The sequence below is a fragment of the Alteromonas sp. W12 genome (assembly GCF_001924945.1).
Classification (GTDB): Bacteria; Pseudomonadota; Gammaproteobacteria; order Enterobacterales; family Alteromonadaceae; genus Alteromonas; species Alteromonas macleodii.
Genome location: NZ_LQXH01000007.1, coordinates 634,383 through 692,053, shown reverse-complemented (window position 1 = coordinate 692,053; position 57,671 = coordinate 634,383). Strand labels below are relative to the sequence as shown.

General features: G+C 40.5%; 47 protein-coding genes and 2 pseudogenes (2 of these 49 cut by a window edge). 26 read left to right on the top strand and 23 right to left on the bottom strand.

The features are described 5' to 3' along the window. The 5 genes from AWH61_RS10525 to AWH61_RS10505 all read left to right on the top strand — a co-directional run. Window positions 1–956: the final stretch of a tetratricopeptide repeat protein gene (locus AWH61_RS10525; RefSeq protein ID WP_170870503.1), read on the top strand. 1,558 nt of this gene lie to the left of the window's left edge; 956 of the gene's 2,514 nt are visible here — the last part of the coding sequence; its start codon lies off the left edge, out of view; it ends in the stop codon at window positions 954–956. A gap of 108 nt (window positions 957–1,064) precedes the next feature. Further along, window positions 1,065–1,886: a PEP-CTERM/exosortase system-associated acyltransferase gene (locus tag AWH61_RS10520; RefSeq protein WP_075177037.1), complete on the top strand. Its 822-nt coding sequence runs from the start codon at window positions 1,065–1,067 to the stop codon at window positions 1,884–1,886. Continuing rightward, complete coding sequence (locus AWH61_RS10515; protein ID WP_075177036.1) at window positions 1,876–3,510, top strand: FAD-binding oxidoreductase; 1,635 nt, start codon at window positions 1,876–1,878, stop codon at window positions 3,508–3,510. The genes AWH61_RS10520 and AWH61_RS10515 overlap by 11 nt, the downstream gene beginning before the upstream one ends. A gap of 180 nt (window positions 3,511–3,690) precedes the next feature. After that, on the top strand, window positions 3,691–4,722 hold the full coding sequence (locus AWH61_RS10510; RefSeq protein ID WP_075177035.1) for an EDSAP-1 family PEP-CTERM protein: 1,032 nt from the start codon (window positions 3,691–3,693) through the stop codon (window positions 4,720–4,722). 112 nt (window positions 4,723–4,834) lie between these two features. Then, window positions 4,835–5,926: a GNAT family N-acetyltransferase gene (locus AWH61_RS10505; protein WP_075177034.1), complete on the top strand. Its 1,092-nt coding sequence runs from the start codon at window positions 4,835–4,837 to the stop codon at window positions 5,924–5,926. Here the strand turns inward: AWH61_RS10505 and AWH61_RS10500 are convergent. After that, window positions 5,877–6,461, bottom strand: coding sequence for an acyltransferase (locus AWH61_RS10500; protein WP_075177033.1), 585 nt, complete (start codon window positions 6,459–6,461; stop codon window positions 5,877–5,879). The two genes, AWH61_RS10505 and AWH61_RS10500, sit on opposite strands and share 50 nt — an antisense overlap. After that, window positions 6,458–7,669 (bottom strand): TIGR03087 family PEP-CTERM/XrtA system glycosyltransferase, encoded by a 1,212-nt coding sequence (locus AWH61_RS10495; protein ID WP_075177032.1) that lies wholly within the window; start codon window positions 7,667–7,669, stop codon window positions 6,458–6,460. The genes AWH61_RS10500 and AWH61_RS10495 overlap by 4 nt, the downstream gene beginning before the upstream one ends. A 188-nt stretch (window positions 7,670–7,857) precedes the next feature. On the opposite strand from AWH61_RS10495, the gene AWH61_RS10490 reads away from it, so the two are divergent. From AWH61_RS10490 to AWH61_RS10430, 13 genes and pseudogenes are all read left to right on the top strand, one after another. Then, window positions 7,858–10,395 carry a hypothetical protein gene (locus tag AWH61_RS10490; protein WP_075177031.1) on the top strand — a complete coding sequence of 846 codons (2,538 nt, stop codon included), beginning with the start codon at window positions 7,858–7,860 and terminating at the stop codon, window positions 10,393–10,395. Continuing rightward, window positions 10,392–11,357: a glycosyltransferase family 2 protein gene (locus AWH61_RS10485; RefSeq protein ID WP_075177030.1), complete on the top strand. Its 966-nt coding sequence runs from the start codon at window positions 10,392–10,394 to the stop codon at window positions 11,355–11,357. Before AWH61_RS10490 ends, AWH61_RS10485 begins: the two co-directional genes overlap by 4 nt. Before the next feature lie 2 nt (window positions 11,358–11,359). After that, window positions 11,360–12,469, top strand: coding sequence for a glycosyltransferase (locus AWH61_RS10480; protein ID WP_020743977.1), 1,110 nt, complete (start codon window positions 11,360–11,362; stop codon window positions 12,467–12,469). Then, window positions 12,462–13,478, top strand: coding sequence for a polysaccharide deacetylase family protein (locus AWH61_RS10475; protein ID WP_075177029.1), 1,017 nt, complete (start codon window positions 12,462–12,464; stop codon window positions 13,476–13,478). The genes AWH61_RS10480 and AWH61_RS10475 overlap by 8 nt, the downstream gene beginning before the upstream one ends. After that, entirely contained in the window at window positions 13,478–14,551 is a 1,074-nt protein-coding gene (locus AWH61_RS10470) for a GNAT family N-acetyltransferase (protein WP_075177028.1), read from the top strand. The genes AWH61_RS10475 and AWH61_RS10470 overlap by 1 nt, the downstream gene beginning before the upstream one ends. 12 nt (window positions 14,552–14,563) lie before the next feature. Continuing rightward, entirely contained in the window at window positions 14,564–16,444 is a 1,881-nt protein-coding gene (gene asnB, locus AWH61_RS10465) for an asparagine synthase (glutamine-hydrolyzing) (protein WP_075177027.1), read from the top strand. After that, a complete protein-coding gene (locus AWH61_RS10460; RefSeq protein ID WP_075177026.1) occupies window positions 16,434–17,501 on the top strand; it encodes an acyltransferase family protein in 1,068 nt (355 codons plus the stop codon). Before asnB ends, AWH61_RS10460 begins: the two co-directional genes overlap by 11 nt. Beyond that, window positions 17,498–18,604 carry a glycosyltransferase gene (locus AWH61_RS10455; protein WP_075177025.1) on the top strand — a complete coding sequence of 369 codons (1,107 nt, stop codon included), beginning with the start codon at window positions 17,498–17,500 and terminating at the stop codon, window positions 18,602–18,604. Before AWH61_RS10460 ends, AWH61_RS10455 begins: the two co-directional genes overlap by 4 nt. After that, on the top strand, window positions 18,598–19,920 hold the full coding sequence (locus tag AWH61_RS10450) for an O-antigen ligase family protein (RefSeq protein ID WP_075177024.1): 1,323 nt from the start codon (window positions 18,598–18,600) through the stop codon (window positions 19,918–19,920). The genes AWH61_RS10455 and AWH61_RS10450 overlap by 7 nt, the downstream gene beginning before the upstream one ends. Next, window positions 19,917–21,044 (top strand): glycosyltransferase family 4 protein, encoded by a 1,128-nt coding sequence (locus tag AWH61_RS10445; RefSeq protein ID WP_075177023.1) that lies wholly within the window; start codon window positions 19,917–19,919, stop codon window positions 21,042–21,044. Before AWH61_RS10450 ends, AWH61_RS10445 begins: the two co-directional genes overlap by 4 nt. After that, the gene (locus AWH61_RS10440) at window positions 21,041–22,162 is read left to right on the top strand and encodes a glycosyltransferase family 4 protein (RefSeq protein ID WP_075177022.1); all 1,122 of its coding nucleotides are present in this window, start codon (window positions 21,041–21,043) and stop codon (window positions 22,160–22,162) included. Before AWH61_RS10445 ends, AWH61_RS10440 begins: the two co-directional genes overlap by 4 nt. Then, the gene (locus tag AWH61_RS10435) at window positions 22,159–23,109 is read left to right on the top strand and encodes a glycosyltransferase family 2 protein (RefSeq protein ID WP_075177021.1); all 951 of its coding nucleotides are present in this window, start codon (window positions 22,159–22,161) and stop codon (window positions 23,107–23,109) included. Before AWH61_RS10440 ends, AWH61_RS10435 begins: the two co-directional genes overlap by 4 nt. Before the next feature lie 132 nt (window positions 23,110–23,241). Continuing rightward, a pseudogene (locus tag AWH61_RS10430) lies at window positions 23,242–23,556 on the top strand (integrase core domain-containing protein); the annotation flags it as partial. A gap of 108 nt (window positions 23,557–23,664) precedes the next feature. Here the strand turns inward: AWH61_RS10430 and AWH61_RS10425 are convergent. The 14 genes and pseudogenes from AWH61_RS10425 to AWH61_RS10365 form a co-directional block, all read right to left on the bottom strand. Continuing rightward, a complete protein-coding gene (locus tag AWH61_RS10425; protein ID WP_075177020.1) occupies window positions 23,665–24,441 on the bottom strand; it encodes a sulfotransferase in 777 nt (258 codons plus the stop codon). A gap of 66 nt (window positions 24,442–24,507) precedes the next feature. Next, window positions 24,508–24,636 (bottom strand): hypothetical protein, encoded by a 129-nt coding sequence (locus AWH61_RS20290; RefSeq protein ID WP_283932525.1) that lies wholly within the window; start codon window positions 24,634–24,636, stop codon window positions 24,508–24,510. A gap of 39 nt (window positions 24,637–24,675) precedes the next feature. Then, window positions 24,676–26,004, bottom strand: coding sequence for a glycosyltransferase (locus AWH61_RS10420; RefSeq protein WP_075177019.1), 1,329 nt, complete (start codon window positions 26,002–26,004; stop codon window positions 24,676–24,678). Between the two features lie 2 nt (window positions 26,005–26,006). After that, window positions 26,007–27,428 carry an oligosaccharide flippase family protein gene (locus AWH61_RS10415; RefSeq protein ID WP_075177018.1) on the bottom strand — a complete coding sequence of 474 codons (1,422 nt, stop codon included), beginning with the start codon at window positions 27,426–27,428 and terminating at the stop codon, window positions 26,007–26,009. Then, window positions 27,415–28,221: a hypothetical protein gene (locus AWH61_RS10410; RefSeq protein ID WP_075177017.1), complete on the bottom strand. Its 807-nt coding sequence runs from the start codon at window positions 28,219–28,221 to the stop codon at window positions 27,415–27,417. Before AWH61_RS10410 ends, AWH61_RS10415 begins: the two co-directional genes overlap by 14 nt. A gap of 123 nt (window positions 28,222–28,344) precedes the next feature. After that, window positions 28,345–29,283, bottom strand: a pseudogene (locus AWH61_RS10405) (acyltransferase family protein); the annotation flags it as partial. 122 nt (window positions 29,284–29,405) lie between these two features. Then, the gene (locus AWH61_RS10400; protein WP_075177015.1) at window positions 29,406–30,083 is read right to left on the bottom strand and encodes a sulfotransferase family 2 domain-containing protein; all 678 of its coding nucleotides are present in this window, start codon (window positions 30,081–30,083) and stop codon (window positions 29,406–29,408) included. Between the two features lie 91 nt (window positions 30,084–30,174). After that, window positions 30,175–32,121 carry an acyltransferase family protein gene (locus AWH61_RS10395; RefSeq protein ID WP_075177014.1) on the bottom strand — a complete coding sequence of 649 codons (1,947 nt, stop codon included), beginning with the start codon at window positions 32,119–32,121 and terminating at the stop codon, window positions 30,175–30,177. A 90-nt stretch (window positions 32,122–32,211) separates the two neighbouring features. Continuing rightward, window positions 32,212–33,633 (bottom strand): oligosaccharide flippase family protein, encoded by a 1,422-nt coding sequence (locus tag AWH61_RS10390; protein ID WP_170870502.1) that lies wholly within the window; start codon window positions 33,631–33,633, stop codon window positions 32,212–32,214. A 29-nt stretch (window positions 33,634–33,662) separates the two neighbouring features. Next, window positions 33,663–34,811, bottom strand: a complete 1,149-nt coding sequence (locus tag AWH61_RS10385) for a glycosyltransferase family 4 protein (protein ID WP_075177012.1) — start codon at window positions 34,809–34,811, stop codon at window positions 33,663–33,665. A gap of 8 nt (window positions 34,812–34,819) precedes the next feature. Next, on the bottom strand, window positions 34,820–36,106 hold the full coding sequence (locus AWH61_RS10380; protein WP_139308984.1) for a right-handed parallel beta-helix repeat-containing protein: 1,287 nt from the start codon (window positions 36,104–36,106) through the stop codon (window positions 34,820–34,822). A 68-nt stretch (window positions 36,107–36,174) separates the two neighbouring features. Beyond that, complete coding sequence (gene xrtA / locus AWH61_RS10375) at window positions 36,175–37,662, bottom strand: exosortase A (RefSeq protein WP_075177010.1); 1,488 nt, start codon at window positions 37,660–37,662, stop codon at window positions 36,175–36,177. A gap of 53 nt (window positions 37,663–37,715) precedes the next feature. Further along, a complete protein-coding gene (locus tag AWH61_RS10370) occupies window positions 37,716–38,555 on the bottom strand; it encodes an XrtA system polysaccharide deacetylase (RefSeq protein ID WP_075177009.1) in 840 nt (279 codons plus the stop codon). A 2-nt stretch (window positions 38,556–38,557) separates the two neighbouring features. Continuing rightward, the gene (locus AWH61_RS10365) at window positions 38,558–39,970 is read right to left on the bottom strand and encodes a TIGR03013 family XrtA/PEP-CTERM system glycosyltransferase (RefSeq protein WP_014977095.1); all 1,413 of its coding nucleotides are present in this window, start codon (window positions 39,968–39,970) and stop codon (window positions 38,558–38,560) included. A 149-nt stretch (window positions 39,971–40,119) separates the two neighbouring features. On the opposite strand from AWH61_RS10365, the gene AWH61_RS10360 reads away from it, so the two are divergent. The 4 genes from AWH61_RS10360 to AWH61_RS10345 are packed head-to-tail and all read left to right on the top strand — an operon-like array spanning window position 40,120 to window position 44,944. Next, window positions 40,120–40,752 carry an XrtA/PEP-CTERM system exopolysaccharide export protein gene (locus tag AWH61_RS10360; protein WP_014977096.1) on the top strand — a complete coding sequence of 211 codons (633 nt, stop codon included), beginning with the start codon at window positions 40,120–40,122 and terminating at the stop codon, window positions 40,750–40,752. Window positions 40,753–40,783: 31 nt separating this feature from the next. Beyond that, complete coding sequence (locus AWH61_RS10355; protein WP_014977097.1) at window positions 40,784–42,352, top strand: XrtA system polysaccharide chain length determinant; 1,569 nt, start codon at window positions 40,784–40,786, stop codon at window positions 42,350–42,352. Then, the gene (locus AWH61_RS10350) at window positions 42,352–43,302 is read left to right on the top strand and encodes an XrtA-associated tyrosine autokinase (protein ID WP_014977098.1); all 951 of its coding nucleotides are present in this window, start codon (window positions 42,352–42,354) and stop codon (window positions 43,300–43,302) included. The genes AWH61_RS10355 and AWH61_RS10350 overlap by 1 nt, the downstream gene beginning before the upstream one ends. After that, entirely contained in the window at window positions 43,271–44,944 is a 1,674-nt protein-coding gene (locus AWH61_RS10345) for a porin family protein (RefSeq protein WP_075177008.1), read from the top strand. Before AWH61_RS10350 ends, AWH61_RS10345 begins: the two co-directional genes overlap by 32 nt. 140 nt (window positions 44,945–45,084) lie before the next feature. Here the strand turns inward: AWH61_RS10345 and AWH61_RS10340 are convergent, their stop codons facing one another. Next, entirely contained in the window at window positions 45,085–46,149 is a 1,065-nt protein-coding gene (locus AWH61_RS10340; protein WP_075177007.1) for an XrtA/PEP-CTERM system-associated ATPase, read from the bottom strand. A gap of 224 nt (window positions 46,150–46,373) precedes the next feature. On the opposite strand from AWH61_RS10340, the gene AWH61_RS10335 reads away from it, so the two are divergent. Next, window positions 46,374–46,721, top strand: coding sequence for a GIY-YIG nuclease family protein (locus tag AWH61_RS10335; RefSeq protein WP_014977101.1), 348 nt, complete (start codon window positions 46,374–46,376; stop codon window positions 46,719–46,721). A 45-nt stretch (window positions 46,722–46,766) separates the two neighbouring features. On the opposite strand, the gene AWH61_RS10330 is transcribed toward AWH61_RS10335, so the two are convergent. Beyond that, window positions 46,767–47,672 carry a DUF350 domain-containing protein gene (locus AWH61_RS10330; protein ID WP_075177006.1) on the bottom strand — a complete coding sequence of 302 codons (906 nt, stop codon included), beginning with the start codon at window positions 47,670–47,672 and terminating at the stop codon, window positions 46,767–46,769. 314 nt (window positions 47,673–47,986) lie between these two features. Between AWH61_RS10330 and glnE the strand changes: the two genes are divergently transcribed. Continuing rightward, entirely contained in the window at window positions 47,987–50,920 is a 2,934-nt protein-coding gene (gene glnE, locus AWH61_RS10325; protein ID WP_075177005.1) for a bifunctional [glutamate--ammonia ligase]-adenylyl-L-tyrosine phosphorylase/[glutamate--ammonia-ligase] adenylyltransferase, read from the top strand. A 10-nt stretch (window positions 50,921–50,930) separates the two neighbouring features. Here glnE and AWH61_RS10320 read toward each other — a convergent pair whose 3' ends face one another. From AWH61_RS10320 to AWH61_RS10305, 4 genes are all read right to left on the bottom strand, one after another. Further along, window positions 50,931–51,548 carry a TcpQ domain-containing protein gene (locus AWH61_RS10320; protein ID WP_049587172.1) on the bottom strand — a complete coding sequence of 206 codons (618 nt, stop codon included), beginning with the start codon at window positions 51,546–51,548 and terminating at the stop codon, window positions 50,931–50,933. A 153-nt stretch (window positions 51,549–51,701) separates the two neighbouring features. Beyond that, the gene (gene lpxL / locus AWH61_RS10315; protein WP_075177004.1) at window positions 51,702–52,637 is read right to left on the bottom strand and encodes an LpxL/LpxP family Kdo(2)-lipid IV(A) lauroyl/palmitoleoyl acyltransferase; all 936 of its coding nucleotides are present in this window, start codon (window positions 52,635–52,637) and stop codon (window positions 51,702–51,704) included. Window positions 52,638–52,822: 185 nt separating this feature from the next. Then, a complete protein-coding gene (locus tag AWH61_RS10310; protein ID WP_014950255.1) occupies window positions 52,823–53,080 on the bottom strand; it encodes a DUF3081 domain-containing protein in 258 nt (85 codons plus the stop codon). Between the two features lie 105 nt (window positions 53,081–53,185). Beyond that, window positions 53,186–53,740: an outer membrane protein gene (locus AWH61_RS10305; protein WP_075177003.1), complete on the bottom strand. Its 555-nt coding sequence runs from the start codon at window positions 53,738–53,740 to the stop codon at window positions 53,186–53,188. A 409-nt stretch (window positions 53,741–54,149) separates the two neighbouring features. Here AWH61_RS10305 and AWH61_RS10300 point away from each other — a divergent pair, with 409 nt between their 5' ends. Together AWH61_RS10300 and AWH61_RS10295 are read left to right on the top strand one after the other, a co-directional pair. Then, window positions 54,150–56,399: an acyl-CoA dehydrogenase gene (locus AWH61_RS10300; protein ID WP_014950257.1), complete on the top strand. Its 2,250-nt coding sequence runs from the start codon at window positions 54,150–54,152 to the stop codon at window positions 56,397–56,399. A 152-nt stretch (window positions 56,400–56,551) separates the two neighbouring features. After that, window positions 56,552–57,259 (top strand): transporter substrate-binding domain-containing protein, encoded by a 708-nt coding sequence (locus tag AWH61_RS10295; protein WP_249922642.1) that lies wholly within the window; start codon window positions 56,552–56,554, stop codon window positions 57,257–57,259. Between the two features lie 73 nt (window positions 57,260–57,332). Here AWH61_RS10295 and AWH61_RS10290 read toward each other — a convergent pair whose 3' ends face one another. Next, a protein-coding gene (locus tag AWH61_RS10290) for a TonB-dependent receptor (RefSeq protein ID WP_075177001.1) crosses the window boundary here: on the bottom strand, window positions 57,333–57,671 show its end. 2,172 nt of this gene lie beyond the right edge of the window; the window shows 339 of its 2,511 coding nt (coding positions 2,173–2,511); the start codon falls outside the window, past its right edge; its stop codon occupies window positions 57,333–57,335.

Below are 57,671 nucleotides of genomic sequence, written 5' to 3'. Positions count from 1 at the left end.
AAAAACCTGACCTACTATTGCTTAATCAGCTCTTTATCGTGAATTTGGAAAATAACTATAGTCAGAATTACGTCTATAAGGTAACCGACTCACTTATTGAAAAATCTTTTGAATTTGAGCTTTTGAAAGCCAAATTTTTACTACTTGAGAGCAAAAATAAAGAATCCTTAAGCTCTCTTTCTCGCTACAAAACAAATGCTAAACAACTAAATTCTTCATATTGGAAGTTACTATTAAAAAATAAAGTAATGGCGGCAGAACCTGAAGAGGTTTTGATAGCGTTGGATGATTGGATAAAAAACACCCCCGACGTTCCGGATGCTTATATTGCTAAAGTAAATTACCTTGAGACGTTAGGAAACGCGAATAAAGCACTAGAAACAACAGAGCAAGCTCTCAAGAAGTTTGATGATCCAAGATTACAGTTACTTCAAGTCAACTTTTTGTTGTTAACAAGTTCGTTAGAGTTAGCTAAACAGAAGTTTGCTCAAATACCGAAAGCAACTCAAAATACTCCTCTAGGCAGAGGGATATCGGCAAGCTTTGCATTGACGAGTAAAAACTTTGCTTTAGCCGAAGAAAGACTCTCGGAAGCATATGAAAAAGCACCTAGCCCGCGAGTCGCTTCCATGATGTTCAGCGCACTGATGAACCAAAGAAAAACTAGCGAAGCAATTTCATTCTTAGAAAAGCATGTTTCGTATTTACCGTCAGATATTATCAATATGCGCTTGTTGGCAGACGCTTTAGTTGAGAGAGATATGCTAAAAGCTCGTAGTTATTACATATTCCTGCTTGAAGCTACGCAAAATAACCATGCTGTCATGAATAACTTAGCCTGGATCGAGAACGAGCTAGGTAATAAACAGAATGCATTAACACTAATTGAAAAAGCGTTAGAATTAAAACCAAATGATCCTAATTACGAAGATACACTGGAATTAATAAAAAATTAACTTAATCTTCAAGGTTTCCATAAACAATTGTAGCCCAAAGTAGGTCTAGACAGCCTATCTGGGCTATGCTTATCTAATAGTAATACCGTTGCCAATAAGAGAATGACAATGCTAAAGCAATTGTTTAAAAAAATGGATAGCAACCCACTGCTTAGGAATGTGTCTAAATCACTCCAGACCAAGCTTGCAAACCGAGAAGTAAGTAAAATAGCTATTCACTTTAAACAGTTTTTTAATACCATCATAGCAAATGACCAAGCCACTAAGGAACTGTCATTCAGGATAAGACATGATGTTTACTGTACTGAGCTAGCGTTCGAGCCGGAAAAACCAGACGGCATGGAAAAAGATGAATTTGATCAGCACTCAATCCATTGTTTAGTCCAGCACAAAGGTTCAAAAAACTTTGCAGGCACAGTTCGCATGGTTATGTCGAATTCTTCTGAGCAACTGCTCCCCATTGAGCAATTTTGTAGTCATGCTTTAGAAGATGAGGTCCTTCATCCAAAAAATTACAAGCGTGAAGAGATTTGTGAAATATCGCGCCTCGCTGTTCCCGCGCAATTTCGAAAACGGAAAACTGATCAGTATGAGGGCGCAGGAACTGGTGTGATTGATGAACATAGTTTCTCACAAAACGAAATGCGTTGTTTTCCCTTCATCGCTATAAGTTTATACTTTATGGCCGCAACGGTTACACAACAAAAAGGCATCAATCATATTTTCGTAATGATGGAACCCAGACTTGCGCGCAGCCTCAGGTTTGTAGGAATCCCTTTTACTCAAATAGGAAAGGTGACCGAGTATCATGGGAAAAGAGCACCCTATCATATCGACCCCAAAGTGTTATTCCAAACGCTATCCCCTGGTTTTAAGAAGTTGATGATGGTCATTGGAAAAGACATGAAAGAGCAGCTCAATGATGTCTAAAAAGCTGGAATTGGTGAACAAAATAGAAGCTATCGTTGGAAAACCGAATGTTCTTACACATGGAGAAATGTTTGACGAGTTTTCTACAAGTACAATGAAGGAACAAACACACCCTTGTGCAGTAATTATACCGAATAACAAAAATGATGTTTTCCAAATAGTTAAATTGTTCAACGATGTTAATAGCCAAAACGATGAAAAGTTCCAATTACACCCTATAAGCAGTGGAAAAAACTGGGGCTATACATGCTCGGAAGCGGGAAGCGACAATGCTTTTTTACTGTATCTAGTTAATCTTAATAACATCACAGAATATGACGATACTTTAGGTACGGTACGAATTGGGGCTGGTGTTACCCAAAAGCAGCTTTATGACTTTTTAAAGGAAAAAGGCCTTAAGTTTTGGATGGACGCAACGGGCTCATCAGTAGATTGCAGTGTTTTGGGCAACAGTTTGGAGAGAGGCTTTGGTCATACTCCCGCCGGAAACCACTTCGAGTTCATTAGTGACCTAGACGTAGTTTTAGGAAATGGAAAAGCTATCTCAACTGGGTTTAGACAATTCTCTGGCGAATCAAAACAATTTGCGAGTGAAGGCATATATAAGTGGGGCGTGGGCCCCTACGTCGACGGGATTTTTTCTCAATCAACGCTGGGGATTGTAACTGAGGCAACACTTAAACTTATAGCTGCACCTGAATGCTATCTTCCATTCTTTATTTCAACACAGAAAGACACAAACATTAATGTGTTGGTCGATAGAATTCGTGACTTACGAGAAAGACAAGTTATAAAAAGCTGCGTCCACATAACAAATCTCGATAAATCACTCCAGGCAGCCCTTGATGAAAGTGACTGGCCCCTTTCAAAACTTTCACTATCAGACGAAGATAGAAAGAGACATACAAAGGCTTACATGTTAAATGAATGGACGGCATCAGGTGCACTTTACGGGAGTAAAGACGAAGTAGAAGTTTGGAAGAAAAAAATTAAACGTACATTTGCGAATGGAGAATTTAAAGTACAGTTTATTAGTGAAGCAAAATTCAAATGGTTAAATAGAATTGCCCCAAAAGTTTCTCAATTAAGCGGTTTAAAAGTCGACAAAACTCTAGAAAAATTAAATAGCCTTATGAAACTCAAACGCGGTGAACCTACTAATGATTTTCTAAAAAGTGTGCATTATAAATTAAGCCAACTTCCTCTAGACAAAGACTTCACAAAACTTGAAAGAAACAAGGTGGGTCTTATATGGCTTGCGCCTACTGCCCCTGCGACGGGTAAAAATGCTGAAAACTTAGTGTCTATTGTTTCTGAAGTTCTAGAGGAATTTGATGTTGAGTCTGCAATATCAATGACTGTACTCACGTCAACAGCAATTGAATGTGTAATTTCACTACTTTACGACAGACAATCCGAAAACTCAGATCGTCAAGCAGAACGCTGTCACAACGCTTTAAACAAACAGCTTATACACAGTGGTTATCTAACCTACAGATTTAATAGCCTCCAACATCGAGGTTATGATGACTTCTATTCCTCAACTTTAATAACGAGTATCAGAGAGATAAAGCACACATTAGATCCAAATTCTGTGATAGCTTCTGGTCGTTATGGGTTATAAGAAAGTGTCAGATTATTTAACAGCTTGCTATCACTCCTTTTTTAAAAACCATAAGAAGCCAATCAAATCAATGACTTGCTATTCTGGCACACTGCCTGCTTAAAAGTATTAGACAGTCGCCACTAACGTTATGTAGTCAGTAGTTGCGAAACACCGAATCTTTATTCATGAGGAATAGACATGAAATTTTCTAAAATCACAAAGAGCTTAGTAGCCGGGTGTGCTTTAGCAGGCGCTTCGCTTTCTGCAAACGCTGGCGTTGTGGCAACATCTTACTTGGACGTGCAATCTTTTGGTATCGTTGCGTACTATGATGAGGCACTGACACAGCAGGTTGCTCCTCAAGACCTAGCAACATTCATTACGATCACTGGAGGTCTGCGTTCAGCTTCTAGTAGCACTGGCTTTAACGGTGTTGGTCTTCCTGACTCGCCCGTTTTTGCAGATGACGCAACGAGTTTTGATCTCGCTGAAAACACAGCGGATGGTGTATTTGATTGTACAGGTCCCTCGTGTGGGATTCTAGGTGTCTCTAACAATAGCTTAGTTGGCAACTACGCCGGCGCACTTGCTGTTCATAACGATAGCCTTGCAAATGGCTATGGTTATGGCATGGCCGATTCGATAGTAAGTGGTAACGCACTTGCTGACCCAACTAGCCAAGCATCAGGATTAACATACGCAGCAGCATCTGTCGGCAGCAACAATAATGTCGCTTCAGGTAACTCAGACATTGCAGATGCGCTTACCACTGCGCTAGAAATTACTGTACAAAACGTTTCTGAATTATATCTTGGATTCGTTGCGTCTTACTCACTTATCGTCGATGCATCTCAATCAATAGGTTCAGGCCAGGTTTCTAATGCAACGACCTCGGCAATTCTTTCTGTAGGTTTAGGAACTGATTCTTCGAATGGCACAGGCGGTGCGCTTGGATTTAACTTTGGTGGTGGCTATGTCGACATCGGCCCAACGCTTTTAAGCAGAAATCTTGTTAATGAAGGGGATGATTTCTCTGGAAGTGACACTGGAGTATTTGTTACTACCGGCACGAGCGATAGCGGATTTTTCCGTGTAGGTACTGGTGATTACCAGGTTGATATTAAGCAGGAATCAACGGCTCGTGTTTCTCTAGTGTCTGCGCCTGGAACGCTAGCGATAGCAGGTTTGGGCCTTCTAGGTTTAGCTGCAGCAAGACGCAGAAAGTCGTGAAAAACGATTGAAAGTATTTTAAAAGCCCTCATACGAGGGCTTTTTTATTTTACTTAAACCACGTCTATCGCTAGGCTTGTGAGCCTAGCTTTCTAAACTTAAAAGTTTGTCTATGGCAGTATTCTTAGAGCGTAAGATTTTAGCTTCATTTGAAGAAGCAATGTCATTTCTTAGAGAAGTTCATGAGTACATTGAAGTACCAACACCTTTTACATCCCTGGTTTGGCAAGAGTCTTGGGTATCCTCTCTGCGACTATTCCCTGCTATTTACGTCTTCAAGTTAGATAGTCATCCTATAGGCTATTGTTGGATAGCGTGTAAAAAGACGCTGCCCTTTCCTCCTTTAAACTCATGGTATTTAAACCAGTCAGGCAAGACCCATGAAGACCAAATTTGGATTGAATACAACACTATAATTTGCTCAAAGGAACACGAACAAGCATGCCTTATATCTCTTTTAAATGAAGCCAAAAAAAATCATGTTTGTAAGCTATATATCTCTATGTCACACGATATATCAATCGACAAAAAGCTAATTGAAAACACCTTTGATATTATTGCCGAAACAATTAATGGCTATCGAACTTCTTTACTTACTCCAAACCTTGACAAGCAACTCTCAAAAAACACCCGTTCTCAAATTCGCCGCTCTATCAGATTGCTTGAAGACCATTATGGCTTGATTTCAGTAAATGAAGCTTCAAAAGCCCAGCTTCATAGTTATTTCGATAATTTAGGCGCATTACATAAAGAGAAGTGGAGCGACAGCACAGAAGGTAGTGGATTTAATAACCCATCTTTTCTCTTGCATCACAGGTATTTATTAAAAAATTTTTCTAAATATGTAAGTATTGTAGAAGTGAAAGCAGGCGCCACATTGCTGGGATACACTTATAACCTCATTTTGGGCGATACAGTTTATTTTTACTGCTCAGGCATAAATTATCAGTTTACAAACAACAAAATTAAACCAGGGTATACCTTACATTTTGTTTTGATGGAATATTATCGAAACAAAGGTTTTCACTGGTATGATTTCTTAGGTGGAGAAAGTCGATACAAAAAAAGCCTTTGCACAGAAACTTATGCTTTCAAAAATTTGACTTTATATACTGAGTCCAAAGAGGGTCGATTAGCCTGCTTACTCAATCGTCTTAAACAGAAATTTTCTTCAATACCTTCGCAGGGTTCCCAGCCACTATAACCCCCGCGGGTACATCATCAACAACAACCGAGCCTGCTGCTACTACACTTCCTTTGCCAATATTGGCCATAACCAGTGCACCGTTGCCCAACCAACAGTTCTCTCCTACAGAGACTTTGGTGAAAACGCCGCCCTGATCTTTAATCGGCTTTTCTGGGTCAGAAAACTTGTGTTGTCCTTTGCCACTCATAATGTGCACACCGCTTCCCAACAAAGTATTTTTCCCAATAGCGCATTTACCAATGTTACATTGCGGACCTATGTACACCCCCTCGTCAATCTCAGTATCTTGTTGTGAAAACAACGTGGCGAAACCGATGAGAACATTTGGCGCACACGAGGTCATGACAAATCGATAAAAGCCCGAACGTAAATAACACCCTAGTTTACCGGGTATAAGCGATAGCAGCTGGCTAAAAGAGGAAAGCAGTGAGTCTTTGTTTACCACAATAGACAGCATTAAATACATAAGCGTGAAAGGAAACATTACAAGTGCACAAAGGGCAAAAAAACTCTTCTTAATTATTGATTTCATATTCGTGCCATTGCCACTTTCAACGGGCTCAGTTGTTGTTCCCAGCTATATTCGCTAACTATTGCTTGATAGCTACGTTGAGCTTTATGTTGTGATAGCTCAAAGTTCTCAATACTTTCCACGCATGCAGCTACAAAGCTGTCCACGTCATCTACTATCCACATGCTGTCGGCGTTGGCAAACGAGATCCCTTCAGCTCCCATAGACGTGGTTATTATCGGTAATTTACATGCTGCCGCTTGAAGCACTTTGTTCTGCACGCCCCTTGCCAACCTAAATGGCGCCACAAACGCATGAGCTTGGTGAAAATAAGGCAATATATCATCGACAAAGCCCGTGACATCTATGCCATTGCGGTCTGACAACGCCTTTATTTCTTCAACAGGGTTCATACCACCCACGGTAAATTTTGCATTGGGCGCTTTTTCACGAATGAGTGGCCAGCAATTTTTTACAAACCAAAGTACCGCGTCTACATTAGGTTTGTAGTCCATCACGCCCGTGAACAAGAAATGCGGCGCAGTGCTTATTGTCGCCGCGCAAGGCTGTGTTTTCGCTGGATAAAACGCATCGAAGTCTAATCCGTTTCCAAGCACGGTTATATCTTTCGATGAGTCTACTGAAGAATTAAATAGCTGCGCCTCTTCGCTTGCAATCAAAAAGCACTCATCAAACCGTTGGTTTGTTTTAGCCTCAAGCTTTTTTATACCTTTGCTTTCACGCTGGTATACGTAGCGCATTAAGAAAGAAGAAGAATCTGCGTATTGCGCCCACTTATCTGAATCAACGTCCATAAAGTCCATAAATAGGCGACAATGGGTATTGTTGTAATAAGGCGAGCTGAAGATGTAATAGCTTAAACTCGACGCGGTTAACAGCAGCGCATCCTTACCATCTTTCAGTTTTTCATCAATAATATGTTGAAGTGTTTTTGAGTAAAACGCCCCAACACTTATGGGCAAACCTTGCAGTAAGGCCGAAGCATAGCGCGTGAATTTACTACCTAACTGGTAAGAGTTAACCAAAATTCCAAGATGCTTGGCTAACGCTTCAGCATTTTTTTTATCTTCTGCAGTTTCTATGAGAGAAAAAACTTCGACTTCGTATCCTAAGCGATTTAGAAATTCAATTTGATGATATGTTCTAAGTTTTTCGCCCTTATTTGGGGGATACGGTACTCGTTGCGACAACACGCAAACTTTCGACATCAGCGCCTTCCAAGCTATCTTCAGTATTTTTACTTGTCCTGTAGTCATACTACTTCGAAGCAAATATAAGGTCAAAGTAACAAATTAGTGATGAAGGCTACACAAGTGGCAATTCCATTGGCATACTAGAGTCATTATGCATATGTTCATCAAGAACATTGCTCACGGAAGAAATAAAGAAAGCAGTAATGACACAAACGGTTGGAACTATCCAGGTTGCCTCTTTAGCCAAAGAGACGTGCGGACATTTTAAAACAGGGTTGCCCTGCCCTAAGGGAATGTGGCCCGCCGTCACTCAATTTCGGCTTGCCGCGAACGGAATACTACTAACTGATGTTTTTATCAAAACCTCGCAGCTATGGCCTGATGGTTCAATAAAGTGGTTGTTATGTGAAGGTTTGATTGATTTACAGCGCCATTCGGTAAGCGATGAAATAGTTCTGACGCTAGAAGCGGTGGTGAGCGACTCACCATTGAACAAGCTTGTCTCACCTGTAAACAATAACGATGAGGCGCTTTCACTGTCTCTGGGCAGTGGCAAAACATTCACAATTAACAAAGCCAAGCCTTTTCAGTTTGTAACCGACAAGCACTTATCCAGCTCTTTCGATATTGTTGATGTTAATCCTCAATCGATAACCCCTATTGCATTCTCTTATGCTCTTCATTGCAATAACAACGAATACAGCGCATTAACCGTTGAACAAAAATACGAGATTAGGCTTGGCAGCGATAAAAAGCTGATTGTTGAAACAGAAGCGTCAATCTTCCTTAGTACCGGAACGGTTTGTGCTCATTTAACAATGCGAAACCCAAGCGCTGCGTCACACCCAAATGGGAAGTGGGACTTGGGAGACCCAAACAGTATTTATTTAAAAGAATGCTGTATCTCGTTCAAAGGTAAATCGCTAGAGTCTACGCTTACGCTAAATTCTGATGTCTTTAGTTCATCTGAACATGAAGAGCTGACACTTCATCAGGCTTCCAGTGGTTTTAAAAACTGGCAAAGTCCAGTCCATGTAAATCAAGACAACGTTAACTCGCTTCCGTTTCGCGGTTTTAAACTTTACCAACCAGACCACTTATTGCTTTCGGGTGACCAAGCAAAACCGCAAATTAAGATTTCAAACAGCGGTAGCACTTTTAGTATTCATGTTGATAAGTTTTGGCAAAATTTTCCTTCTTCAGCACATTTAACAGCAGACAGTTTGAGCGTTAGTTTGTTAGGTTCTAGGCATAGTGAGAATACTGAACTCCAGCCTGGTGAACAAAAAACAAGACGCATTTCAATCGCACCTTTTAACATACAATCGCTGCAGGTAGTCATTGATAGCGCCTGGTTAAAAAACGCATCTGTTTTGCCTTTTCTCCCTTCTAAATCATGTGAGTTTGACTCACTTATAAAAAATGGCATTGAAGGTTCGTCTTCTTTTTATCAAAAGCGGCTCGATATCGACGAATTTGGCTGGCGACATTTTGGTGAGCTGTATGCGGATCACGAAAAGGCACTCGTACCTGACGAGCCCTTTTTCGTGTCACATTACAACAATCAATACGACCCTATATTTGGAATGCTGATGCAGTGGTTGTTAAGCGGCGATCCTCGTTGGTTTGAACTAGCCGATGATCTTGCCAAGCACGTTGCAGATATTGATGTTTATCACACCAGTGACGATAAGCCCGAGTATAGCGGCGGACTGTTTTGGCATACCGACCATTATGTTCAGGCATATACAGCTTCTCATAGAACGTACTCTAAACATCAGCCGTCTGGTGTTTACGATGATCATGCTGGAGGCGGCGGTCCGGGTGGGCAACATTGTTATACCAATGGTCTCACTTTGCATCATTTGCTTACTGGCTACACACCGTCTCGAGACGCCGCATTATCCATAACGCAATGGGTAACCAATTATTATGAAGGCGACGGTACGTTTGTAGGCGCCCTGCTTGCGTTTAAAAATAGCGATATTCCTGGTGTTAAAAATGTAAAAACAGGAAAGTATCCTCTAGACAGAGGTACGGGTAACTACCTGCAAGCAAGGCTAGATAGATACGAACTACAAGGTTGTGATAGTGACATTGAAGCAGCGTCCTATATTATAGCGAATACGGTCTCCCCCACCGATGACTTCGACCAATTGCAATTGGATAATGTCGAAGCAACGTGGTTTTATACTGTATTCCTACAAGCAGTTTGCCGATTTATATCACTTAAAGAACAGCGCTGTGAATATGACTCGAGCTATCAATACGCAGTAGACTCACTTACTCACTATGCCAATTGGATGGCTGTGAACGAATATGCTTATCTGGACAAGCCTGACATTCTTGAGTTTCCGAATCAAACGTGGAGTGGGCAAGACCTAAGAAAACTATGCGTACTGCATTTTGCATCTAACTATTTAACTGAAGCCCAACGTACACTTGCTGAGCAAAAAGCCGAGCAACTAGCTGATATAATTTTTCAACGCCTTAGTACGAGTACAGAAACGAGTACCACGCGCGTACTTTGTTTAATGATGCAAAACGGTCATTACTCCGGTTTTAAGCAGGCTGCCCGCCCTCTTTCATCGACTTCTACACAAAAAGGTCAGGCCTTAACAGAAAAATCCAATTCATTGAGTTTCCTTTTGTCCAACCTTATCGACTTATCTCCGTCAAGAGAGAGAAAACAGCTAGTGAAACGTTTTCCACAACTTCAAAAATGGTTAGGTAAACCATGAGTATTAATACGTCTTTTATCATTCCTCATAAGGGGCGTGAAGACATGCTCATTGAAACACTAACAAGTATTGCGAGCCTAACAACACCTAAAGAACAATACGAAGTTGTTTTGGTAAGTCAGAATAAAGAAATTTCAAATACGCTCAGCGCATTTATCGAAACAGTAAATTTGCGAGTTGTATATAACGACGAAAATAACACGATTTCACATTCTAGGAATCTGGGCGCCGGCTTGGCGACAGGTGAATACTTGGCATTTTTAGACGCAGATGTTGCACTTGCTTCGAATTGGCTAGACGTGATGATTGATACTCTCAAAACGCGAGACAATACGGCTCTAGTTAGCGCCATGCAGGTGAACAGCCCTAACGCGCCGCCTTTAGAGAGAATAAGAACTGCGTTAAGCAATGCTGAACTTGATGTGCCTGTCAGTTTTCTGCCTGGCCGCAACTTATTTCTTTTAAAGGAAACATTTGAAGCGGCAGGTAAGTTTCCTGAACACCTTCTTACTTGTGAAGATTATTTCTTTACCGATAAGGTTAGTAAATTAGGTGAGTTGTTTTACACCTCACAAACCCAGTATATTCACATTGGCGAAGACAAAGCTTACGCACCGATGTATAAAAAAGAAATATGGCGCGGCCAGTCCAATATTGCATCTTTAAAAGGAAGGCGCATTCCGCTGAGAGAATGGCCAAGTTTTGTTGTTCCTTTTGCATTTACAGGTGGTCTTTTACTGGCTTTTCTCGCGATAATATTCTCGCAACCTATTGTCGCTATAGTTATGTTAGTAGGCGCTTTACTGTCTTTTGCAGCGTACACGTGGCGATTAAAAAGGCTTGTTAAGCAGCAAGTAACTTGGTGGCATTGTTCACTTTTTTATCTGCTTTATTTTCCGGCTAGAGCACTTGGAACATTAATAGGAGTACGCGGCGCTGTTAGTACCAGCTCGCATAAATAACAATGAAAGTTTTACAGTTTATTTGTTCAACCGGTTTTTACGGTGCAGAGAGATGGGTGTTAGCGTTATCAAAGCATTTACCAGATAGTGTTTCGAGTGAACTCGTTGTCACCTTAGAGCCCGGTACAGAAGAGCTAGAGCTAGTAAAACAGTTCAAAGCGATAGGAAAAACTCACCACATTCCTATGCAGGGTCGTTTTGACCTGCGTGCCGTTTCGAAATTGGCGGATTTAATTCAAGAACAAGATATCGATATTATCCATACTCACGGCTATAAGTCAGATATTTTGGGCGTAATGGCGGCTAGAAAAGCAGGTATTCCGTGTGTTGTAACACCCCACGGCTTTGAAAATGCTGCCGACTTGAAACTCCGTCTCTTTATTTGGTTAGGGTGTCAGTCGATGCGCTTTGCCGACAAAGTTGTTCCACTTTCTAAGCAACTAATGAGTGATGTGGAGAAGTTTAATATATCGCCTGATAAGCTTGAGTATATCCAAAATGGCGTAGACTTGTCTGAAGTAGAAGCCGTTAGACAAACAAAAACAGACAAGCCAAAAGAAAAGAAGACCATTGGCTTTGTGGGCCAAATGATCAGCCGGAAAAATATAAAAGCCATTTTAGACTGCTTCGAGTCTTTATATAAAAAGCGTCAAGATATTGAATTAGTACTGCTGGGTGACGGCGAAGACCGCCCCAGCTTAGAGGCGTATTCAAAAACACTGGCTAGTGCCAGCGACATTCATTTTTTAGGCTTTAGAAATGACAGGCTACAGCTGCTGCGCGACTTTGACTTGTTCGTAATGACGTCGACGCTTGAAGGCATCCCTCGCTGCTTAATGGAAGCATGCGCCATGGAAATTCCGGTGTCTGCTTATGACATTGCGGGTATCGACCAGCTAATAACACATAACGAGTCTGGTTTATTGGCTCCTCTTCACAACAGCAAGCAGCTTGAGAAAGATTGGGAGAGACTGCTAGATGACAAAGCACTCGCCACCTCACTAGCTCAAAACTCAAAGTCGTTTGTAGAAGCCAATTTCTCTGCTAAGAGAATGGCTGATGAATACCTTGAATTATTCGAAGGAATCCTGAAAGAGAGTGTAAATGCATAAACAGGACGTGTTATTTGTTTTAACTATTGATACTGAAGAAGAATGGCAGTGGAACGAAGAGTTTCCGCAGCATAACTGTTCAGTTGAAAACGTTGAAAAGCTTCCTGTATTTCAAACCTTCTGTGAAAGTCTTGGTATCCGTCCTACGTATTTTGTTGATTACGCCGTTGCAAGCAATAATGTTGGCAGTCAAACTCTGCGAACCTTTGCTAAGTCTCACAGCGCGGAAATTGGAGCACATCTACACCCTTGGTGTAACCCTCCCTATTTCGGTAAGACAACCGAAGCGGAATCTCACGTAATAAACCTTCCTTTAGAGCAAGTAGAGCAAAAACTCGATGCACTAAACGCCCTTTTACACGACGAAATAGGCGTTCGCCCACAGTCCTTTAGAAGCGGGCGATGGGGCGTAAGTGCCAAAATGCTTAGATTACTTGCATCAAGAGGCTATGTAGTAGATTCAAGCGTTTATCCTTTTTACAGGAACGACTATTTTAGCTGCCTAAGTGCACCAGAATCGCCTTATTGGCCTTCGTTTGACAACGCACTGGCTCCTGGAGAGCAGCGTCAACTGCTTGAGATCCCTGTTACCGCAGGGTTTAATATTCAAAACTTCTCTCTTGGTGAACGCATTCATAATCGACTATCTAAACCGCCCTTTAATTGGGTTAAATCTGTCGGTCTGCTTTGGCACAGTAAACTTTTAAGAAAGATTTATTTGAGTCCAGAGCTTACCGAAATCGAAGACATGCTTGCGTTAGTCGACCAAAGCATTCAAAAAAAACACCCCGTTATTCATATGTACTTACACAGCTCTAGTTTAATCGACGGAGCAACGGGCCTTTTAGATGGGCCAAATGCATTTGAAACAATATGCCAGCGCATTGAGGTTGTTACTCAACACTTAGCGAAAAATGCCAATGTTAAATTTTGCACTATCTCAGAAGCCAAGGTGCATTTAAGTAACCGCAGCACTTCAAGCGGTGTTATTAAGGGTGACCAAAATTAATGACGGCACATGAAAATACAAAGTTACGAATAGCGTCAGCCAGCGACAAACCTTTGTGGGATGCCTATGTATCACAACACAAAAATGCTTCCGCTTATCACAAGTTTGCGTGGCTTGAAGCAGTAAAGGCCGCTTACGGTCATTCAATGCTTGGCGTTATTGCCACATGTGCTAATACGGGGCAAGTTGTTGGTGTTTTCCCTGCTGTTTTAATGAATATACCTTTGCTGGGCAAGCAAATATGTTCTTTACCTTATTGCGATGTAGGCTATGGCTTAGCCGACAACGACAAGGTGTTAAATGACATGCGTGCGCTTCTTGCTGCGCAGATGCGAAACGTAACAGGAAAAAAATTGGAAATTAGAGGTATAGAACAATCACCTTTAGACAAAATCCAGTTTGAGAACAAAAAAGTACGTATGCTTTTGCCACTGCCTGAGTCTAGTGAAATACTGTTATCAAGTTTCAAATCTAAATTACGCAGCCAAATAAGGAAGGCGGAAAAAAATGGGCTTACCTTTGAGTTAGGCACATCGAACGTACTAGTAAGTGATTTCTACAACGTATATGCTCAAAACATGAGAGATCTCGGCTCTCCTGTTCACGCTGAAAAATGGTTTAAGGCAATTATAAAAAGTTACGGCCAAAGTAGTTTAATTAGCGTGGTTTATCACGATGGCCAGCCTATTGGTGGTGGCGTTATCATAAAATCGGGTGACAACGCTTCTATTCCATGGGCCTCAACACTTCGTGACTTCAATCGCCTTGCTCCTAATATGTTGTTGTATTGGTCTTTGCTTTCCCATTGCGCCGACAATGGCGTGAAAGTTTTTGACTTTGGCCGCTCAACCTTTGAAGAAGGCACATATAAATTTAAAAAACAATGGGGCGCAGAACCTCAACTGCTTAACTGGCAGAGTTTTGATAAAAATAATGAGTTGATAGACGCTAAAAGCGACGCTAAGTCAGGCTCAAGCAGGGTAAGAGAAATAGCCGAAAACATTTGGCGTGAACTTCCCTTAAAATTTACCATTGTAACTGGGTCAATTCTTCGGCCTTATATCAGTTTGTAGGGATAACCATTCATGTGTGGCATTGCAGGATTTAGCCTTTTTAATTTCAACGAAGGCGGTGAAACTTCATTAGAAGCTATGCACAAGGCTATTCATCACAGAGGCCCAGATGCCAGCGGCATGTATATCGATGAACATATCGGCCTTTGTCATAGGCGGCTGAGTATTCTTGATCTCTCAGAAGCAGGCAATCAGCCCATGTACTCGAAAGAGGGTGACTTGGTTATTGTTTTTAATGGCGAGATCTACAACTTCCTTGAATTGCGAGCCGAACTTGAAAACGACGGTGTTACATTTAAAAGCCATACAGATACCGAAGTTATATTAGAGCTATACGCACGCGAAGGAACCAAGTGTTTAGATAAACTAAACGGAATGTTTGCCTTTGCTCTGTGGGACAAAAACAAGCAAGAACTGTTTATTGCACGAGATCGATTGGGTAAAAAACCCCTTTACTATTTTAATGATAATGGTCGATTTGCGTTTGGCTCTGAGATTAAAGCTATATTGGCGTTGGAGAACATTCCAAGAGAAATTCGCTTAGACGCCGTATATGACTTCTTTGCATACCAATACGTTCCCGACCCAAAGAGTATTTTTAAGCACATTCACAAGTTACCACCTGCTCATTATTTAATTCTTAATAAAGACGGTTTCAGCATTCATGAATATTGGGATTTGAGCTTTAAAAACGCCACAAGTGCCAGTGAAGATGCCAATAAAGCGCAGTTAAAGACCTTACTTGAAAAAGTCACTAAACAAAGAATGATCAGTGATGTTCCGCTTGGCGCTTTCTTGAGCGGCGGTGTGGATAGCTCGGGTGTTGTGGCTATGATGGCACAAGCCAGCGAAACTCCCGTAAAAACCTGTACCATAGGATTTGATGATAAAGCATTTAACGAAGCGGATTTCGCTCGTGAAATAGCTGAAAAATACGAAACAGAGCACCATGAATTTACCGTTCACCAAAACGTTAGCGACAGACTAGAACATATCGTGAGCTTTTTTGATGAACCTTTTGCTGACCCCTCGTTAGTGCCGACCTTCTTCGTTTCGGAACTGGCAAGAAAGGCTGTAACCGTTGCGCTCGCGGGAGACGGCGGCGATGAGATGTTCGCTGGCTACGAAAAGTACTCAGTTGACGACGTTGAAAATAAACTTAGAAGTAAGTTTCCCGAAACGGTTCGAAAGTCTGTTTTTCCGCATTTGGCTAAGATGGCTGGAAAAGTGCCAGGCACAGTCGGTAAAAAAGCGAAATCATTACTCACAAGCTTATCTCACGAGCCTGCTATGGGCTTTTACATCACCAACAGTATGATGACTGACGAAATGTGGCAAAGCTTAGTTAAGCCTGAGGTTGCACAGCAGCTCGCCGATTACCACCCTAGTCAATATACCTTAGACATGTATAACAAAGCCGACGGTCCGGACCATTTAAGCAAAATTCTTTACACCGACATCAAGACCTACATGACGGGCGATATCCTTGTGAAAGTTGATCGCATGAGTATGGCAAATTCGTTAGAGGTACGAGCGCCTATTCTGGATTACCAAGTTGCAGAGTTCGCCGCTACCCTTCCCTCTTCACAGAAATATCGCGACGGTGAGAAAAAATACTTACTTAAAGAAGTCTTTAAGCCCTTTATCCCCGATTCACTGTTGTATAGAAAGAAAATGGGCTTCAGCACGCCGCTGGATGAGTGGTTTAGAGGTGAATTGAAATCACTATCTGAATCTCAAATCATTGATTCACAGCGTGGGCTTAACGACGTATTCGAGAGCGGTGTTATAAAAAAACTTTGGGAAGAACATCAAACGCGTAAAGCTGACCATGGCATAGTACTGTGGAGCATGTTGATGTATCAAATGTGGTTTGAACGTTATGCAGCGTAATTTTGCTTTAGACTGCTTTAGAGCGCTGGCAATAATGCTTGTGTTTACGGGTCATACGATAAATAGTTTAGGCTCTCCTCAGTTACTCGCGCCTCTACAATTTGGTGGCACTGGCGTTGACCTGTTTTTTGTTCTTTCGGGTTGGTTGATTGGAAACCAACTTCTAATAGAGAAGAAAAAGTATGGGAATGTGGAAATTCGAAGGTTCTGGTATCGACGATGGATGAGGACGCTACCAGCTTATTACGCAGTGTTAAGCTTAACAATATTACAACAATTCCTAACCAAGGACACTTTTGACTTCCCTTGGGCTTATTTGTTTTTTTTACAAAATTATCAAATAAATTTAGACATTTTTTATGTAAGTTGGTCTTTGTCTGTAGAAGAACAGTTTTATCTATTAATTGCTCCTCTATTGGTCTTACTTCTTAGAGCTCCCAAAAGCATCCAAATTCTGATTCTGCTTTCATTGTTTTTGAGCCCATTAATTTTTCGTCTTCTAGGTTGGTATCAATCTTCAATTGAAACTCATGTAAGACTTGACTGTTGCGCGATGGGTGTTCTGTTAGCCTATGTAAAGCATCACCTTATATATATTTGGGATAAGTTGACGCATTGTATAAGAGTAGTATTCCCTATAGCTGTACTCACATATTTAATGTTCTACGTTGCAAGATACAATCCGGACTGGGGTATTAATGACCCCGACAAATTAGTGTTGGCGCTTATCTTTGGTACTTGGATAGTCTGGGGTGATCAAACCAAATACAGTGAAGATGGCAGGCTAAAGTCGCTCGTAATGCATGTTTCTACCCGGTCTTATGCTATGTATCTACTCCATGTAGATGCACTAGCAATCACAAAACGGTTTATTTCAAAAGACTTTATTATCTTTTATTATTTAACAGCATTAGTAATAACTCTAGTTTTATCTGAAATACTCTACCGAGCAGTAGAAGTCCCTATAATGGACGCTAGAAAGCGATTTAAGTTTTCAATGTCACGAGGTCAACTAGAGAACCTAAGAACCGCTATTAGAGGAAGTCGCCAAGCATGATTAATATTCTGCATGTAACTTATGATATGCGCATAGGTGGCACTGAAATGGTAATAAAAAACATAATTGAAGGGAGCGACAGTAACCGCTTTTGCATGTCTATATTTTGTATTGAGGACACATTAGGGCCTTGGGGAGTTGATCTTCAATCAAAAGGTATTGAGGTAAATTCATATTCTCGCAAGCCAGGGTTTGATTGGGGATTGATCCGAAGATTGAGAGAAGTTATTGCTATGCAAAACATACACATAGTGCATTGCCATCAATACTCTCCATGGGTTTACGGAGCGATAGCTAGTTCTTTGCTTGGTGTAAAAGTTATTTTTACTGAGCACGGCAGGTTTTATCCTGATTCAACAAATTTTAAACGTAGGCTTGTAAACCCTTTAATTCTAAAACTTACAGATGCTGTTACAGCTATATCAAATGCTACACGTCTGGCTTTGAACGAGTTTGAGTTTATCAAGTTAGATAAAGTCAAAGTCATTTATAACGGTATAGCGCCTTTAAAAAGTTCTCCGATGCTTTCCAGAAAACTCAAGAAAAGTCTCGGAATTACCGAAGGTGAACAGGTAATAGGAACAATCTCAAGATTCGACCCTATTAAAAACCACAAAATGTTATTGAGTGCATTCCATTTATTACTTCAGAAAAATGAAAGAGTTAAGCTATTAATCGTCGGGGATGGAGAAGAGCGAGCAAACATAGAGTCAATAATTCGTACTTTAGGTCTCGAAAACAAAGTTATACTAACCGGATATCAAAAGAACCCAACAGAATTCCTCTCTTTAATGAACATATTTTTACTTCCGTCATTAAGTGAAGGCACCTCAATGACCCTGCTTGAAGCTATGAGTTTAGGCAAGCCATGCGTTGTCACAGATGCAGGTGGAAATAGTGAAATTGTTATCGACGACGAAACGGGTAAAGTAACAAGCAATGATGTTGCTCAAGAATTTGCTCAAGCAATATCTACATTACTAGATTCCCCCTTGTTAATGGCAAAAATGAGCAAAAACGCAAGTTTGAAATTTGCCAAATCTTTCCGAGAAAGCGTAATGAACAAACGTTACAGCGATCTATACGAAGAACTAATATGTTAAATGTTTTACTGTTTTTCCTAACCTATGCAGGTGGGATATTACAAGCATTCAGGGTCGCGCCAGTTTACGCTTTTTTAGTTTACCAAGCGGTTTACTTCTATAACCCATCAATGCGTTGGTGGCACTATTTGATACCGGAAATTAGTTATTCCTTTTACGTAGTAGCCCTAATGGGGCTGCTCTACATATTGAACAGAAAGCAACTAGATAGAAATAAGATATCAGTAGTTCCTCAGTTAAAATATTTTGTACTTTTAATATTACTCCATTCCATTGTGTATTTTTGGGCTGTTTATCCTATCGCTCACTCTATATTCACTGAGGTTTTCATAAAGCTTGGCATTACCATGCTAATAGCTTACAAATTAATAAATACTATCAAGCATTTAGACTATGCAATAGTAGGATACATTTACGGGGCGTGGTATCTAAGTTTCGTCGCATACCAAGTTGGCCGAAATAGTGGGAATAGAGTAGAAGGCATAGGCACGGTAGATACGCCAGACGCCAATGGCACGGCTTCTGTTCTAGTTCCTGCAATAGTTTTTTGTGTTTACTATATTTGGGTTACTAAAGGGCTATTAAAGAAAGGGATATTTTTAGTAGCAGCTGCTTTTATTGCTAACGCATTGGTACTGATTAATAGTCGAGGGGCATTTTTAGGCGCTGCGATTGGTCTTACCTATTTTATGGGAACTTTGTTCTTTACTTCAGTAAAAAATAAAAGCCAGAAATTGAAAGTCTTCGCAGTTGGTATAGTAGGTTTGATTGCTGCTTTAAGTGTAATGGATGACTCATTTAAAGAGCGTATTTTTTCTATAGTGGAAGAATCAGAAGTCGATACTAGTAGAGAGAGTGGCTCAACCAGAACGATTTTCTGGGTATCTGCTGTCAAAATGTCTTTTGATTATCCATTGGGGCAAGGAATAAAAGGCTTCAATTATCATGCACCAGATTACATCCCTCAGGATGTTGTCGTTTCATCTTCTGGTGATAACTCTCGTGCATCTAGAAGAAAAAGTGTTCACTCTACTTGGTTTGAAGTGCTCTCAGAATTGGGATACTTAGGGGTTATACTCTTTTTGGGGGTAATAATAACTAGCTTCAAAAGTATCTCAGCAGTCAAGAAAAAATTAAGGCCACTAGGTCATAGAGCTGCAGAACATTATTACAAAATGGTAAGCATTGAATCTGCTCTTATAGGCTTTATGGTCACTATGAGCTTTATCAACAGAATGCGATCTGAGGTTTTTTATTGGTGCATATTGTTTAGCGCGTGCGCTTATAATTTGTATGTTGTAAGGAAACAAAAATGAACGTCTTAATAATGACTCACAGCGCTTCTCTTCGCAGCACTACATGTGTTCTCGATGCCTTAGTAAAAAACAAGCCTGAGCACCAATATACTGTTGCGTGTTCTCAATCCGGGCCCTGGATAGATGATATAGGCAAACTACCGCATGTAAAAGTTATTAAAGCAGCATTTAAAGTTCCTGCTCTTTCGAAACCTTTTAGCTTTATTAAAGATACTATTTTTTGGATCAAGCTATTTCAATCCGAAAAGATAGATCTCATACACGTAAATGAGCATGAAATATACACAAGCATAAGATACGCAGCATCGCTAGCGAGAATACCGGTCGTGACAGGTATTAGGTTTGTTCTAAACAAGAGCTATGCTCATTGGCTTTTTGGTGGAAAATGTAAAGTGAAAAAAGCAATGTTTACTAGTCACGACCAATACAGCAAGTGTATAGAGCATTTTCCTGACTATCTCAAAGGTGATAAGTCGACTGTTATAGGGAACGGAAGAGATTACAAAGCATTGGTTGGTTCTTATTCCGATCAAAAAGTTGCTCTATTTAGGGAGAAGTATTCGATACCACACAATAGCTTTTTAATTGGTACCGCTAGCTCTATTCGCCCTCGTAAAAAAATAGAAGATTTTGTCGAAGTATTGGCGCGTCTTAATCAAGGCAAGAATACTGTATACGGTGTTATTGCCGGCGGTGGCAAATACGCTGACCCAGACTACGAGCTAAGTATAAAAGAAAAAATTAAGCGGCTAGGTTTATCAGATATTGTAATTATGACTGGTAACTTAGAAGACCTTTCAGAGTTCTATTCATCTATAGACGTCTTCATTAGCACTAGCGAACTTGAAACCTTCGGTATGAGCGTAAGTGAAGCGATGGCGATGTCTGTACCTACAATTGGCTATACTGGAGGGTCTGTCCAAGAAGTTATAGGAAATAAATGGTGTATTGTTGAAAACGGGGATCTAGATTCTCTAACAGAAAAAGCCCACTCTTTAATAAATGACCCTGTGATATACAAGAATGTTCAACAAGTTCAAAAAAAGAGAATACTGGAAAATTTCGATGCGCCTATATTAGCAGGCAGAATAGATGCCATATATAAAGAAGTTAGCAATTCATGAAAATATTGAACGTTGGGTATATAGCACTAGCCCCTTTTATTGGTGGGTCTGAGCGTTCTCTTCAAATCATACTGCTTGAAGCTACAAAAAGTAAAAAGATAAACCCTATACTTTTCTGTCCTGCTGAATCACCTATGTATGAATGGGCTAAAATCAATAACATATCTACAGAAAAAGTAGCTTTGAACGAAACAGATTCTTTTTTAAAAGTACTAAAACTGCGACTCCAACTAGTATTCCTTTTTAGAAAGTACAATATTGATATAGCACATAGCAACCAGGTATGGAGTTACCCTTCACTTTCCCTTGTGCCTAAATTAAGTAACACGAAACTAGTTTGCCATCTAAGAGATCCTATTAACGAAGACATAGATTGGTGGTTGAAAGTAAAGGCTGACGCTCTCGTGTGTGTAAGTAAATATATTCAAGATAGCTTGAAAAGTAATTATAGTGCTTATAACGAAATCGCTAATATCAAAACATTAATAAACCCAATATCTGAGCACGCACTTGCAAATGCGAAAAATGTCGAAGAATCAAAAATTGCGGCTAGAAAGAAGTTTTCATTATGCCAAAGCAAAATAACCTTTGGTTTTATAGGTCAGATATCGCCAGTTAAAGGCGTATTAGAGATGCTCGAGATGTTGTCTTACTGTCAAACAGTTGACTGGCAGGTCATAATTGCCGGGCACGATACTACAAAACAGCAAGATTACCTTCTTCGTTGCAAAGCGTTTGCAACCGAGTTAGGCATTTCTAAGAACGTTCACTTTTTAGGCTTTTTAGAAGAAACAGAAGACTTCTACCATTCGATAGATTGCGTGATAATGTTATCGAAGGAAGAGCCTCTAGGCCGAGTGCCATTAGAGGCGGGAGCTTTTAGTAAACCCACTATAGCTAACTCCGTGGGGGGACTCAAAGAAATAATTATTCATAACGAGACGGGTATACTCTGCAAAATTGACTCTTTGAAGAATATTGCAGAAACAATAGAAAGAACATCACTGGACGAGTACGACGCTATGGGTATAAATGCAAGACGCTTTGTTGAAAAAAATGCATCTCCTTCGCGTTACCTTAGTAATCTTCATAGCATTTATGGAAAAATAATTAAATGATTAGCGTAATCATACCCTCTTATAATAGAGCAACTTTTATCAAACGGGCTTTGAATAACATATCCGAACAAACTTTTAAAGACGTCGAAGTTATAATAGTTGACGATGGAAGCACGGATAATACGAGGGAAATAATAGACGGTTTGAAAGATAACTATGGGTTTGATATTGCCTATTACTTCCAAAAAAACCAAGGAGCCGCAGCAGCGAGACAAAGCGGAGTAAATAATGCCAAGGGTGATTTTTTAGCCTTCTTCGATAGTGATGATTTGTGGCATACCGATTATCTAAGTTCTCTCATTCATGCACTAGAGTCTTCTAAATTAGATTGGATCTATTGTCCTGTAGAGCGTCGAAACTTAGCTACGAATGAATTAGTAAGTAAAAACTCGTTTTATCCTAACGGTTGCCCAAGAAATTTCGTCAAAATAGCACACCAAGTAGGTAAAGGTATTTACGCGTTAGATTTAAACGCTGCCATTGAAGTCCAATTGAAAAATGGCATTTACATGGGGTTCCAAAATACACTTTTCAAAAAACAAATTTTTGAAAAGGTGAAAATACCCAATTTGAGAATCGGGCAGGACAGGCTCATGGCTTTGGTGTTGTTAAAAAACAAATTTCATGGTGGATTTATAGAGCAGGTGTTGGCAACTGTTTACGAGCACGAAGGAAACACCACAAGCTCAGGTTCAAATGACCGAAAAAAAGTAGTTTTCACTTATACTCAACTGATTATGGGCTACGAAAAGTACACTGACTACGTCTTACTAGACAAAGCAGAAGAAAAAATAATATACAAAAAGATTGCTAATTTTTACTTCTGGCATCTGGGGTATAGCGAGCCAATTAAGAGAGTGGCGCTCACTTATATGTGGAAAGGTATAAAGCGAGACCCACTCTCATTTAGCAAATTGAAGTCGTTTTTCATCAGAATTTTTAAGTAAATTTTAATGCATTCAATCTTTATTGCTACTTACCTTTAAAGGTTTTTAATGTGTCCGTCCGGTGATTCCCACATGTAATTTATAAGTTAGCAAAAGGCATGGCGTTCTTTTTTTGCAAAGGAGAAGTGGACAGTAGAGCACCATGATTACCAGCTTTACCTTGCGATAAATGATATCGACCACACGAAAACTAAAGCAATGTCGCCGCAAACGAACGGTATCTGCGAGCGCTTCCATAAAACGATATTGAATGAGTTCTACCAAGTTACGTTCCGTAAGAAACTGTACGCGTCGCTAGAAGAGCTTCAAAAAGATCTGGACGAGTGGATGGATTACTACAACAATGAAAGGACTCATCAGGGCAAAATGTGCTGTGGTAGAACACCACTAGAAACATTAATCGATGGGAAACAGGCTTGGGCTGAGAAGAATCTAGCTCAAATCTAATCTGACAGCGGCACCTAAAAAAACGGGTAACTGTCAGATCAAGTCTGAGCTAGTACATCTTACATTTGTCCGTTGACACTTCTAGCATATCTCTTAAAAAATCAGGCGCTATTTATTTTCAGTATTTAAACTTCTGGTGTAATAGTTATACAACATTCTTTTCGTCCAACCCCAATCGTTTCCTCTCGACAGCGGGTCAAAGTTGGAAGTTTTTTTCACTGGACTCCAGTGCAACTTGTTTTCATCGTTTTTATTTGTAGACGAACCAAATATGGGTAGGTTCTCGATTGAGTCCTTAGATAAGCCTTTGGTTAAATTACAGAATGAATTTATTTTTTCTATTGTTGAGTGTTCTGCTCGCACGATATCTTCATAATTTATTACAAGAACATTACCTGCGTTAGGATACCGCGAAACACACTTGTCAATCTCTCTACAACCTTTCGCCCAAAGGTCAACAATATCTTTAAAAGTGTAATGGTTGAAACTTTTTTCAAAGGAGTCGACAGTGCTTTTACCGTTTCTTATGCAAAACAATACCTTAGCAGTAGGAAAAAGTTTAAATACATTTTCGATATTGTTCGGTCTTGGGCATTTTAAAAGCAAACGCTTTTCGTTTACGCACTTTTTTTTGGCTCGATTTAATAAAACGTCGCCAAACTCTGCTAAAATTTCGTCTTTCTCTTTACTTTTGGGGTCAGAAAATGGTTTTGACCAATGCTTGATCGTTGAATCAACATAACGTGTTAAGTTGTCCGAATATACCGAAAAGTAGTCTTCATTTATACCCTTGGGCATTTGAAACTCTCCAGTTTCTAATATTAAATTAGCTAAAAAGTTAGTGCCACTTCGATTTAAGGGACTCACTATAAAAAGAGGTTCCATTTCTTAAGTTAATCTTTGAGTTGTTTATCCAAAACCATAGCAGCCTTTTATTGGGGAATACAAGTGCTAATTGGTTTGATCGTTAAATTGAGCCTCCGAGCAGTTCCTTCGAGGCGACTCTTGACTGCTTGTCATTATGTCCACTTCCCCTAAGCTGAGCCAGTCTTGAACTTCTCTTCGTTGATATTGCTGCATGATCACCCTCCTTTGCAAAAAGAGAACACCATTCCGTAGCTAACTTATGAATTGAATGTGGGTATTACCGGACGGGCACTTTTTAATTTCATCGTTAGCTTTCGCAAAATGCTGAGGGTCTGCTTTTAGGTAACTCATACCTACTAAGTCATTCGTTTTAACGGCCAGTTTTTCATGCCACATATCGCAACTCACACCTTCTTGGTTTGCGATGCACTTTTCAATTGCTCTAGTGGCTTGGATAGCATTTCTATTATTTAAAACATATGCTCTTGGAGCCAAAGAATCGAGGTTGTCTATAATCTCCTCTACAGCGTCTGACAAGGTTTGCTCGTTCGCAAAGCACCCTGTCATTTCGTTTATGAAATCATAGTGCTCTCCGTAATTATGGCCCTCTCTCAACACTACTGGAATATCGCAGAACATTCCTTCGATAATGGCTCTATTATTGCCTTCAAATTTTGACCACAGAACATTCACTTTGGAACTAGATAAAACCTCTGAGACTTTATCTCGAGAAATTTTTTCGAAGATTGTTACATTTTCCTCAATACCATGCTTTTGGGTCAACTGACGAATTTCTTCTTTTGTCATATCAACCGGATAGCCAACAAGTACAAGCTTAAAATCTTTGTTTCGTTCTATGCAAGGTTTTATTGCTTTAAAAAATTCGTCATGGCGTTTGAATTTAGCCCAAGCAGCCACCATTATGACATCGTATAATTTCTGTAACTGTTGCGGAACAAATACTTCATGGTTGATAAACCATGAAGGTCCTATTTGAATTGGAATAAGATTCGTTTTCGAATTACTTATTAATTCAAAATCCCTTTCTTCATAAGTTTGAACGAAAACGGGAGACTTCAATGATGTGTAAAAGAAAATTGGTAATTCACAGAGACCAGCCCAACTTGGCTCCAAAATAATATAATATTTACTGCTGATTTTTTCGACATCAAAAAATCTAGCAAATAAACCAAAGTAAACACTGTACTTAACAATTACAACACCTTTAGATGATTCAGTAGGATTACAGATAACTGTAACAATTTTACCGACCATTTGATCTGGTTTGCGAAACAGCCTCTCTGTGTTGCTTTGAGGCTCAATATCATTTATCTCTTTAGTCGCTATCTTCGATCCAAGATTTGGTTTTTGAACGAAGTAAAAATTGATTTCTTTTTGCGCTAGTTTTTCACTTCCCTTCCATCCTGAACGAAACGTACTTGCGGTAATCTTAAAAGCTAGCTGATGTTTACCAAATAATTTAAGAATAGAAATTACTAGTGAAATTGCAAAAACCAATGGCTGCTTATATTGATTAAAGTCGTATTTGATAAACTCTTTTACTTTGGAACTGAGTGACACTTTTACTTGCCCTTTACTATTGAAATAACGCGACTGATTAGCTCATGCCTAGCTACGAGTAAGGTAGCTAGATATATAAAACCTAATACGACAATTTCTAACGCTAGTTTCCATGACATTTCTATATCGTGGAAGATGTATTTAACGACCCAAATAAACGCAGTGAACGATAAAAGTATGAAAATGTTTTTGATCATCGAACGTATTAGTCTAGAGACTACGCCTTCAAAGTACACACGCAGTAAAATAAGCTTCGCGATTAGAGCGATTGCACTAGATATAAGAATTCCATAGACAATGGACAGCCAACTCTCAAGATAAACGATTAAGGCACAACTAACTACCGTAACTAATAGATTTCCGAGTTGGTAAACGGAAAGAACTTTTTCATGTTTAGCCATTACCATCAATTGTTCAAAGTACATGCAAACATTATTCAATATTAAAGCTATTGCTATTACGGGAAGAAGGTTACCAGCCGTGCTCCACTCAGCACCAAACACAAATAAAACAACTTCAGCGCCATAAACCGACAGGAATAAGAGAGGCGCCAGAATTAATGGTTGAGTTAGTGTATTTGACAAAATGAATGCTGACTGTAGCTCACCGCCTCTTTGTTCCCGTGAAAAATAAGGGCTAATAACGGGGCTTATAAGATTGTTGACTGACTTGGCCGTAAAATTAGGAATACCATTAGCTCTTGAATAAAACGCTGCACTCGAAGCATTTGAAACAAAACCTAGACACATTTCGGGAAACTGAGTAGCCAGCCTTTTCAGCATTGCCGCAATAGATATCAGCCCTCCTCTCTTGAATACTGATGCTATTCCGCGAAATTGTAGTCTAAATCTAATTTTTTCGGGCTTTAATATTGTTGACAAGATAGCAGCGACTGCAGATGCCACCAAGATACCTAAAGGTAAGCTAATGTAACCAAAACCATAAAGCGCCAAGGCTATTGGAATACACTGCTGTAAGAAAACCTCGGTCACTCTAATCGTTTCCACTTTATAGAATGAGAACTCTCTAGCGAGTGCGGCTGTTGTTACCGAATAAAAAGGAATAAATACAAAAGAGATAGCTACAACTACAAGACTATAACTTACTCTTTCATCTTTAAAAAAATCTGCTATTAAGCCTGACATAGCTATGAGTACTAAGGCGATACTGAACGAAGTAATAACTAAAACAGTAAAAGCCCTGTAAACGATAGCATCTGTGAGCTCTTTCTCTCTGATGATCAGAGACCCAACTCCCATATTTTTTAATTCAGCCACGACTAAGACTACCGAAGCAGCTAAAACCTGTACCCCTATTTCATCTGGGGACAAAATGCGTGATATGAGCACCATCCCAAGGAAAGACATTACGACAGTCAATGGTTTGGTAATAAGTGAGACTCTGAAAAAACTACCGACGCCCATATTTCTTACCTAAAAATATACTAACTAAAATGAGGAATGCAGGAATTAGCCAGATTAAAAAATAGCTAAATCTTTCAAAGTAATACTTCTTTTTTACGAATTCTTTTACACCATTCCATGTTTGGTAAGAATGCTTTTCGAACCCAGTTCTTACAACAGTTTCGCCGTTGTTTATAAAGCCCTGTTCGTTGTAGGCTTCAGTTATTTGCCTTGGCTCGTACTTTAACTCTTCTAGTGTACTCTCTATTACTACACCGAAGTCGGGGTCTAGCCAAAAGTCTTTTCCGTCAATACTTGCAACAATAGCTACATGTCCAGGTATGGTAACAATCTTATGAGAGATATCTTCTTTATTGAGTAGTTCCGACATCAACATTGAAGCATCGCCACACAAACCAACCCCTCTCTCTATTGCTTTCTCTGCAATGGTAAAATGATACCGTTCAAACTCTGGAATACCCGAGAAGCCCCCCATTAAATAGAGTATATAATTTTCCCATATAGGTACGCGCTGATGAAACCTGTCGGGGTCATACTTCCCCCAATGCACATGGGCAATACCATCAGCAATAACTTTTGTTAACCGCTGAGCATATTCAGACTGAGATTCTTCAGGTAGCATTTTAACTTTCTTAGAAAACTCTTCTTTTGAGAGTAATAAGTCGTTTTGTTTAAACCTTAATACATCTTCATCTAAACCTTCAGGTCTTAACGATTGAGTCAGTCCGTAGATGTTAAGGATTAATAAGAGCATCCCTAAAATTAGGATTAGTTGTGAAAGTCTGTAGAGCATTTTTTCTCTTCAAGTAGATTTATGTTGGAATTTTTCAAACACTACAATGTGCATGACAAACCATTACTTTTTAAAGTCACTCAATCCCAAAATATTACTTATTGCAAAAGTTCAATGGTGTACTCACTTCAATTTTTTTCTTAGTTTTTCAATAGGTTTATCGATGAAGCGAATTGAAAAATATGATAGGAAACAAGTTGTGGTTAAGCCCAAAAATGCAACAATCACAGAGGCCAAAGAAAACTCATTTACTGGTTTGCCAAATAAAACCATGGAAACAATTAACCCCAATGGCCAATGAACCAAAGAGTGGGGATAGCTATAATCTCCGTTCGAAGAATCCAAGGACTTGATTTTACTAGGGGCTTTCGCTTGGAGTAAAGAAAGTATAGTCAAAGTGTTTAAAAAATAATTACTGTAAAAGAAAAAACAAAATGCATTATCAAAATCAAAATAATGACACAAAGCGCCACATAGCATGTTCAAAAACGTTACAAAGAATAAACCCACAGGCAAATAAATACTTGTACATTTAAAATACTTTAGAAGTCTGTTTTTATAATGATACATAATCGCGCCAATCGAAAAACCAAGGCTACCAGCAATAACACTAGAGTAACGATCACGATAAGGCAGGTCATATAAATGAGAAATAATAAAATACGATACCGAAAGTGAAAACCACATGACTGTCACTGACTTATTTTTGGACAAGCCCAGACCTATCAATGCATAGAAGAATAACTCTACAGTCAGCGCCCAGGTCGGAGGAAGTAACCTAGGGCTTATATTGCTCGGATAAAAGTCTACATAAATCAAAGAAATATTTTGTGTCCATTCTGCAACAGTACTCGGTAAAAACAAGTGACTTCTATAAACTGAAGATATATCTTCTCCATAATAACTGATTATCAGAAATGACAGCATCAACATAGCGAAGTTTTGAGGGTATAATCTCAATGCTCTGTTAAGATAGAATTTTTTTATACCTTTCAAAGTAAAGTGATATCTCTCATGCATGATGGTCGTCATGAGAAATCCACTAAGAATGAAAAAACCATGAACTGCAAATGTCCAATTATTGGTATGTAGCCTAGGTGATGGATAACCACAACTATTGCTAAAATAGTTCTATATATTCCAAACATGTCTTTTACGTTTTAGAAGTTAGATTACAAGACATATCAAAAGCCTAGTTTTTCAAAGTCTTCACTATAGACTTCTCTGACAATATTTTTCATTTCTTCATCATATTGCGAGAGGTAATCAGTTTTATTCACAGTCTTATTTTTATGAATTAGTGTCGAATCGTTCTTACCTAGTTTAATCCGCAAATTTTCGAATTCATTTTCTAAATTTTTTAGCTTTATAATTTCGTCACATCGAATTTTTCCATTCCACCTTTTAATAAACTCTACTTGCGGTATAAAGTGGATATAGCCGTAAGCACCTTTATGTTTAATGTAATCTTTTACGAAAATCTCGAAGGAGGGATAATTGCGAAGCGTTTTATCTCTAAACTCCTTATCTTCTTCAGAGATATTATCACTTTTAAGGTAGTAGTATGCTGACGCCAATCGAGAATAAGGGTCTCTTACAACAGTGAAAATAAAAGCATCTGAGAACTCGTTTTTCGAAAGTGATAGTTCAAATGATTTTAAGGGCTTGTGACCGGTTTTCAGCAACCCTAATGACTTCTCAATGGAATTACCGCCAGTTTTAGGTATATGTATATATATGGCCCCAGATAAATGATGATAAAGTTTCCGTGAAAAGGTTTTATCATCTTTATAAAAAACTTTATAAATCATACTAGCTACGGAGATAGGAATTAAAGATAAATTGTAACTTATAAGCTTCATTCATTTTTCCCTAGAAAATTTTGTATAAGATTCATCAGTACAGACCAACATTTTATTTATTTTCATAGAATATTTCGCTCGCGTATTCATATTAAAAAACTTCTTTTAAAACAAATTCCGCACCACTTACACTTAAATGGTTGTAATCAAAATAGAGCTTTTCATTATCAATAATCGCTGGGCATCCTTCCTGATTGCAAAGCTCTTCATACACATTAATTGGGATTAAAGAGGCTTGCTTCTCAAACGCATTGAGTTTTTTCAAAATATATTCATGCCTTTTTAAAAAGTAGCTTTTTGTCGTCGCAACTTTTAAATTCAATACTGTTTCGTCATTAAAAATAGAGAAAGGGTGCACACCTTTGCTTATGTCCATAGGTAATTCAGGTATTGGGTAAACAAGCCATACTTTTTTACCGGATTTTATCAACCTCTTGATAATAGTTTCTAAATCACCCCAAAAGACTTCTAGTGCATCTTCGCTTGATATTTTAGATTGATCAGCAATGAAATTATTTATTTTTACTGGTACGTTAGGATAGTCGGGCATATGTTCGCCGTAAAGATAAAAACTGTACCTGAAACCTATTAATACATTCTTTATATTTTCATTCTGTTCTAGATAACTTAGCGTGGAATTTATCCATTCGTTGCACCGCTTGCGATATGAGGCCTGGTAGGTTAGTGCAGGAGGGCACCCCGAATAGCTGTGATGGCTTATACTTTGCTCTCTTTCATTTAATATCTTTGACATTGCATAAGATAATTCTACGATGTGGCTGTCACCAAAAGCCGCCCAAGAGACATTTCCACCGTCAGGGTAAGTGCAAGAGTTACTTGGCTTAATATACATATTGTCGCTAGAGTGGCAACTATCACGCATGGGGCTGTAAGAAGGCCCATCTGACGCATATGATTCATAACCATGATATCGTTCTGGTAAACCTTCTGAGAAATGACCAAATAAACCCGCTGAGATGAAGCAAACACCACCTACGAGTGAAAACTTGAATATAGTCTCTTTACTAAACCGGCGTCTGTCTCTAAATGGGGTTTCCACAAGTTTATAACTAACATATGCGCACAAAAACGAAAGAAGTATTGCTAGAGTAAATATTAAGTGAGATGGATGTCCAACAGTTTTCATTCTGAAAAAGGCAAAGATAGGCTGGTGCCACAAATAAAGGGAGTAAGAAATCAAGCCTATCGATACTAGAATTCTATTAGTTAGAACTTTATTAGAAAGGGTATTCTCATTAGGGAACAATATTATAAAACAAGTAGCTAAAACAGGTAACATAACAAGGCCATTAGGGTGAACAATTTCTTTTGGCCAAAATATTAGAGATATAAGCAGCAAAATGAAGCCTACATTGTTGAGACACCACTTATTCGGTTTTATTTTACCAATCAAGAGAGCGCACACTGCACCAGCCGCTAGCTCCCACGCTCTAGCCACCGGCCAATAGAAACTAGAAGATTGGTTGTAAAACTCCCCTAATGCGAGCATGATTGCGTACGAAACTAACGCTGTAATTAGTAGCAAACTTAGCACTGTATGTCTGTTGAATTTAAAAAGCGCGAACATTAGAGGGGGAAATATGAGATAAAACTGCTCCTCAATTGCAAGTGACCACGTGTGAAGAAGAGGCATTTCTTCTGCCGCACTAGAGAAATAATCGATTTCAAAATAAAAAAACAGGTTAGAAATGAATAACAGCACGGACACTAAACTTTGACTATAGTTTTTCAACTGAACAGGGTTCATGAAAACGACGCTTAAAATCGTTGTAATTGCTAGCACAAAAAACAACGCTGGTAGAATCCGCCTTGCTCGTCGTTCATAAAAGCTCTGGATAGAAAAAGTTTCTTTTTCAAATTCGGAAATTAAAATCTTAGTAATAAGAAAGCCACTTATTACAAAAAATACATCTACACCAAGATAGCCGCCATTGAAAAAGCCAAAATCCGCATGAAAAAAGACAACAGGTAGAACAGCCACTGCACGCAAGCCATCTATATCACCACGATACCTCATTTCTCTTCCCTATCCTGTATTACTCTACTAATATTATGAGAATTTGTTGACACTAAAAGTTGCTCATTTAGAACTCTAGATACTTTCACTTTATTTAATAACAGAAGCGCGAACTACGCTAATCAACCTAGTTAGGTGATGCTGCTTTGTAAATAGTGTGAGCGTGAGAATCGAACAAACGACAAAAGCTAATAGCAAAAGCCCTTGAGGAATTAATTCAGTTACCAAACGCCAATAAGAATCAGTATTCAGTTTGTATCGTTCAATACCAATCCACAGGTAAGAGACAAAACTTACCACCGCACCAACCAAGACAACAGGGGTTAGCCTTTGCACATGGCCGCTAAAGAGTACTCCCAACAAAATGAGGGTACCGAATAGCCCCGAACCCACTCTTACCCACACAAGTTCATCTATTGAAAGAGAGAGGTAAACACCAGTTAAAAGGCTAGTGGTGATAAGAGCAAGTGAAAATAAGTCAAAATAAAAAAGTAGCTTAACCCTTTCTTGGGCAATCAGCGCAGTTTCAACTACGTGAAGCAATGTCCAATACAAAAACAAAAACGATAATATCGATAAGAGCTTTCCTGCTTCATTCCAATTATCACCTAGAAAGAGAAAAACTAACTCTTCGGAAAATTTCCAAATATAAGCGCATAATGGAATTATTACTATTAGAACAGCGATCAAAGTAAAAGCAACATTGTTAAGTAACTCGTCTGTTCTATCTTTGTCGTTTTTAAACGCACTTAGTAAAGGTTCGATAGCAGGACTAAGCAGAAAATGCGCTGGCATCATGGCTAGCTCTCTAGCCATATGATAATTCCCTAATACTCCACTGGAAAAAGTTCTCGATACAACTACTGTGTCTATTTGAGAACGTGTATAACCCACTATACTTTTGGCCAACAACCATTTAGAAAACGCCCACTGTGTAGAGAGCTCTATTAGAGTAAAAGAAGGACGCTTTTTAGCAATAATATATGAAATTATAACTGCAACTACAGCAGCGAAAATATCGGTCACTACAAAAGCCCAGTAACTTTTAAAAGAAATTGCAAGTGTTATCAAAAAAGGGACTGCTAACACTCGCTCAATTAGTGAACTCCAAAAAAGAAGGGAAAACTTAAGCTGTCGTTTAAGTAAAATATAGAGCGGAGATTTTAACGCCTGAATTGGAAGTATTATTGAGCTTAGCGCTATTGCATTAGACAATTCTGGACGTTCAAAAAACAATGCTACCCAAGGAGCTGTTGAAGCGATCACCACGCTTATCACAATCTTCACAATTAAGTTTAACGACCATGCAGTGTCTAATTGTTTTTTAGTGACTACAGCCCTTTGTATTACATACTGCTCACTAGCTGTGTGGGAAAGAATGTCAAAAAAGTATAACGCTATACTAATTATTGCAATAAAGCCGAATTGTTCTGGGGCTAATATACGCGCAAGTACTATAGTGCTCAAAATACCTAAGGCCTTACTCAGCAATTTAGCTGATGTTGCAAACATAGCACTGCTAACGACCTTGCGCGTTACGGTCATCGTCGGAAAATCTCAAGAGCATTTTTGACGTGAGTATCCCAAATGAGGTTTTTCCTCACGTGCTCAACCCCTTTGTCCCCATAGCTTGATAACTTTGAACAATTCAGTAATGGTGCTAGCTCTTTTGATATTTTCTCGGGAGAAGAGCAATCAATTATTTCGCCGCTCTCACCTATTACCATAGTCTCAGCAGTTCCTCCGGAATTACCAGCAATGACAGGTTTTCCACAGGCCTGTGCTTCTACAAGGACCATCCCAAACCCCTCAATATCATTATCGATGGTTCGATTCGGCAAAATGAAAAAATCACATTGTTGATAACACTTAATTAGATATTCATCGTTTAAGTCAGTATACAATTTTACGTGGTTTTCTAATTTTAATTCGGCAATCAAGTTCTTAAGAGTTTCTTCACACTCTCCTCTTCCCACTACGGCGTACAGTAAATCAGGAGTGGCTTCGATAAGGTCTGGCATGGCCTTAATTAAATAATCTTGCCCTTTTCTCTGCTGCAGGCGCCCAACGGTGAGCAATATTTTTCTATTGCTCCACCCCATCTCGTTTCGAAACTCGTGGTCTGGTGGACTTGGTTTGAACCGTTCTACATCTACACCTGGATGCAAAACCGAGCATTTATCATCGTTTTCAAAACCTAAACTAACAACTAAGTTACGCGAATTATAGCTATTGCATATAAGCTGCCTCGCAGACTTACAAACTCTGCGCACCAAAAAAGACTGTTCCCTGCTTGTAGCAGCAGTTTCAACATCTTCTCCATGAACATAACATCGAAATTGGGTACCAGTTAGCATGCTTACAATCCCTGCAGTAACGCCTTCATGAATAACTCTACCGCAGTGAATTTCTTCTATTTCATACTCTTTGATAATCTTTAAAAGTTTTCTTACACAGGCAATATAAAAGCGCAGACCAGAGATACTTTTGAATCCCCACTCTGGGGAGTGGAGCGGAAAACGGATAACCGGAATATTATGCGTTTTGTCAAAAACAAAACCTTCGTCAAAGTGGTGAGTACAAACAACAATTTTATCTCTAGGGAGCCTTGAATATAACTCCCAAAACCAACGTCCACTACCGCCCTCTATAGGTGGAAAATTTTCGGTGAGTAACAAAACCTTTTTCATTTTATTTACTACTGTCCTTGAAGAGGTTGTTTATAGTCGGCGACATTTAATGAATCTGATTTTACCTGAAACTTAATTAGAAAGTCGTCTAACGATAAATTTTCATTATTTAACTCGAGTAAAGCATCCGCGCCATCGCGCGACTGAATACTCTTATTTGTTGCGTTTCCTCTGACCTCTATACCCGTTGAGTTATCCCAACGGAATTCAATGGCGTTGGTGTAAGGATGCATTTGATAAATGTGGTTTCCCTCTATTGTTAATCCTAAGTTACCTTCCGCAACTATACCTACGTCGGCAAAAGGGTCGCCATTATTTGTATGGTAGATCACGTTACCTTTAGCTACACCATTTCTGTGCGCAAAACGTACCCCTCTATCGCGGAGTCTCATTCCAAAACCTATGGCGCGATCGTTATCGATAAAGATATTATCTACAACAATGTTATCTTCTGAATTATCCCAAAAGTGTACAGCATGCTGAGAAATTCTACCTTTTGGACTTGCTATATCTCTAAATATACTATTTTTGACAGTCCAATTAACTGCACCTAGGGCGTCAACGCCGCCTATGTAATAGTTCGGCCCTATACCTTTTGTATATTGGAAGATACAACCTTCTACTATTCCGCCTATTGATCTGTTTTTTTGTGATTCCTTAGTTTTGTAATTGTAAGAAACTTTCAGCATCTGCTCATAGGAGTCTTGAAAAATAACGTGGCGAAAATGTGGATAACTGGCGTTAATTTCACCTGCTACTTGAACTAAATGGTTAGGCACATCGGTAAGTGTCACGCCGTCAAGCGTAAAATAATTTGAGTTAACCCGAAATATTCCTTTTACCTTTCCCCCTTTAGCCATGCCGGTTCCCTCAAGAGTCACATCGTAAGGGTTTCCGGTAGCTGATTTCACCATAATATGTTCAGCTTTTACGTATATAGTATTTTTTACCTTATAATTACCTTGTTCAAGAATTACTGCTGTGAAGCCTTGCTCATTCGCTTTCTTCATGGCTTTTATGAATTCGTCAGAGTCACTTACCCATATTTCTTCGTAGCCTTGAGGAGTTTCAAGAGGAGGCGAAATATAGGCCCGCTTCACTGTGCTTGGTACACTATCAGGCTCTTGTACTACCTCTTCAACAAACCCTTTATCTTCAAGCTTCGCTCGAACACTCGCTTTCGTTTTGAAATCAGCGAAAAAATAAAAGATAAATCCGCCGACAACCAAACAAAATATAGTGAAGCCCAGGCCGATGACCATTCCGTCCAACAACTTCTTTATAAACTTTTTCATATCTAACAAGGTTCTCTAGTGCAGAGCGAGGTTTTAGAGTTTTTCTAAAAAAGAAATACAGACCTAAATTAATAATAAAGGGTGCTAATAGCTTCAGGTACATACTCCTGATTTTCGCTTGAAACAAAAATCAGACTTCCGGATACAGGTTGACCTAAGAACACCAAATAAATTTGATACAGTTTCGCTTTTAAATCACTACTGAAAATCTTTTCATTTATAACAAACCACTTAGTTACAAATCGCGTTTTACCAGACGGTGATGCCAATTTAGTAACTTCAATGGATGTGTTAGCAATTTTTATATGGTTAAAAGAGTTTGCGCTTTCACGCGACCACATGTCAGGTGAGTAAGAGCGATTTAGTGAACTAACTAGTTCATTATCAATACCGTCATACCAAGCGTAAACAACTGTAACGCACTCATCACTAGTTTGAATCCCTTTGGTAACTTGATATGTTGGTTTGTTTAAAATAGGTTGCCACTCTCTGCTGGGTGTGCATAAATCTTCATTAGATAAATGAGAAAATACGGGGTCGCCTCGACGCGATTCTTTCATAGTGTTGTGCATCAACCAATTAGTCCAAATTATTGACGCGACCAATATAAAAAATACAGTCAATAGAACACTATTTCGGTTTTCTACTTTTTTATAATACGCTGTATCATCATTAACTTTGGACTGCTCATTTCTCATAAACTCACCAATGCAAAGCAAACAAATAATCACAAACGCAAAAAAGAACCACCCGTATATAAGGTGATCGGCACCAGCTGCGTACTCCATATCAGTTGAGTAAGCAATAAGAATAATCCCGTATACACGAATCACATTTGCCACTATAGGAAAAATTAAAGAAATGAAAACGAAGATAATCTTTCTTTTAAATGAGTGTAGGTTCAGATAAGCGTAAAGGCTTCCTATAACAAAACTCGCTATGAAAAAACTTACGCCTGAGCAAGCTTCTGCTACTAAAAAACGTCCTTGCGGTATTTCAATATACAAACCGCTTCTAAACAAAGGAATACCAGTTAAGTTTAGTAATGTTACTGAGCCTGTTGCAGCAATTTCTTGAAGATACGGTATTAGTTGCTCACCAACTGGGATACTAAATAGCATGAAGCAAAGAGGAAAGAAGATTTTTTTTGCAGCAACATCACCTATTAGCAACCAGATAAGCGCGGGAAGAAGGGTAAATGTCGCGGTATGTGCAAAGAGTTGGACGTCACCTGCTATACCAACTGCGTATAACAGTATTGCAGGAATAATAAGGGCTAAAGACAGATGTGATGTCGACTTTGGAGACGCTGTTAACTCCTCTTTTTTTAAGTAAATAAGGTAGAGTGCGCCGGGAACAATAAAGAATCCATGATTAAATATTTCGTTTCCGTACCAGATATCAATTACGGATACTAATCCCTCCCAACAGAGCCAAATCCATAAAAAAAGAAAGCATGCACTCGATAAATAAAATTGCTTATCGAACGCTAAAGAAAGTGACTGTTCTTGGCTTCCTGTTTTTTCTTCTTGTGTCACTTTATCACCTTTTTCCATGCTACAGCATCCTATCTCACTAGCTTCCTAAGTTCATTTAGAAGGTGTCGGGTTTACTCAATTCCGTAGGCTTTAGCCATAGTTACCCAATTAAAGTCACCAAGTAGCTTTTCTACTTTACCTTCCATTCTTGACAAGTTGATGTAGTGACGAGCTTTAGACTTCCATGGAGCAGAATTAAATTTTGGTTGATCAGCATCTATCTCCCAAGGATGAAAATAGAAACTGTATGGCGCACTTTCAGACTGCATGAACTCAGTAATACGGCGTTTAGATAACCAATAAGGATAAAGACGAAAATAACCGCCACCACCAATCCCAATATTTGTTCCTTTCTTACGAACTGTTGGTATTGGAATCTCTATCAGACCATTCTCACGTTTGTATTTAAAGCGCGGCCAATCTGGTACACCATAGAGATCGTGGTTGATTGGATAAGTACTAGAAGAATAAACAAAGCCGAGCTCCTTTAGGATATCGTACGCCCACGTGTTCGAATCGTTAATTGAAAAACTCGGAGCTCTATAGCCTTTTAACGCCACACCGCCTATATCTTCAAGAATCTCTTTGCTTTGCTTAATATCATCGAAAAGCTCTTGCTCGGTCATCGTTGTAGCGCGTTGATGCGCTAGTCCGTGGCTCGCCAGCTCATGACCTTCGCTTACTATCCGTTTAATTACGTCCGGACAGCGCTGCGCCACCCAGCCCAACGTAAAAAATGTCGATTTAACGTTATTTTGAGCAAACAAATCTAGAAGGCGATGGGTATTATCTCCCACTCTCAAGCCGATCGAATCCCAATCGCTTTTGTTTACTACGCCTTCAAAAGCAGAAACTTGAAAGTAGTCTTCCACATCTACTGTCATGGCATTGAGTCGATTATCTAGCTTCATGATTATCGCCCTTTGCCAAACAGTACAATTTCAACCGTACGGATAAGTATCAAAATATCTAACAGCAAACTTTGGTGTTTTACGTAATAAAGATCGAACTTAAGCTTTTCCATAGAGTCTTCTACGCTGGCGCCATAAGGGTAATTGAGCTGTGCCCAGCCAGCTAAACCTGGTTTAACGTTATGACGCTGATTGTAATAGGGCACTTCGCGTACAAGCTGCTCTACAAACTGAGGTCTCTCTGGACGAGGTCCGATAAATGCCATTTCACCTTTAAACACATTTAAAAGCTGTGGTAATTCGTCTACGCGGTACTTTCTAATAAAGTGGCCAATACGAGTAACGCGATCATCATTCTTGCTTGCCCATTTAGCGCCATCTTTTTCTGCATCAGGTCGCATACTTCTGAATTTAATTATTTTGAAAAGCTTTCCGTTTAACCCCACTCGCTCTTGTTTATAGAAAACGGACACACCTGTACGTCTGCCATCATCGCAATAAATAATGAACGCGGTAATCAGCATAATTGGCCAAACAAAGAGGAATATGATGAACGCTAGGAACGCGTTGAGGGTGTAATCTAGCGCGTCTCGCAAATAATTCTGGCTCTGAAATCCATTGGAATAAATGACCCAACTCGGGTACATCAGGTTTACCACTATTTGCCCTGTTTCTCGCTCCATGAAATCTAAGAGCTCGGTAACTTCAATCCCTCTCAGCCTGCAGTCAAAAAGCACTTCTACAGGAAGCGTTCCACGACGTTGGTCGCAAGCAATGACTATTTCTTCTATTTCATTGTCTGCAATGAACTGCTGAAAACTCTCGTCTACCTTAAGATGTATAATCTTCTCTTTTCGAATTCCGTCTTCGCGATTGTCTCCTGGAATTGGGATGAACCCTACAAGCTCAAACCCAATTCTATCCACATCTCTGCGCATACGCTTTTCAATAATTGAAGCTCTTTCCCCTGCCCCAAGGACTAATATGCGCACTTTCCCTAGGCCTAACAAGCCGAGACGGTTTGTGAAATACCTGAAAACAACTAAGGTTATAATAATTGAACAAACTGATGCCGGCAGGAAATAAGAATCCATGACCAAGTCATCAAAAAATGCTCGACTTAGCACTTCGACTAAAAAATAACTCAGTCCCACGCTTACGAATATGCGACGGATAATACCTCGGAAAGTTTCTCTTAACTTCGCTTCATACAACCCAACGGATAACGAACATAACAATATTGAAACTGTAAGCATTCCTACGTTGATAATCAGTTTTTCCACCGCCACATTCGGCGACATTCCAATTTGCGTAAGGATAAAATGAGAAATATAGCCCATGTAAGCAATGAGCAACGCTTCTGTTATTACTAGTATATTTGAGCGTTTATTTTGATTGCGCTTGTTTACTGCCACCCCTGGCCCCCTAAAACTGCGGCGTTTTTCCCATCATAAAGGGATTTATTCCAATAGACTACAATTGTTATTGGCATTATAGTGACATTTACCGTAGGGTAAACGGCAAAAGCCATAAATTAACCATAATGAGTGTAGGATGATCTCTTATGTTCCGCTTTAAAAAACTAATAACGTGCTGTGCTCCACTTTTACTTATCGGTCTTAATGGTTGCAGTAACACTGGCACTCTGCCCGAAGCAACTACCCGACCTTCACTAACTACCAATGTTAACGATTACCAATATCTAATTGGCCCAGGTGATTCCCTAACTATTTTTGTATGGAGAAATCCAGAGGTTTCTGGCAATTTTATTGTTCGACCGGACGGAAAAGTGACCACTTCTCTAGTGGAAGATATTGATGTAGCTGGTAGAACGCCAACAATGCTTGCCAGGGAAATAGAAGAACAGCTTTCTACCTACATAAACAACCCGAGAGTGACGGTAAGTGTGAACAATTTCACTGGCCCTTTGAGTGAACAGGTTCGCGTGATTGGTGAAGCCACAAATCCGAGTGCGGTAAGTTACTCCGAGCACATGACGTTACTGGATTTAATGATAGCCGTAGGTGGTTTAACGGAATTTGCAGACGGCAATAACGCGAAACTGGTTCGAGTAATCGCCGGAAAACAAAAAACGTTCGAAATAAACATTGACGATTTGATTAGAGATGGTGATATCTCAAAAAATGTCGATATGCTACCTGGTGATATTGTAATTATTCCAGAAGCTTGGTTCTAGTTGTAAAGCAGTAAACGGAACAAATAATAAAATGCAGGACTTACAACAAACGCTAATCCAAATTCTTGATTACATTAAAGGGGTTTGGATTAAAAAGCGTTACGTGATTATTTTTTCATGGCTTATCTGCCCTATTGGCTTTTTATACGTTGCCAGCCTTCCCGATGTCTACTCTTCAAAAGCCCAAGTATTCGTGGATACTCGATCGGTGTTGCAACCATTACTTCGCGGGTTAGCGATTCAAACAAATCCCGACCAAGAAATTCAGATGATGGCTAAAACATTGCTCAGTAGAAGTAATGTCGAGAAAATTGCCAGAGAAAGCGACCTAGACATTACTACTACTACAGAAAACGAATTTGAATCTCTTGTAACTTCATTAACAAAGGACATCAAATTATCTTCAACTGGAAGAGATAACATCTACAACATTTCATTTTCGAATGAAGCTCCTGCTGTGGCGCAAAGAGTAGTTCAGGAAACTTTAGATCTGTTTGTAGAAGGTGCGCTTGGAAACAACAGAAAAGATACGGATACCGCGGGACGCTTTTTAGATGAGCAGATTGCCGAGTATGAATCTCGCCTTAGTGAAGCGGAACAAAGGTTAGCCAATTTTAAACGTCAGTATAATGACATTTTACCACTTGCAGGCTCTTACTATTCCAGCTTACAGAACTTGAATGACGAGCTTGAAGCTACCCGCTTACAAATAAGACAAACCCAACAACAAGCAGAAACGCTTAAAAAGCAAATTAGTAGTGCAAAGCAAAATGATAGTTTTGGAGTAACCAACCAAGATGAACCGGTGCTCCGAACCCGTTATGATGAGCGCATCAAAGCGCTAGAAGAAGAGCTCGACCGATTAAGCCTTCGCTTTACAGATTTACACCCCGACGTTATTGAAACAAAAGCGCTCTTAGATAGCTTAGAAAAGTCTCGTGACCAAGAAATTAAAGCGTTTCTAAGTGCTGATGGCGACGGGCAGAATCAACCGCTTTCTGAATTAAATCGAGAGATAAAACTCGAAGCTAGTCGCCTAGAGAGTCAAATTGCTTCACTTCAGGTAAAAGAAACCGATTTACTACGTAAGATCTCTGAACTAGAAAGCAAAGTAGACTTAATTCCTCAAATTGAAGCAGAATCATCTTCGCTCAACCGAGAGTATGGTGTTACAAAGCAAAAATACGAAGAGTTACTCTCTCGTAGAGAGTCAGCTGATCTTTCAAGAAGAGCTGATGTGTCTGCAGAAGACCTTCAATTTCGAATTATAGAGCCGCCGCTTCTTCCCAAGCGACCTTCAGGTCCAAACAGGCTTATTTTTTACACCGCCGTGTTAGTTATAGGTTTTGGTTCAGGCATTGCAATTGCATTTCTCATAAGTCAACTTAATCCTATCTTGATTAGACCTAAGCAGTTACTCAATGTGTCAGATTACCCTATTTGGGGTACTGTAACCCACTTGAACATTGAGCAAATAAATAAAACAAACAGAAACCGACTCTTAGTGTTTCTGCTTTCCAGTGGTACTATTTTGGCAATGTACGGTGCCTTGGTCGCCGCCGAAATTATGAATATAGATTTATTTGGAGGGCTTCTTTAATGAAAAATACAATTGAGAAAGCACTTCAAAAACAAAAAGAAGCGAAAGCAGCAAGTCAAAATAATTCGTCTACAGAAAAGCTTGAAGACGCTAATCATTCAAACTTGCCTGAAGAGTCGAAGGTATCAATTGACAAACCTGCACCCGCGGAGCTTCCTGCTGAAACCGTGATCGCTGATGAAAAGGAATTTATCAATAAGAAATCTCCACTCGACGAATTTGTTATTGATTTTGCCCGCCTCGATAAGAATGGGCATATTTCGCTTAACGGTGAGAGAAAACAAATTAATGAAGAGTACCGAGAAATAAAGCGTAAGCTTTTAGCAAATGCTTTTGGTTCATTAGCGAAAACCCTTCACAACCCGAACATTATTATGGTTACCAGTAGTCGCCCTTCTGAAGGGAAGACATTCACTGCAACCAACCTGGCGATGAGTATCGCATCGGAGCAGGATAAAACCGTACTTCTTGTGGACGCCGATGTACTTAAGCCTAATGTATTAAACACTTTAGGGTTAGAGCGTCGTAAAGGACTAATGGAATACTTGACCGGGGACGTTGACGATATTTCAGATGTGCTGTACCCAACCAACATCGATAAGCTGAAAATTATTCCTGCAGGAAAGTCGCACCATTTGTCTACCGAACTGCTAGCAAGCCAGAAAATGCATGACACTGTGAATGAATTTGCTAACAGATACCCAGATCGAATAGTTATTTTTGATACGCCTCCTCTCATTGGTATAAACGAGAGTGCTATTCTCGCTAATTTTGCAGGACAAGCGGTTGTTGTCGTTGAAGAGGGCAAAGCAAAAATAGGCGATATTAAAATGTCTGTGGAGCGATTGAACCCAGAAATGGCCATAGGATTTGTAGTGAACAAGTCTGTACATAACGACACCGATGGAAGCGGATATTATGGGTATTATTACTCAGAGCGCAGCGAATAGGCGCGATACAATGCGTAAAAGTAGAATAATAAAGCCGACACTTGTTGCCGCAGCCGTTGCAACCAGTCTACCGGCTTTTGCAAAGCTTAACGTTAATGCTATTGCCACAGCTGAAACAATCTATCAAAGTGTCGATACTGAGGAAAATGGCAACCGTTCACTAACAACAGTGACTGTGGCGCCAAGAGTAAACGCAACTTATCAAACAAGAACATTTCAAGGGTTGTGGTCTGGTACCTATACCCATCTTGAGCGCGATAACGACGATGCTAGCCAGCGACAAGATTACGCAGAGTACAGCTATTCAGCGCAATGGGTACCTTTAGAAAACCTACTGTCTTTTCAAGCGGCTGGGGCTCTAAATTACCAAAACACGAATTCAGCTAACTTTTTAGTGAGTGATTTTATTGTAAACTCTGACAGTTTGGCGAAAACTCGCTCGAATCGACTATCTTCTACGCTTACACTAGATCAAGGCGACTGGGTAAGGGGGCAAGGCACAGCCTCATACTCAGATACAGCATCGGAGCGCTCATTAACTAACAGCAATGCTCTGGATAATGACAGTTATCAACTCTCAGGTACTTTACTCAACGGCGATGAAGCCAAGTATTTCATCTGGTCAGTTACAGGTACTTATCAGAATACTGAGAGAGGTCAAGCAAGTGCAGGCGACTTTGAGTCGAGAACCGGTGACGGTTATATTGATACTCGAATTTATGGCAACTGGGCCATTCGTTTAACTGCAAGGCACGAAGCCAACCAGATCTCTGACAGAAATGACACGGGTAGTTTAGTCAGAGAGTTTAATTCATATGGCGCGGGCTTGACCTATCGACAAGCTGAAAATCGTTATATCTCAATTACGGCAAATAAAAGTGATTCCGATATAGAGGATGACGACGGTGAAACATTCGTAGGTGTTGATATGCAATGGGCTTTGAGTACCCGTACTCGCATTGCGGCTACATACGGGCGTCGTTTTTATGGTGAATCGGCATCAGCGAATATTAGCTACAATTCCAAATACTTACGAACCTCGTTCAGCTATTCGGAAGACGTTACAAACACTTCTCGCTTGTTAGCTGATCCAGAGAACTTAGGCGTATTTGTTTGCCCAGCTTCATCGACATCCATTGCTGACTGTTTTCAGCCCAATAGCTTAAGTTATACACCCTCCGCGGGAGAGCAATTGGTGCAGCTTACTTCTCAAAATCTAGAGTTTGACGACAACATCATTCTGCGAAAAAGTGCAAATTTTCAAGCAGGTTATGACTTTTCTAGAATTACCCTCGCTTTTTCTTGGCGATATGCCGAAGATGATTACTTAGACGAAGATAGACTAAGACGCACATACTCATTCGGTACAAACGTAGCCTATAAAATTGGTAGCTATACCAACATAACTAGCAGTATTAACTACGCCAATATCACGGGTCAGGGTTCAGAAGACGTATTTAGAGGCGAAAGCGACAACTGGAATGCATCCATAGGTTTAGAAAGAGAGTTCGGTCGCCGGTTAAAAGCAAGTATTGATGCTAGGTACCTTAAACAAGAGGGAGATTTGAACGCTGGGGGACAGTTTGGTAACAACTATACCGACAGACGCTTAAGCGCATCTATTACCTACACCTATGACTAATTCACTGAATTTTTTTCAATATTCTGGCTGCAGTTTGTAGGCGGTACTAGTAACCTAAACTCCAAAAAAAGCGCCCGATTTTACGTTAGTAAAATGGCGCTTTTTTTGTTTATCAAATGATGGTGGCTACAAAGAAAGTATCACTCTTTCTTATCATCACTCTTAAGTCGGACATACGTTTTAAATTTCTTTTTCATAAGCTTATCGACGTATTGCGTCATTTTCACTTTTTGTGAAATGGCGTCATCTAAGGCATCAACTAATTCAGCTAACATATCCAAGTAGTATTTGGTGTCGCGAATAACATTGCCTTTAGGTGTCATGATAGTTTGGCTTTCCGGGTGGTCAGCAAAGCCCATATGCTCCGTCACTTCTGCGCCCGTTTTGTCAGGCTCAAACATTTCGGCTTTCACTTCTTCAATTACTTCGTTTACCGCGCCGGCGTCAAAGCTCTCTAGTTCTTCTAAAAAGCCATAAAGCATTACCCTGTCCATAAGGGTATTAATTTTTCGAGGAATGCCCCGAGAGAACATGTGAATTCGTTCAAACGCCTCTTCACTGAATAACTGTGAGCCGTTCCATCCCGCGTGGTGCAATCGGTACTCAATGTATTCTTTGCACTCTTCCAATGAAAGCGGAGCGAGATGGCAAGACGCCACAATACGTTGCCTAAATTGCTCCATATTCGGTGCGCGTAGAATAGGCTGCAGTTCTTCTTGCCCCAGCAAAAAGCTTTGAATCAACGGTTTGCCGTTCAGCTGAAAATTACTCAGCATTCTTAATTCTTCAATGGTCTCTAACGGCAGATTTTGCGCTTCATCAACCAATAGTAAGGCGCGGCGACCCGCTTTGTTTAGATCGTATAAGAAAATTTCAAGCGCTTTTAAAATATCGGCTTTTGAGCGACCTTCCGTAGGGATATCAAATTTAGACGCGACCATTTTTACCAGTTCGTCTGGCGACAGCTTTGGCGTAACTATTTGAGCTGCCGCAATGTCGTCTTCAATTTCTTCAAGCAAGCTGTTTGCTACGGTAGTTTTCCCGGTTCCAATTCCGCCGGTAATAACAATGAACCCTTCAGCTTGAGAAAGTCCATACTGTAGATAAGACATGGCGCGTTTGTGCCATTTACTTGCGAAGAAAAATTCTGGATCTGGGGTTAACTGAAACGGTTTCGAGTTAAGTCCATAATAACTTTCGTACATGCAATTTACCGTTTTTCCATTAAAAATGTGCGTTCGAACACGTGAATTCGAAACAGCGCGCTTATTCTCGTATATATGGTAACCAACATCGCGCGATTATCGAAGTAATATATTCACGCCGAGTCTTAAGGGCTGGTTGATCTATGTTGTACAGCAAAGGTCAACAAGCACTAGTTAATTCTGCTAATATAAAGCTACGAAAAATTTCTATACATTGAATTACATTGGCACAAAGTATACCAGCCAACGCAGGCAATACCCACCAGGGAAGTACAAAAGCTACGTGGTATCTCTACTTAGTTGAAAATAAGCTTGGCCAACTCTACACAGGAATTACCACTAACCCCAAGCGCCGCATAGCGCAACACCGAGGAGAGTTAAAAGGGGGCGCCAAGGCCTTAAAAGGTAAGGCACCACTGACCTTTAAAGCCATATTCGAAATGACTGACAAGTCACATGCCTCAAAGCTTGAATATGAGGTAAAGAGAATGAGCCGCCCTCAAAAAAACGGGATTATTCGTAAAGGGCAACTCAATGAGCTAATGTGTATGAAAACCCAATTTGAAGATTAAGACGTTGGGTTTCGTTAGGTTCGTTATCCAGAAAAGAGTATTCCCCTACCCGCCTAAGACACCGTTAATGATCATGGCGTTTCCTATGCTAAGGGTAAACCCAAGTGCAGCTACACCAACGTTATGCTGTTGGTCGACTTCCTGCCGGAAATTCATGCCAAATAAAATAATTTTTTTGCTCGCTAGTACCAAAATATGAAGTGCGATTGCTAAGCCAACACTAACAATCAGCCAACCTGTTATATTGCTCACGTAGCCTGATGGGTTGTAAATGAGTAAATTCTTTGCTGCCGACACAATCATAGCAGTTCCAAGTAAATTACCAGTGTGCTCGATAGCGAGTGCTAACTGCCCCTTCTCTAGCGCTCCTTGAAATGAGTCGTTTTGATTATCTCTTGCATATCTAAACTCTAAAATACGCGTCATAACAAGCAACATGGTCAGAACTACGGTAAAGCCGGTCACAATAGCAATGATTGCGTTCATGTCGCTGCCATCAACCCACACCATAATATTGCGTAAAACAATTGCGCTTGCCACCAAACTAGCCGCATCAACCAGCGCCACGCTCACACTCCTTTCGGCAATCATCGCATGCGTATCAACTTTATTAAGTACTAGTTTATCGTGAGCGAAGCGTCCGAACTTCACCAATATAATGCCCACAATGCCGAAAGTTACCATTCCAATCGCCGCTTCTTTATAACCCATGCCGATATGGCGTCCAACGACAGAACTCAAGACGATGCACAGCGAAAGCATGCCACCTGCAATGCTGATCCCAAATGCGAAGTTATCTTTTACACCTAGCTCTTCTGTTACTGAGAATTTCCTAAATGCGCCCGTCAGCCACTTCATAATCATTAGCAGTACTAACGCAATTGCGACATCCATAGCGAGATATATCAGCAGTTCTTGCGTTAGAGGTACTAGTTTTACTAAGGCTTCCACGTTATCTTTGCTCCTTGAACACACAAAGTTCTTCTGATTAGTTTTTGATGTAGTTTCGAAAAATCAGTGATGGCTAATTGAATAGCGTTCATCTAATACAAACTTGTACAACGATGACATCGAACTTGTTCAGATTTATTTTAGTTAGGGCTAAATGACCTGTAGATCACACCCTGGGTTAGCAGGCACTTAACCACATTGAATGCAGAGCTGCACGTTAGCGCACTTAGCAGACCTTGTTTTGAGTACTTGCAATGGCAATTGTGAGTATTCAACCGTAAAACACGAGCGATATCTCATAAGACGCGAGCATTATGCCAACAGACAACGAAAATAGCATGACAAACGTAGAACTTGCCGAAAAATTTTGGCAGCAGTTGTTAACAGCGCCAGCAATTAGCGAAAGTGACAGAGCCGTAATTGAGGCTCATTGTGAAAAACTAATGCTCTCCTTCACGCGCTCCTCTTTCTTGGCTGAGACATTGATTCAAAATCCTTCATTTGTTTCTCGCATCGTTGAGCCTTATCAACCACCTGAGAAAAGTGAAGCGCTTAAATCTCTTGGCAATACCATGTCATCTGACTATCTCGCAAACCTAGAAAATGAATTGCACACCGTCGCTAGCGAAGATGACTTACTGCAAGTGTTGAGGAAATTTAGAAATAAAGAGATGGCGCGGATTACTTTCCTCGACGTTTTGAACAAGCAACCCATCGAAATATCACTTATGCAGGTTTCAGCATTAGCTGATGTACTTATTAACGGTGCGTACCACTGGCTTTATCAACATTTAGCTGCGCGCTATGGAAAACCGCAAAGCCATAACCAAGACATGCACATGTATATCTTGGGTATGGGAAAATTAGGAGGAAAGGAACTCAACTTTTCTTCTGATATCGATTTAATTTTTACGTACCCGGAAAAAGGCGAAACCCAAGGTGGTCGAAAAAGCGTAGAGCATCAGCAGTTTTTTACCAAACTCGCGCAAAAACTAATCCAAGCATTGAACAAAGTGACTAATGACGGTCAAGTCTACCGCGTCGACATGCGTTTACGCCCCTTCGGCGATTCTGGCCCCCTTGTGATGCATTTCGCGGCACTTGAAGATTATTATCAAGACCAGGGGCGACACTGGGAGCGCTTTGCCATGGTAAAAGCGCGGGTGATTAACGATGATAATTCGCAAGATGTGAAATGGTTAAAGAGCATTTTACACCCATTTACTTTCCGTCGTTACTTAGACTTCACCACATTAGATGCCCTTCGTAACATGAAAAAGCTGATCGCCACAGAAATACGCAGACGCAGACTGAGTAACAATATAAAACTCGGCGCAGGTGGCATTCGTGAAGTGGAGTTTTTTGCCCAAAGTTTTCAGCTGATTCACGGAGGACGAGAGCCAGCATTACAAAGTAAGTCATTACTTCGCACGTTAGATGCATTAACTGAACTCGATATAGTCGAACGCGACGTAACGCAACAGCTAAAAAGTGACTATTTATTCCTAAGAAAAGTAGAGCACACGCTTCAACAAGCTCAAGATCGCCAGACCCAGACTCTTCCTGAGTTACCTTGGCAACAAGCTGCGCTTATTGAAGTCATGGGGTTTGATTCTTACAGTGAATTTTTAGTGCATTTAGATACTGTAATGGCGCGTATTCATGCCCATTTCAACGAGTTAGTAGAAGAGTCTCATGATACGCACTCTGAAGAAGACCAGCTTTTCACTGCCTGCCAAGATGCGTGGCGTCTTTCATTGCTAGAGGATGAGTTTACTGAAACCTTTGGCGAATACCTGTCTGCTAGCGATATTAAAGGCGTATATTCTATTCTTGTCGCCTTCAAGGATAAGCAACGCAATTATCGCATAGGCCAAAAAGGTGAAGACACGTTAAATAAGTTGCTTCCCGAAATTTTGTATGTGCTCATCAACCAACATCCAAACTACATCCCACAAGTACTCGACCGTTTACTCGGTGTTATAGAAGCGATTACAGGCCGAACCACTTACCTTGACTTGTTACTTGAAAATCCGGATGTACTAAAACAGTTAGTAAGGCTATGTGAACGAAGCGACTGGATTGCTCAAGAAATTAAGCGCTTCCCGTTACTATTAGACGAATTACTCACGCCGTTATACCTAGGTCAGCAAAATACCGATATCCATACCAGCAAGCAGGAATATCAGCTGGAACTGCGTGAAATCATGCTTCGTATTGAACAAGACGATGTTGAAATGCTTATGGATGGATGGAGGCAGTTCAAACTTTGCCAACAGCTTCGCATAGCCGCCAGCGACATCAGTGAATCACTACCTATAAACAACGTGAGCGATAAGCTTACGGTGCTAGCTGAAGTGATATTGGAGAACGTAGTAGATGCTGCCTGGATGCAAATGCAACAGCGCTATGGCGTTCCAGCACACCTAGAGGGAACTGACAAAGGATTTGCCGTGATCGGCTATGGAAAACTAGGCGGGTATGAATTAGGTTACGGCTCAGACTTAGATTTAGTGTTTTTGCATAATGCTCCTCGCGGCATAAGTACAGACGGCAAAAAGTCTATTGAAGCGCAACAGTTTTACATTAAGTTGGCGCAGCGCATCATGCATCTTCTCAATACGAAGACGTTGTTTGGACAATTATACGAAACCGACTTGCGTCTACGCCCTTCTGGCAATGCGGGATTGTTATGTTGCCATATCGATGGTTTCGAAAAATACCAGACGGAAGAAGCATGGACTTGGGAACATCAAGCGCTGGTTCGTGCAAGAGCCATTTGCGGAGCCCCTCGCCTTTTGAATGACTTCACGGAGGTAAGAAGTTCCATACTAACTCGCTCTAGAAACGCTAAAACGTTGGCTGACGATGTGTGCAAAATGCGTTTAAAAATGCGGGAGCACTTGCTTTCAAAGGAGAACGACAAGGTAGACTTAAAGCAGTGTGTAGGTGGTATTACCGATATTGAGTTCATGGCTCAATATCTTGTACTCGCTAATGCAAAGTCACAGGCTGTCATGACAGAATATCCTGACAATCTTCGCATTTTTGACGCAGCAGCCAAGACCAACATTATTGATGTCGCCACTGCGCACAAACTGCAAAAGGCGTATTTAAAGCTGCGAGAGCAATACCACCATTTAACGTTAGCTGATACCAAGTACGCAGATCAGAGCGAAGAACTAGATGCCATACGAGAACAAGTAACCATTCACTGGAATGCACTATTTGGCACGTGTAGCGGCTAGGCGATGAAGCTTAACCTCTAACCAAACGACAGTTGGTGGTGAGAAATTCTGTTTCTTGAGCAGTCACCACCAGCGAGCGTTGCTCTGCACATAAATATGCTTTTACTTGCCCTTCAAAACTACTGTCTATGGCACTGGCAATTTTAGCAAGCGATCCTGCAACCGTGTTGTCCAATTGAAACTGGTGCTTAATAACAAAGTCTTGCTCCAGGTTCCATATCACCTGCATGCCTTCAGCTTGAGCGTATTGCGAAATAGCTTCGCGCAGTGTGTTCCCTTCCTGGAACGTGCGGTATTTATGTTCGCCGGTCCAATTCTTTTCAACCGGACGTGTTTGGCTAGACATTTGTGCAAGCTTGTTGTCTAAATTAGGATCAACGCCCGCAATATCCAGAACAAAATCTCCCTGCTCATCTTCTGCTGGGTCAGTAGCAGACATACGGAAGTCCCGATAGAACTCACTTAACCCACGTGATACAGACTTTTCTTCCGCTTGCCCTTGCGGAACAGGCTCTTGGTCCTGTGTTTGAAGCATGTAAATGAGTACGCCAGCAATGATCACAAGCACTGCTGCTATGCCAATTTGCTTTGCCCAAAACGATGAACTTGAATAACTTGTCTGTCCCATACCTTACCAATGTGTAGCCACTTTTAATCGAAAATCAGCTTATGCTATGTGTATGAACTTAAGCATAATTCTTCTATTTTAGTCTACCTTCGAACGGAAAGCCTATTATTCTATTTATCTAATTTTCATCGCTAGGTGTTTATTCATACACAGCTATAGTGATTTATACAGCGATTCAGGGTTACCTTCCGGTCTGGTTTTAAATCGCTTGTGCATCCACAAATAGCTTTCTGGCTGTTCTTTAACCGCAGCGTCTACATGTTGATTCAGTAATGTTAGTGCTTCAGCGTCTTCCATATCGCCTAACTGAGAAAGCGGTGGATAGATTTTAATTTTGTAACCGCGTTTGGTGTATTGCGACGTGATGATCATTGGCTCAGAGTGACTACGTCGAATAAACATCAGCGTTGCTGTAGTTGTCGCGGTATCTTTCACCCCACCAAATGGAACAAAGATACTTTGTTTCGGGCCATAATCCTGGTCGGGCAAATACAAACAAAGTTCTTTATCGTCAAGTGCAGCAAGTAAGGCTTTTGCGTTGCGCTTATCAATCATGTATTTGTTCGAGCGGTTTCGCCCATGATACTGAAGGTAATCAACGAGAGGGTTGTTGTGTTTGCGATAAAACGCGATGCTTGGACGGAAGAAGCCAATACCTCTACAGGCAAATTCCAGATTCATATTGTGGAGTGCCATACCAAAGACACCTTTGCCATTTGCAAGGGCCGCTTCAACATGCTCAGTGCCTTCAATCTCAATAGCTCGTTTTACGCGCCAGCTAGGCCACCACCATCCCATAGCAGTTTCAAATAGTGCCATGCCTGTACGCCGCACATTTTCTTTGTAAAGCGCCTCTACTTCACTGGCGGAAAGTGTAGGGTTCCAGAGCGTCAAGTTACGCTTTGCGACTTTTGCCCGTTTAGGAACAATTAATGCGATAAGTTTACCGGTACCGCCACCGATAGCGCGTATCACGGGTAAAGGCAACCAGGTAATTATATAAAGAACGAAAACACCTAACCATACAGGCCAAAACTTAGGGCCTAAAAATGCTAGTTTAAATTTAGGAGCTTTAATTGCCGCCGCCAATGTCTGTATCCTTTGAAACGAAGTGGGCGGCATTGTAGCAGAAGGTTTTTGGTGGGGCTAATTTAGACAGACAGCCCACATTGCTCTTGCGATTAATAGAAGCGCTTAAGCAGAGAAAGCCTATACTTGCTTTCTCTGCTTAAGAAACATATTGCTTGTTATCAATACAAACTGAAATCAGGTCACTAGTATTCTTTATCGATTTGCTTCAACTTTTTCTCAAACGATTCATATTGTTCTTTTGAGTCATAGTCAAAATGGTATTGATTGTGAAAGCCGAACTGCAGCTTCACATTAACGTCTTCAATGTAAAGCGTATAGCCATCGTGATCTGTAAACGCAGTGATCCCATTAAGCTTATACTGTTCATCTTCTTTCGCGCCATGCTGGCGGATCTTGTCGAAAACCTGAAGTAAGAACTTGCTGTCTAATTCGTTTTTCATTGTAAATCCATTGTTGAGAATTTATCTATTTTTACACAATCAAACGATTTTTGGATTTATCTAGGGCCTATATTTAAAACGACTATGCGAGTTAATAACTACAACCTAAAAGTTGTAGCGAAAACCTAAATTTACAATATGCGCAGAAAAATCATCTTTGCCACCAAAGTAGGTGTATTCCACGCGTACCATCGACTGTAAGCCTAAGTAGTAATCGAAGCCTAGCCCAGCTAATCCTGCGATAATTGTGTCATCGTATCCACACACAGCGGCTTCTGGGCCACAGGTATTGCTATCTATCGACGCGTGCTCGATGTCAACGCTTGCCACGCCTAATTTATAATACAGCTCACCTTTCTGGCTACTCGCTTTACCTAGTAACGCCAAATAAGGGCCTTTAGATGAGATTGATTGTTCGTCGTTATCTGTATCAATAAAAGAGATATAGCCACCTTCTACATACCACTGACGGTGAAATTGATAGCCTAAAGCAGCTGAATAGCTAATATCAGACTCATTATCTATTTCAGTATCTACGTTGCCAAAGCCAATATTTGCCACTGCATATCCGTTGGCTGATGCTAGTCCAGAAAAACCCAAGCTTGTTATAGCTGAACTTCCAATAAGGAACTTAGCGAAAAATGATGAAAGACGGCGCATTTTAATTACTTCTCCATGTTAAAGAACGCTCACTATAAAAGACAATGCCTCTGATTAAAACGAACAAACAGAGTTTAGATGAATACAATTAACTGATAGCTGCACGAAAAAGCGGTTTTATACCAGTCCGCATAGATAATTTCCCACACAGCGAGAAGTAAAATGTTCGTAATCGCGGCGTGTTACCGCAGGTATAGTGGTTCTACATCAAGGTGACACAACAACCAGAGCGTTTTTTGACCATTAAATATCAGCAATGTTAATCCCTTACATCACACTTTCGTATAAAAAAGACGCAGACAGTTTACATAACCACATGATTATTTGATAATTTTTACAAAATTTGATCTTTTTTAAATTAGGTGTAGTATTAACCTAAACAACTGGTCAGATGAGCGGATGAGTTATTATGAGTATCAGAACTAGCTTAAAGAAAGTATTACCCCCAATTTCAATCACAGAGCAAGAAGCCTTAGATGCAGGCGACGTGTGGATTGAATCTTCTATTTATCAGGGTAAGCCTGACATGCAGGCGCTACGCGATATCCCTCAGGCAAAACTGAGCGCAGAAGAACAAGCATTCATGGACGGTCCAGTAACCGAGTTGCTGAACATGATCGATGATTTTGAATTAGGCAACGGCAAGCACATTCCTCAGGACGTTTTAGACTTCCTAGGTAAGAACCGCTTCTTCTCTATGATCATTCCAAAGAAATTTGGTGGTCTTGAGTTCAGTCCGTATGCAAACTCTACAATCGTTGCCACTATCGCAGCGAAAAGCGGTGCAATTGCAGTAACCGTAATGGTTCCTAACTCATTAGGTCCAGGCGAGCTTCTTATGCACTACGGTACGACCGAGCAGCAAGATTACTGGTTACCTCGTCTAGCAGACGGTCGCGATATTCCGTGCTTCGCGCTTACCAGCCCTGAAGCAGGTTCTGACGCTGGTGCTATTCCTGACGCGGCTATCGTGACTAAAGGCGAATTCAACGGTGAAGAAGTGCTTGGTTTACGCGTAAGCTGGGACAAGCGCTATATTACGCTTGCACCAATTGCGACCGTACTAGGTCTTGCGTTTAAAGTATTCGATCCAGACCAACTACTTGGCGACAAACTAGAGCTTGGCATTACCTGTGCCCTTCTACCTAAGTCTCACCCAGGTGTTGAACTTGGTAACCGTCACGACCCAATGGGTGTGCGTTTCTACAACGGTACTACTCGTGGTCAAGATGTGTTCATTCCTATGGACTTCATCATTGGTGGTCAAAAGAACATTGGTCGTGGTTGGCAGATGCTAGTTAGCTGTCTAGGTGCAGGTCGTGGTATTTCACTTCCAGCAATGGGCGTAGCAACTGCACAATCAGCATTTAAAGGCACGGTTGAGTATTCATTCGTACGTGAGCAGTTTGGTCTTCCAATTGGTCGCTTTGAAGGTATTCAAGAGAAAATGGCAGACATCGCGGGTAAGACGTTCTTACTTGAAGCGATGCGTGTTCTTACAACTGAAGGTCTAGGCTTAGGCGTGAAGCCATCAGTAGTAACCGCTATTGCTAAGTATCACATGACTGAACTAGGTCGTGATGTGATGAACTCTGCTATGGACATCCAGGCAGGTAAAGCGATTCAACGCGGTCCTCAGAATACGTTAGCGGGCGGCTATGCTGCGCTTCCTATTGCTATTACGGTAGAAGGTGCAAACATTCTTACCCGTAACCTGATGATCTTTGGCCAAGGTGCAATGCGTTGTCACCCGTACTTGAAAGACATGGTTGACCTAATCCACAGCAACGAAAGTTCTGCGGATGCAGAGTTCAACAAAGTACTTCGTAAAACAGTTGGCTTCAGCGTTAAAAATGCATTCCGCAGCCTAGGTAAAGGCTACCTTCCTTTCCTACGCGAGAGCGAGTCTGCTTTACCAGAAGTTCGCAAGTATGAGAAGCGTGTTAACAGCATCTCTGCAAAGCTAGCTCCACTTGCTGACTTGTCACTTGCAGTACTAGGCGGTGACCTTAAGAAAGCTGAGCTTTTATCAGCACGTCTAGGTGACGTAATGAGCTACCTATACGGTGCAATGGCGGCAATTCGTTTCTACGAGCAGCGCATTGAAGACAGAAAACTCGCGCTACCGTATTTCGAATACGCAATGCAGTGGTCTTTACAACAAGCGGATCAGGCAATTGTTAACTTTATCAACAATTTCCCGAACACGGCGACACGTGGTCTAATGCGTCTTCTTACAAATACCTACACCAACAGTGTTGCGGGTATCAGCGATGACCTAGTGCGTGAGCTTTCTATCGCGTCTATGCAAGACAACAGCGTGAAAGAGCAGCTTACTCACCTTGTTCGCGTTACGCCTGGAGATGGCAACGACATCAACGAGCAAGCGTTCAAAGCGAAGCACGCGGTAGCGCACCTTCTTGGCAAAGTGCAAAAAGCACTTCGCAAAGAGCCTGTAGTGCCGTTCATTTCTTTTGAACATGCACTTAACAAGCTTCAAGAAAAAGGCGTAGTAACGGCTGATGAAGCTGCTAAGCTTCACGACTATAACGAAAAACGCAAGCTAGCAGTTCGTGTAGACGAATACACGTTCGATATGGAACTTGTTCCAGCGTCTCAAACGCTTAAAGCGATTGATGGCGGTCAAAACGCTGCGTAAACTGTCATTATTGCAGTAACTTGATTAACAAAGCCCCATCCTTGAGATGGGGCTTTTTATTTGCCCGTTAAATTACCTTTCTATTGTTTCGTTCGTACTCTACCCTTAGCTTATCGTGGTTTTCTTAAACAAGGATTTGTAAAGTGAAAACGATGCGCTTTATTGGCATTCAAACCGTTTCAACATTTTTTATTCTCTTTATCTCGTCGCTGCTATTCAATTCAAACGCCACTGCCCAGCACGATGATACTAACTTCGTCATTGGAGAACTAACTCATCCTCGAGTAAGTAGCTTCTATAAACCCCTAATAGCACGTGCGTACCAAGATATCGGCATTGAGGTTACATTCGAAAAAGTGGGTGGGGAAAGAGGCTTACGGCTGTTGAATGAAGGAATGACAGATGCAGATATTATTCGCTATGACGTAGTGTCTCAGCCTGACAATAACATTGTAATTGTTCCTCCAGCACTGTCTCATGGTGCATCATTTCTATTGTGTATACGAGGAGCTGAGTGCAATAAAAGCATAATTCAACAACCAGATAAGGCAATAGCCGTTACTACCCGATTTTTCTTCAATATGCACGCCAAACCTGGCGAGTTAAATGCCAACATCTTTGAATTTGATGACTTTCACCACGTCATAAATTTACTGCTCAACGGGCGATTTGACTACGCTATTTTACCGAGTGACTATTCTGAAGAAGCCATTTTCGAACAATCTGGAATTGAGTATATACCTCTAGTGGAACACGAATTGGTACACGTTATTCATAAGAAACATAGCCATTTAATTGACCAACTTTCTGCAGCAATCACGAAGCAGCTTCAATTGCTCAAAACCGCGGAGAGTGAATAAATAAAAAACGCCCGCATCAATTGCGGGCGTTAAATGAACAATAACTAGTACCTTCGCACCAGATATTTGCTCGTTAGTCGAACATATATTTAAGCGACAGCACTGTAGTACGGCCGTTCAATGGACGTGCTCTGATGTAACTACCAACCTCTGCTGAACCTTCTTCTGACTCAGTGATGATAAATTCATCAGTGGCGTTATTCACATTAAGCGAAACAGAAAATTGGTCGTTCACCCAATAAGTGGCAAACAAGTTTACAAGGTTATAACCCTCTTGTTTAAGGTCATTATTGTCCTGAACATAGTACTCTGTCGAGCCTTGTAGTGAGGCACCAACAGACCATGTATTAGTAACGTACTCAGGGGTAATAGTCCAAATCCAATCTGCTTGGCGGCGTGGAGTATTTCCTTC

Excerpts from the sequence above, each read along its gene's own strand:
- AWH61_RS10520 (WP_075177037.1), top strand. The coding sequence starts at position 1,065 with ATGCTAAAGCAATTGTTTAAAAAAATGGATAGCAACCCACTGCTTAGG.
- AWH61_RS10515 (WP_075177036.1), top strand. The coding sequence starts at position 1,876 with ATGATGTCTAAAAAGCTGGAATTGGTGAACAAAATAGAAGCTATCGTT.
- AWH61_RS10510 (WP_075177035.1), top strand. The coding sequence starts at position 3,691 with ATGAAATTTTCTAAAATCACAAAGAGCTTAGTAGCCGGGTGTGCTTTA.
- AWH61_RS10505 (WP_075177034.1), top strand. The coding sequence starts at position 4,835 with ATGGCAGTATTCTTAGAGCGTAAGATTTTAGCTTCATTTGAAGAAGCA.
- AWH61_RS10500 (WP_075177033.1), bottom strand. The coding sequence starts at position 6,461 with ATGAAATCAATAATTAAGAAGAGTTTTTTTGCCCTTTGTGCACTTGTA.
- AWH61_RS10495 (WP_075177032.1), bottom strand. The coding sequence starts at position 7,669 with ATGTCGAAAGTTTGCGTGTTGTCGCAACGAGTACCGTATCCCCCAAAT.
- AWH61_RS10490 (WP_075177031.1), top strand. The coding sequence starts at position 7,858 with ATGACACAAACGGTTGGAACTATCCAGGTTGCCTCTTTAGCCAAAGAG.
- AWH61_RS10485 (WP_075177030.1), top strand. The coding sequence starts at position 10,392 with ATGAGTATTAATACGTCTTTTATCATTCCTCATAAGGGGCGTGAAGAC.
- AWH61_RS10480 (WP_020743977.1), top strand. The coding sequence starts at position 11,360 with ATGAAAGTTTTACAGTTTATTTGTTCAACCGGTTTTTACGGTGCAGAG.
- AWH61_RS10475 (WP_075177029.1), top strand. The coding sequence starts at position 12,462 with ATGCATAAACAGGACGTGTTATTTGTTTTAACTATTGATACTGAAGAA.
- AWH61_RS10470 (WP_075177028.1), top strand. The coding sequence starts at position 13,478 with ATGACGGCACATGAAAATACAAAGTTACGAATAGCGTCAGCCAGCGAC.
- asnB (WP_075177027.1), top strand. The coding sequence starts at position 14,564 with ATGTGTGGCATTGCAGGATTTAGCCTTTTTAATTTCAACGAAGGCGGT.
- AWH61_RS10460 (WP_075177026.1), top strand. The coding sequence starts at position 16,434 with ATGCAGCGTAATTTTGCTTTAGACTGCTTTAGAGCGCTGGCAATAATG.
- AWH61_RS10455 (WP_075177025.1), top strand. The coding sequence starts at position 17,498 with ATGATTAATATTCTGCATGTAACTTATGATATGCGCATAGGTGGCACT.
- AWH61_RS10450 (WP_075177024.1), top strand. The coding sequence starts at position 18,598 with ATGTTAAATGTTTTACTGTTTTTCCTAACCTATGCAGGTGGGATATTA.
- AWH61_RS10445 (WP_075177023.1), top strand. The coding sequence starts at position 19,917 with ATGAACGTCTTAATAATGACTCACAGCGCTTCTCTTCGCAGCACTACA.
- AWH61_RS10440 (WP_075177022.1), top strand. The coding sequence starts at position 21,041 with ATGAAAATATTGAACGTTGGGTATATAGCACTAGCCCCTTTTATTGGT.
- AWH61_RS10435 (WP_075177021.1), top strand. The coding sequence starts at position 22,159 with ATGATTAGCGTAATCATACCCTCTTATAATAGAGCAACTTTTATCAAA.
- AWH61_RS10425 (WP_075177020.1), bottom strand. The coding sequence starts at position 24,441 with ATGGAACCTCTTTTTATAGTGAGTCCCTTAAATCGAAGTGGCACTAAC.
- AWH61_RS20290 (WP_283932525.1), bottom strand. The coding sequence starts at position 24,636 with ATGCAGCAATATCAACGAAGAGAAGTTCAAGACTGGCTCAGCTTAGGG.
- AWH61_RS10415 (WP_075177018.1), bottom strand. The coding sequence starts at position 27,428 with ATGGGCGTCGGTAGTTTTTTCAGAGTCTCACTTATTACCAAACCATTG.
- AWH61_RS10410 (WP_075177017.1), bottom strand. The coding sequence starts at position 28,221 with ATGCTCTACAGACTTTCACAACTAATCCTAATTTTAGGGATGCTCTTA.
- AWH61_RS10400 (WP_075177015.1), bottom strand. The coding sequence starts at position 30,083 with ATGAAGCTTATAAGTTACAATTTATCTTTAATTCCTATCTCCGTAGCT.
- AWH61_RS10395 (WP_075177014.1), bottom strand. The coding sequence starts at position 32,121 with ATGAGGTATCGTGGTGATATAGATGGCTTGCGTGCAGTGGCTGTTCTA.
- AWH61_RS10390 (WP_170870502.1), bottom strand. The coding sequence starts at position 33,633 with ATGTTTGCAACATCAGCTAAATTGCTGAGTAAGGCCTTAGGTATTTTG.
- AWH61_RS10385 (WP_075177012.1), bottom strand. The coding sequence starts at position 34,811 with ATGAAAAAGGTTTTGTTACTCACCGAAAATTTTCCACCTATAGAGGGC.
- AWH61_RS10380 (WP_139308984.1), bottom strand. The coding sequence starts at position 36,106 with ATGAAAAAGTTTATAAAGAAGTTGTTGGACGGAATGGTCATCGGCCTG.
- xrtA (WP_075177010.1), bottom strand. The coding sequence starts at position 37,662 with ATGGAAAAAGGTGATAAAGTGACACAAGAAGAAAAAACAGGAAGCCAA.
- AWH61_RS10370 (WP_075177009.1), bottom strand. The coding sequence starts at position 38,555 with ATGAAGCTAGATAATCGACTCAATGCCATGACAGTAGATGTGGAAGAC.
- AWH61_RS10360 (WP_014977096.1), top strand. The coding sequence starts at position 40,120 with ATGTTCCGCTTTAAAAAACTAATAACGTGCTGTGCTCCACTTTTACTT.
- AWH61_RS10355 (WP_014977097.1), top strand. The coding sequence starts at position 40,784 with ATGCAGGACTTACAACAAACGCTAATCCAAATTCTTGATTACATTAAA.
- AWH61_RS10350 (WP_014977098.1), top strand. The coding sequence starts at position 42,352 with ATGAAAAATACAATTGAGAAAGCACTTCAAAAACAAAAAGAAGCGAAA.
- AWH61_RS10345 (WP_075177008.1), top strand. The coding sequence starts at position 43,271 with ATGGGTATTATTACTCAGAGCGCAGCGAATAGGCGCGATACAATGCGT.
- AWH61_RS10340 (WP_075177007.1), bottom strand. The coding sequence starts at position 46,149 with ATGTACGAAAGTTATTATGGACTTAACTCGAAACCGTTTCAGTTAACC.
- glnE (WP_075177005.1), top strand. The coding sequence starts at position 47,987 with ATGCCAACAGACAACGAAAATAGCATGACAAACGTAGAACTTGCCGAA.
- AWH61_RS10320 (WP_049587172.1), bottom strand. The coding sequence starts at position 51,548 with ATGGGACAGACAAGTTATTCAAGTTCATCGTTTTGGGCAAAGCAAATT.
- AWH61_RS10310 (WP_014950255.1), bottom strand. The coding sequence starts at position 53,080 with ATGAAAAACGAATTAGACAGCAAGTTCTTACTTCAGGTTTTCGACAAG.
- AWH61_RS10305 (WP_075177003.1), bottom strand. The coding sequence starts at position 53,740 with ATGCGCCGTCTTTCATCATTTTTCGCTAAGTTCCTTATTGGAAGTTCA.
- AWH61_RS10300 (WP_014950257.1), top strand. The coding sequence starts at position 54,150 with ATGAGTATCAGAACTAGCTTAAAGAAAGTATTACCCCCAATTTCAATC.
- AWH61_RS10295 (WP_249922642.1), top strand. The coding sequence starts at position 56,552 with ATGCGCTTTATTGGCATTCAAACCGTTTCAACATTTTTTATTCTCTTT.